Origin of the sequence: Phyllobacterium trifolii (genome assembly GCF_014192095.1) — a bacterium.
Classification (GTDB): domain Bacteria; phylum Pseudomonadota; class Alphaproteobacteria; order Rhizobiales; family Rhizobiaceae; genus Phyllobacterium; species Phyllobacterium trifolii.
The window spans coordinates 1-57671 of the sequence record NZ_JACHXN010000030.1 but is presented as its reverse complement, the minus strand read 5'-3'; the positions used below and the strand labels follow the sequence as shown (position 1 = coordinate 57671).

The 57671-nt window shown below is 55.7% G+C and carries 47 protein-coding genes and 1 tRNA gene (1 of these 48 running past the window's edge); 13 read left to right on the top strand and 35 right to left on the bottom strand.

The window, feature by feature from the left end; translation table 11 throughout:
- Nucleotides 1-1200, top strand: the 3' portion of a protein-coding gene (locus FHS21_RS27530; RefSeq protein ID WP_112531048.1) for a M48 family metalloprotease. It extends 228 nt beyond the left edge of the window; the window shows 1200 of its 1428 coding nt (coding positions 229-1428); its start codon lies beyond the left edge, outside the window; the stop codon is at nucleotides 1198-1200.
- 52 nt (nucleotides 1201-1252) lie between these two features.
- Here FHS21_RS27530 and FHS21_RS27525 read toward each other — a convergent pair whose 3' ends face one another.
- From FHS21_RS27525 to FHS21_RS27500, 6 genes are all read right to left on the bottom strand, one after another.
- Nucleotides 1253-1852 (bottom strand): CarD family transcriptional regulator, encoded by a 600-nt coding sequence (locus FHS21_RS27525; RefSeq protein ID WP_112531006.1) that lies wholly within the window; start codon nucleotides 1850-1852, stop codon nucleotides 1253-1255.
- A gap of 355 nt (nucleotides 1853-2207) precedes the next feature.
- Nucleotides 2208-2546: a ferredoxin FdxA gene (gene fdxA, locus FHS21_RS27520; RefSeq protein WP_112531007.1), complete on the bottom strand. Its 339-nt coding sequence runs from the start codon at nucleotides 2544-2546 to the stop codon at nucleotides 2208-2210.
- 274 nt (nucleotides 2547-2820) lie between these two features.
- Nucleotides 2821-3243 carry an RNA-binding S4 domain-containing protein gene (locus FHS21_RS27515; RefSeq protein WP_112531008.1) on the bottom strand — a complete coding sequence of 141 codons (423 nt, stop codon included), beginning with the start codon at nucleotides 3241-3243 and terminating at the stop codon, nucleotides 2821-2823.
- 2 nt (nucleotides 3244-3245) lie between these two features.
- Nucleotides 3246-6308 (bottom strand): helicase-related protein, encoded by a 3063-nt coding sequence (locus tag FHS21_RS27510; protein WP_183665104.1) that lies wholly within the window; start codon nucleotides 6306-6308, stop codon nucleotides 3246-3248.
- 570 nt (nucleotides 6309-6878) lie between these two features.
- The gene (locus FHS21_RS27505) at nucleotides 6879-7604 is read right to left on the bottom strand and encodes a beta-ketoacyl-ACP reductase (RefSeq protein WP_112531010.1); all 726 of its coding nucleotides are present in this window, start codon (nucleotides 7602-7604) and stop codon (nucleotides 6879-6881) included.
- A 130-nt stretch (nucleotides 7605-7734) separates the two neighbouring features.
- Nucleotides 7735-8919, bottom strand: coding sequence for an acetyl-CoA C-acetyltransferase (locus tag FHS21_RS27500; protein WP_112531011.1), 1185 nt, complete (start codon nucleotides 8917-8919; stop codon nucleotides 7735-7737).
- Nucleotides 8920-9180: 261 nt separating this feature from the next.
- Here FHS21_RS27500 and phaR point away from each other — a divergent pair, with 261 nt between their 5' ends.
- The gene (gene phaR / locus FHS21_RS27495; RefSeq protein WP_112531012.1) at nucleotides 9181-9792 is read left to right on the top strand and encodes a polyhydroxyalkanoate synthesis repressor PhaR; all 612 of its coding nucleotides are present in this window, start codon (nucleotides 9181-9183) and stop codon (nucleotides 9790-9792) included.
- 45 nt (nucleotides 9793-9837) lie between these two features.
- On the top strand, nucleotides 9838-10116 hold the full coding sequence (locus tag FHS21_RS27490) for a cupin domain-containing protein (RefSeq protein WP_112531013.1): 279 nt from the start codon (nucleotides 9838-9840) through the stop codon (nucleotides 10114-10116).
- A gap of 76 nt (nucleotides 10117-10192) precedes the next feature.
- On the opposite strand, the gene rpmF is transcribed toward FHS21_RS27490, so the two are convergent.
- Nucleotides 10193-10375 (bottom strand): 50S ribosomal protein L32, encoded by a 183-nt coding sequence (rpmF, locus tag FHS21_RS27485; protein ID WP_008121851.1) that lies wholly within the window; start codon nucleotides 10373-10375, stop codon nucleotides 10193-10195.
- Between the two features lie 164 nt (nucleotides 10376-10539).
- Nucleotides 10540-11235 carry a monofunctional biosynthetic peptidoglycan transglycosylase gene (gene mtgA / locus FHS21_RS27480; RefSeq protein WP_281386176.1) on the bottom strand — a complete coding sequence of 232 codons (696 nt, stop codon included), beginning with the start codon at nucleotides 11233-11235 and terminating at the stop codon, nucleotides 10540-10542.
- 212 nt (nucleotides 11236-11447) lie between these two features.
- Between mtgA and FHS21_RS27475 the strand changes: the two genes are divergently transcribed.
- On the top strand, nucleotides 11448-12365 hold the full coding sequence (locus FHS21_RS27475) for a polyprenyl synthetase family protein (protein WP_112531050.1): 918 nt from the start codon (nucleotides 11448-11450) through the stop codon (nucleotides 12363-12365).
- Between the two features lie 3 nt (nucleotides 12366-12368).
- Here the strand turns inward: FHS21_RS27475 and ispG are convergent, their stop codons facing one another.
- On the bottom strand, nucleotides 12369-13625 hold the full coding sequence (gene ispG / locus FHS21_RS27470; protein WP_376772224.1) for a flavodoxin-dependent (E)-4-hydroxy-3-methylbut-2-enyl-diphosphate synthase: 1257 nt from the start codon (nucleotides 13623-13625) through the stop codon (nucleotides 12369-12371).
- Between the two features lie 198 nt (nucleotides 13626-13823).
- On the opposite strand from ispG, the gene FHS21_RS27465 reads away from it, so the two are divergent.
- Nucleotides 13824-14603, top strand: a complete 780-nt coding sequence (locus FHS21_RS27465) for a 3-hydroxybutyrate dehydrogenase (RefSeq protein ID WP_183665100.1) — start codon at nucleotides 13824-13826, stop codon at nucleotides 14601-14603.
- The gene (locus FHS21_RS27460; RefSeq protein ID WP_312879944.1) at nucleotides 14600-15721 is read left to right on the top strand and encodes a patatin-like phospholipase family protein; all 1122 of its coding nucleotides are present in this window, start codon (nucleotides 14600-14602) and stop codon (nucleotides 15719-15721) included. The genes FHS21_RS27465 and FHS21_RS27460 overlap by 4 nt, the downstream gene beginning before the upstream one ends.
- 109 nt (nucleotides 15722-15830) lie before the next feature.
- Here FHS21_RS27460 and FHS21_RS27455 read toward each other — a convergent pair whose 3' ends face one another.
- From FHS21_RS27455 to FHS21_RS27395, 13 genes are all read right to left on the bottom strand, one after another.
- A complete protein-coding gene (locus FHS21_RS27455) occupies nucleotides 15831-16997 on the bottom strand; it encodes an MFS transporter (protein WP_112531017.1) in 1167 nt (388 codons plus the stop codon).
- A 44-nt stretch (nucleotides 16998-17041) separates the two neighbouring features.
- A complete protein-coding gene (locus FHS21_RS27450) occupies nucleotides 17042-17788 on the bottom strand; it encodes a DeoR/GlpR family DNA-binding transcription regulator (RefSeq protein WP_162701982.1) in 747 nt (248 codons plus the stop codon).
- A gap of 188 nt (nucleotides 17789-17976) precedes the next feature.
- The gene (gene pyc, locus FHS21_RS27445) at nucleotides 17977-21435 is read right to left on the bottom strand and encodes a pyruvate carboxylase (RefSeq protein WP_112531019.1); all 3459 of its coding nucleotides are present in this window, start codon (nucleotides 21433-21435) and stop codon (nucleotides 17977-17979) included.
- A 173-nt stretch (nucleotides 21436-21608) separates the two neighbouring features.
- Nucleotides 21609-22724: a branched-chain amino acid ABC transporter substrate-binding protein gene (locus tag FHS21_RS27440; RefSeq protein ID WP_183665098.1), complete on the bottom strand. Its 1116-nt coding sequence runs from the start codon at nucleotides 22722-22724 to the stop codon at nucleotides 21609-21611.
- 239 nt (nucleotides 22725-22963) lie between these two features.
- Complete coding sequence (locus FHS21_RS27435) at nucleotides 22964-24079, bottom strand: branched-chain amino acid ABC transporter substrate-binding protein (protein ID WP_112531022.1); 1116 nt, start codon at nucleotides 24077-24079, stop codon at nucleotides 22964-22966.
- Between the two features lie 127 nt (nucleotides 24080-24206).
- Nucleotides 24207-24560, bottom strand: a complete 354-nt coding sequence (locus FHS21_RS27430) for a DUF6867 family protein (RefSeq protein WP_112531023.1) — start codon at nucleotides 24558-24560, stop codon at nucleotides 24207-24209.
- Between the two features lie 43 nt (nucleotides 24561-24603).
- Entirely contained in the window at nucleotides 24604-25335 is a 732-nt protein-coding gene (locus FHS21_RS27425; RefSeq protein ID WP_112531024.1) for an ABC transporter ATP-binding protein, read from the bottom strand.
- Nucleotides 25335-26732 (bottom strand): ATP-binding cassette domain-containing protein, encoded by a 1398-nt coding sequence (locus tag FHS21_RS27420; protein WP_112531025.1) that lies wholly within the window; start codon nucleotides 26730-26732, stop codon nucleotides 25335-25337. The genes FHS21_RS27425 and FHS21_RS27420 overlap by 1 nt, the downstream gene beginning before the upstream one ends.
- Entirely contained in the window at nucleotides 26732-28129 is a 1398-nt protein-coding gene (gene livM / locus FHS21_RS27415) for a high-affinity branched-chain amino acid ABC transporter permease LivM (RefSeq protein ID WP_112531026.1), read from the bottom strand. Before livM ends, FHS21_RS27420 begins: the two co-directional genes overlap by 1 nt.
- Nucleotides 28130-28133: 4 nt before the next feature.
- Nucleotides 28134-29042 (bottom strand): branched-chain amino acid ABC transporter permease, encoded by a 909-nt coding sequence (locus FHS21_RS27410; RefSeq protein WP_112531051.1) that lies wholly within the window; start codon nucleotides 29040-29042, stop codon nucleotides 28134-28136.
- 266 nt (nucleotides 29043-29308) lie between these two features.
- Nucleotides 29309-30310: a 4-hydroxyproline epimerase gene (locus tag FHS21_RS27405; RefSeq protein ID WP_112531027.1), complete on the bottom strand. Its 1002-nt coding sequence runs from the start codon at nucleotides 30308-30310 to the stop codon at nucleotides 29309-29311.
- 8 nt (nucleotides 30311-30318) lie between these two features.
- Nucleotides 30319-31575: an NAD(P)/FAD-dependent oxidoreductase gene (locus FHS21_RS27400; protein WP_112531052.1), complete on the bottom strand. Its 1257-nt coding sequence runs from the start codon at nucleotides 31573-31575 to the stop codon at nucleotides 30319-30321.
- 16 nt (nucleotides 31576-31591) lie between these two features.
- Nucleotides 31592-32485: a dihydrodipicolinate synthase family protein gene (locus FHS21_RS27395; protein WP_112531028.1), complete on the bottom strand. Its 894-nt coding sequence runs from the start codon at nucleotides 32483-32485 to the stop codon at nucleotides 31592-31594.
- A 73-nt stretch (nucleotides 32486-32558) separates the two neighbouring features.
- On the opposite strand from FHS21_RS27395, the gene FHS21_RS27390 reads away from it, so the two are divergent.
- Nucleotides 32559-33212 (top strand): GntR family transcriptional regulator, encoded by a 654-nt coding sequence (locus FHS21_RS27390; protein WP_112531029.1) that lies wholly within the window; start codon nucleotides 32559-32561, stop codon nucleotides 33210-33212.
- A gap of 34 nt (nucleotides 33213-33246) precedes the next feature.
- On the opposite strand, the gene FHS21_RS27385 is transcribed toward FHS21_RS27390, so the two are convergent.
- Entirely contained in the window at nucleotides 33247-34743 is a 1497-nt protein-coding gene (locus tag FHS21_RS27385; protein ID WP_183665096.1) for a CoA-acylating methylmalonate-semialdehyde dehydrogenase, read from the bottom strand.
- 131 nt (nucleotides 34744-34874) lie between these two features.
- Here FHS21_RS27385 and FHS21_RS27380 point away from each other — a divergent pair, with 131 nt between their 5' ends.
- The gene (locus tag FHS21_RS27380; RefSeq protein WP_112531031.1) at nucleotides 34875-35756 is read left to right on the top strand and encodes a LysR family transcriptional regulator; all 882 of its coding nucleotides are present in this window, start codon (nucleotides 34875-34877) and stop codon (nucleotides 35754-35756) included.
- 71 nt (nucleotides 35757-35827) lie between these two features.
- Nucleotides 35828-36226 (top strand): DUF3011 domain-containing protein, encoded by a 399-nt coding sequence (locus FHS21_RS31710; RefSeq protein WP_112531032.1) that lies wholly within the window; start codon nucleotides 35828-35830, stop codon nucleotides 36224-36226.
- A gap of 4 nt (nucleotides 36227-36230) precedes the next feature.
- Here FHS21_RS31710 and FHS21_RS27370 read toward each other — a convergent pair whose 3' ends face one another.
- The 11 genes from FHS21_RS27370 to rplU form a co-directional block, all read right to left on the bottom strand.
- Nucleotides 36231-38174, bottom strand: a complete 1944-nt coding sequence (locus tag FHS21_RS27370; protein ID WP_112531033.1) for a MacB family efflux pump subunit — start codon at nucleotides 38172-38174, stop codon at nucleotides 36231-36233.
- A 2-nt stretch (nucleotides 38175-38176) separates the two neighbouring features.
- On the bottom strand, nucleotides 38177-39469 hold the full coding sequence (macA, locus tag FHS21_RS27365) for a macrolide transporter subunit MacA (protein ID WP_112531034.1): 1293 nt from the start codon (nucleotides 39467-39469) through the stop codon (nucleotides 38177-38179).
- A gap of 165 nt (nucleotides 39470-39634) precedes the next feature.
- Nucleotides 39635-40117 carry a 23S rRNA (pseudouridine(1915)-N(3))-methyltransferase RlmH gene (gene rlmH / locus FHS21_RS27360; RefSeq protein ID WP_112531035.1) on the bottom strand — a complete coding sequence of 161 codons (483 nt, stop codon included), beginning with the start codon at nucleotides 40115-40117 and terminating at the stop codon, nucleotides 39635-39637.
- A gap of 114 nt (nucleotides 40118-40231) precedes the next feature.
- The gene (rsfS, locus tag FHS21_RS27355) at nucleotides 40232-40594 is read right to left on the bottom strand and encodes a ribosome silencing factor (RefSeq protein WP_112531036.1); all 363 of its coding nucleotides are present in this window, start codon (nucleotides 40592-40594) and stop codon (nucleotides 40232-40234) included.
- A 210-nt stretch (nucleotides 40595-40804) separates the two neighbouring features.
- Nucleotides 40805-41401, bottom strand: coding sequence for a nicotinate-nucleotide adenylyltransferase (locus FHS21_RS27350; protein WP_112531053.1), 597 nt, complete (start codon nucleotides 41399-41401; stop codon nucleotides 40805-40807).
- A 56-nt stretch (nucleotides 41402-41457) separates the two neighbouring features.
- A complete protein-coding gene (locus tag FHS21_RS27345) occupies nucleotides 41458-42741 on the bottom strand; it encodes a glutamate-5-semialdehyde dehydrogenase (protein WP_183665094.1) in 1284 nt (427 codons plus the stop codon).
- A 3-nt stretch (nucleotides 42742-42744) separates the two neighbouring features.
- Nucleotides 42745-43935: a glutamate 5-kinase gene (proB, locus tag FHS21_RS27340; RefSeq protein WP_183665092.1), complete on the bottom strand. Its 1191-nt coding sequence runs from the start codon at nucleotides 43933-43935 to the stop codon at nucleotides 42745-42747.
- Nucleotides 43936-43946: 11 nt separating this feature from the next.
- On the bottom strand, nucleotides 43947-44978 hold the full coding sequence (gene obgE, locus FHS21_RS27335) for a GTPase ObgE (RefSeq protein ID WP_183665090.1): 1032 nt from the start codon (nucleotides 44976-44978) through the stop codon (nucleotides 43947-43949).
- Nucleotides 44979-45070: 92 nt separating this feature from the next.
- A complete protein-coding gene (locus tag FHS21_RS27330; RefSeq protein WP_112551823.1) occupies nucleotides 45071-45691 on the bottom strand; it encodes a GNAT family N-acetyltransferase in 621 nt (206 codons plus the stop codon).
- Nucleotides 45692-45808: 117 nt separating this feature from the next.
- Nucleotides 45809-46081: a 50S ribosomal protein L27 gene (gene rpmA / locus FHS21_RS27325; RefSeq protein ID WP_112531041.1), complete on the bottom strand. Its 273-nt coding sequence runs from the start codon at nucleotides 46079-46081 to the stop codon at nucleotides 45809-45811.
- A gap of 24 nt (nucleotides 46082-46105) precedes the next feature.
- Nucleotides 46106-46585: a 50S ribosomal protein L21 gene (gene rplU, locus FHS21_RS27320; protein WP_112531042.1), complete on the bottom strand. Its 480-nt coding sequence runs from the start codon at nucleotides 46583-46585 to the stop codon at nucleotides 46106-46108.
- A 343-nt stretch (nucleotides 46586-46928) separates the two neighbouring features.
- Between rplU and FHS21_RS27315 the strand changes: the two genes are divergently transcribed.
- From FHS21_RS27315 to FHS21_RS27305, 3 genes are all read left to right on the top strand, one after another.
- Nucleotides 46929-47018, top strand: a tRNA-Ser gene (locus FHS21_RS27315).
- 53 nt (nucleotides 47019-47071) lie between these two features.
- Nucleotides 47072-48481: an adenylate/guanylate cyclase domain-containing protein gene (locus FHS21_RS27310; protein WP_112531043.1), complete on the top strand. Its 1410-nt coding sequence runs from the start codon at nucleotides 47072-47074 to the stop codon at nucleotides 48479-48481.
- Between the two features lie 5 nt (nucleotides 48482-48486).
- Nucleotides 48487-49332, top strand: coding sequence for a response regulator (locus tag FHS21_RS27305; RefSeq protein WP_312879943.1), 846 nt, complete (start codon nucleotides 48487-48489; stop codon nucleotides 49330-49332).
- A gap of 6 nt (nucleotides 49333-49338) precedes the next feature.
- Here FHS21_RS27305 and FHS21_RS27300 read toward each other — a convergent pair whose 3' ends face one another.
- Nucleotides 49339-50781 (bottom strand): sensor histidine kinase, encoded by a 1443-nt coding sequence (locus FHS21_RS27300; RefSeq protein WP_183665088.1) that lies wholly within the window; start codon nucleotides 50779-50781, stop codon nucleotides 49339-49341.
- Nucleotides 50782-51051: 270 nt separating this feature from the next.
- Here FHS21_RS27300 and FHS21_RS27295 point away from each other — a divergent pair.
- Nucleotides 51052-57671 (top strand): peroxidase family protein (locus tag FHS21_RS27295; RefSeq protein WP_183665086.1); only part of this gene is annotated, 6620 nt, incomplete at its 3' end.

Genomic DNA, 57671 nt, shown 5'->3' with positions numbered 1-57671 from the left:
TCCGATAATCCGACGCACACCTATCGTATTACCATCCTCAACTCGCCTAACATCAATGCGTTCGCCCTCCCCGGCGGTTATCTTTATGTGACGCGTGGCCTTCTTGCCCTCGCCAATGACAGTGCGGAACTCGCAGCCGTCATCGCACATGAGATGGGTCATGTGATCGCCAATCACGGTATCGAACGCCAGCAGCGTGAGCAGGAAGCACAGATTGCCGGTCGCGTCGTTTCGGAAGTCTTGCAGGACGATAGTGCCGGACGCGAAGCACTGATTCGCGGAAAGCTGCGCATGGCGCAATTTTCGCGCAATCAGGAACTTCAGGCGGATGCCATCGGTATCAAAATGATCGGCGAAGCTGGTTATGATCCCTTCGCCGCCGCCCGCTTCCTCCAGTCCATGGCGTCCTATGCAGATTTCCGCAGTGTCTCGGGCGCGACCGATGCGAGCCTCGACTTTCTTGCAAGCCACCCTTCAGCACCACAGCGCATCGAACTCGCGCGCGGGCATGCCCGTCGTATCGGCGCACCGGGTGTAGGCACAACCGACCGTGACTCGTTCCTGCAGGGCATCGACGGAATCCTCTATGGCGACACCCCCGAGGAAGGTTACGTTCGTGGACGCAACTTCGTTCATCCGCTGCTCGGTGTAAGCTTCACCGTTCCTGAGGGCTTCACTATCGATAACAGCGCAGACGCGGTCATGGCAACGGGACCGGGCGAGGTGGCAATACGCTTCGACGGGACGCAGGTCTCCGGTAATCCGTCGATGACGGATTACATGCGCAGCGGCTGGGTTACGGGTCTTGACAATGCCAGCGTTCAGGCGGCGACTTTCAACGGAATGCCCGCCGCAAGCGCAAAAGCCCGAGCGGATCGTTGGGAATTCGACATATTCGTCGTCAATGCCGGAAACCGGATTTACCGCTTCCTGACAGCCGCTCCAACAGGAAGCACCGCGCTGATGCCGGCTTCGCAGACGGTTATCCGGAGCTTCCACCTGCTGACACCGGAGGAGAAAGCAAATACCAAGCCCCTGCGCATCCGGGTCGTCACAGTTAAGCCCGGTGACACGCTGGTCAGCCTCTCCAACCAGATCATGGGCACCGATCGAAAGCTCGACCTCTTCCGCCTGATCAATGCACTGCCGCCCGGCGGAACGGTGTCCGCCGGCGACAAGGTCAAGATCATCAGCGAATAAAAAAGCCCGGCAAATGCCGGGCTCTTTTCTTATGCGTCGGATGAAACCGTTGTTACGCGGCTTCTTCCTGCTCATCTTCAACAACGACGTCTGCTTCAACCTCGGTCTCTTCAGCCTTGGCGCCACGCTTCGGTCCCTTGGCGAGATTAACCTCGATAAGGCGTACAGCTTCTGTTTCCGACATCTTGTTGACGGCGGAAATCTCGCGAGCCATGCGATCCAGTGCTGCTTCATAAAGCTGACGTTCTGAATATGACTGTTCTGGCTGGTTGTCAGCTCGGAAAAGGTCCCGCACGACTTCTGAAATCGAAATCAGGTCGCCGGAATTGATCTTCGCATCATATTCCTGGGCACGGCGGGACCACATGGTCCGCTTGATGCGAGCGCGTCCCTGGACAACCTTCAACGCACGATCAACATAGTCTGTCTCTGAAAGTTTCCGCATACCGATAGCTGTTGCCTTGGCGACCGGTACCTTCAAGCGCATTTTGTCCTTCTGAAAATCAATAACGAACAGCTCAAGCTTGTGGCCCGCAACTTCCTGTTCCTCGATATTGACAATTTGTCCTACGCCGTGGGCCGGATATACAATAAACTCGCCCGTCTTAAATCCGATACGCTGGGCGGTCTTTTTCTGCTGAACTGCTGTCATGCGCTTAACTACTCCTTGCTGCGCCCGGCAAAACGCACCGGTCAAACCAATCACTGGAAACCGGAAACCCGGTTTGTCGGCCGCCAATTGTCACGCAAAAGCAATCCGGACAGAACAGATTGATGGGCAAACAAACAACAAGCCCTGAACTGCAGAGTCCGAAATAAATCTAGCCGATTGGTGATTTATGCTTTAGCGCCACGAAATTTGACGTCCAATGATCAACATATGCCGTTACACTATCACGAAAAGTGATTAGAATCAACTTTTTGCTGCGCCTGCGCAAAAGGCGCAATATTTCAAGATGCGCCCTGCGATAAAAATCGGTTATTTATTTCTAAACTCGAATAAAATATCAGTCGCCCTCGCCAGGCTCTGGCGAAAAGAATTTTTCAAACTTGCCTTCGATACCATCCATATCCTTGGCGTCGGCAGGAGCATCGCGCTTCTGCGAAATATTAGGCCATTTCTCGGCGTACTCAGCATTTATCTGCAGCCAGTTGTCCAAGCCCGGTTCGGTATCAGGTTTGATAGCTTCCGCAGGGCATTCAGGTTCGCAAACGCCGCAATCAATGCACTCGTCCGGATGTATGACGAGCATGTTATCGCCCTCGTAGAAACAATCGACAGGACAGACCTCAACGCAATCCATATATTTGCAGCGGATGCAATTGTCGGTCACAACATAAGTCATTTACTGGCTCCTGAAGACACCACGTGTCAGCCGTTGAGGTAACGATTCGATGCCGGGCTGACAAGAGGGGAAAAACGGCTGCGGCACCAGAACGCGGTCGGGATTCCCTTAAAGCTAGGGACATCGGCGTTCACGGCGCCATTCATGGCATTGCGACACGCAATCGACAAGCAACGCCTATCCCATACTGACGCGCTTCGTGGAATAATATTTTAGCTTCCGAGCCACTGGTAGAGAGGATTTCGACACGATAGCCAATATTCGAAATTTAACATCATTCACCCGAATTGTCGTCGTCGCTCTGCATCAACCGGTCAACCTGCCGACGTTCGCGTTTTGTCGGGCGTCCGCTGCCCGCATCGCGCTTGGGTAATCCGTCGAGAGCAGTGATGCGGTCTTTGGGTGGAGGTGGCGGCGAGATGTCCTCGTACAACGTTCGCGCTTCTTCGGCCGGGCCTCGGCGCGTTCCACCAGAGACCACCTTGTAAATGAGAATACGCCGATCGAGAGTGATCGTCAGCACATCCCCGGGTTTCACGCCGTGCGATGGCTGATCGATCTTGTCTCTGTTGGACCGAACATTGCCGCCAGAGACGAGCTTGGCCGCGAGCGCGCGGGATTTGACCACTCGGGCGAAGAACAGCCATTTGTCAATGCGCTGCCTTGCACTGTCGTGATTTGAGGACGCGCCCACCATCCCTATTTCTTCATTTGTTCCTTCAGTGCCAGCAGCTTGGCAAAGGGAGAATCCATGTCGATCTTGACCGGACGCTCTTCACGTTCTGGGCGCTTCTGAAGCGGTGGCTTGCCAGCGGACTTTCCATTATCGCCTTGCTTAAAACGATCCTTGCCGTTGGGCTTGCCTTTGCCGCGGAATTGTTCCTTGCGCGCACCCTGTTCGTTCTGCTGATTTGCGTCGCGTTCATTCCGAGCGGGGCGCTGTTCGCCTTGGACACTGCGCGCCTGTCCGCCGCGATGATGCTCGCGTTTCTCCTGGTGCCCGCGATTGTTGCGGCCGTCAAAACGCGCCTGGCGCCAGAGCAGAATTGGCTTCGGCGCTTCTTCAGCCACAGTTTGCACAACAGTCGGGGCAGGCTCGTCAGCGGATGCACTGACTTCTACGACCGGTTCCGGCTGGAGCTCTCCGTCGGCAGACGGTTCAGTGGAATTAACGGCTGCTTCCGTAGGTGTAACGTTCTCTTCTTCAGCGACCGCTGGGCCCGACGTGGCGGCAACCACAGCCACTGGGTCGGCAGGCACTGGCACGGTATCAAGTTCTGTCAGTTTGGCAGCAACAATTACTGCTTCGACCGATTCAGGACGATAGCCGAGGCTTTTGAGAATTTCTTCCATATCGTCGGCGGTAGCACCGAGGATCGACATCATCGACGGAGTCACCACAAAACGAGTTCCATCATACGCGCCGTCCGGCCGTGTGCCGGTTCCAGGCTTCCAGCCAAGTGCAGGCCGGATAAGATCGGCGAGGCGCTCAAGAATGTCGATTCGCACTGCGCGCCGGCCGAGGAGGCGGTAGCCTCCAAGCCGATAGAAGGCTGGATCAAAGCTCGGGTCTGTAACCACGGATGTGCGTCCAGCGGATAGGACCTGCACCACATCTCCGTAGCCGGGGCGATCCTTGGCGTCTTCCTTAAGCGCCCACAAAAGTGTCAGCAGACCGGCCGGTACAGGCTTGAGAAGCGCCGGCAGGAATACGTGGTAAGCTCCAAAGCGGACGCCAAGACGGCGGAGAGCAGCTCGTGAATCCTGATCAAGGCCACGGACGTCTTCCGCAACATCGCGGCGATGAAGGACGCCGAAATTCTCGACGAGCTGGAAAGCAAGGCCCTTGGTGATACCAACGAGCGCATCGGCATTGGCAAGATCAACAAGTGGCTTCAGGATCGTATCTATGTGATGGGCGAGAAAACGATCGACGCGCGCCGCGACCTTGTCCCGCGCCGGACCTGTCAATTGCTCGTCGGCAAGCAGAACAGCACGAGGCTTCAGCGCTTGCTCACCCGAGACGACCGAGGCAACCGGCGCGCCGATCCATCGCAAGGTCCCGTCTGAGCCGAGGGCGAAATCGCCATTGGCCGAAGCGGAGAACCGCTCGACGCGATTTTCGAATTCCGTCGCAAGCGCTTTTTGCGCTGCAGCCTTGACGGCCTTCGCGTCCGTTCCATCGACTTGGGCGTCCGTAGTGAAACGGAACCCATCCAAACGTCCAACATGATGCCCCTCGACAACAACGTCCCCGGCAGGGCTAATTTCGGCTTCTAGCATTGTATTCTCTCTCAGGCGCCTCATAAGCACGCTTGTCCTGCGGTCTACGAAGCGTTTCGTCAACCTTTCATGCAGTGCATCTGATAGTCTGTCCTCAATTTCACGCGTCTTTTCTTGCCAATGTGCCTGATCTGCAAGCCATCCAGGCCTGTGAGACACAAAAGTCCAGGTTCTGATCTGGGCGATCCGCCGTGAAAGCGCGTCGATATCGCCATCCGTTGAATCGGCGCGGCGAACCTCTTCGGCCATGTAATTTTCGTTCACATGGCCCTTATCCGCAAGGTCGGTATAGATCGATGCGATAATGTCGGCGTGCTGGGCTGGCGCAATCTTGCGATAGTCGGGCAGCGCGCAAGCATCCCACAAAAGAGCCACACGTTCAGGCGTAGTGGCCAGTGGCGCGACATCCGGGTCGTTGGACAAATATTCCAGCGCCTGTTGATCGACCGCGGGCAGAGCACGCGTCAATCCTTCAATAGGAGCGGGTGTATCAATGGATCTCTTCAGCGCGTTCAGGCTGGAATAGTCAAAGCGAGCCGTGCGCCACTGCAGAATCTTGACGGCGTCGAAGGAATGGGATTCCACTCTCTGTATGAGTTCTTCCGAGAACCCCGACACCTGGCCCGTCACTCCGAAAGTACCGTCACGCAAATGCCTGCCGGCGCGTCCGGCTATCTGCCCTATCTCTCCAGGGGAGAGGTTACGAAATTGGTAGCCATCGAATTTGCGGTCCTGAGCGAAGGCCACATGATCGACATCGAGATTGAGGCCCATGCCAATCGCGTCTGTGGCGACCAGATAATCGACATCACCAGATTGATAGAGATCGACCTGCGCGTTACGCGTGCGCGGACTGAGAGCACCCATAACCACCGCCGCGCCACCACTTTGACGCCGTATCAGCTCTGCGATGGAGTAAACCTCCTCGGCAGCGAAGGCCACTATCGCGGAGCGGGGTGGAAGGCGGGTTATTTTCTTGGATCCTGCATAGGCGAGATTTGAAAGCCGTGGCCGCGTGACGACCGAAACGCCGCGCAACAGCTTCTCCAGTATCCCGCGCATGGTTGCAGCGCCAAGCAACAACGTTTCCTGACGACCGCGCAGATGCAGAATGCGATCGGTAAAAATATGGCCACGTTCAAGATCATTGGCGAGTTGCACTTCGTCGATGGCGACAAAATCCACATCGGTTTGGCGGGGCATCGCTTCAACCGTGCAGACCGAATAGCGGGCTCCAGGTGGATTGATCTTTTCCTCACCGGTAATCAGCGCAACATTTGCCAGCCCCACCCTGTCTGCCACACGATGATAAACCTCCCGGGCAAGCAGACGAAGTGGCAAGCCAATCATTCCGGTGTGATGGGCAAGCATCCGCTCGATCGCTAGATGGGTCTTCCCTGTGTTTGTAGGCCCCAGAACGGCTGTAACATCGCGGCCGGTTAAGACCAGGGGAAGTTCGGGGTTGGGCATGAGGTTCATCAATTACAATCCAATACCGGCCACCAAGGCAGTGAAAGCCGGGTATGCATTTTCGATTAGCATTTTAAGCGTCCGACAGAAAGGTAGGCGGGGCAATCCAGATAAACAATCGCGAACCGATTCACGGAGTGTACCGTAACGAAATAGAACGCGAGGCGAACGAATCAGCTACGAAACGGCTCTAGGATGTGATTCCTGATTTGTTCACGGCCATATCTAGCTTCTCCGGCACTAAATCGCACTACATGCTGAATCATTTAAATAGGCCTCGCCAGGTTGCATTTCTGAGAGCGTCGCATGTCAACTCATGATTGTGACCGAGTTTATCAGCACTAAAGACCAATGATTTCTTATGGTTAGCTGATCCATGCGAGCTTGCTCCAACAACTGTCGTTGCCATACCGGTCGAGCCAAATGGAATCGGCGCCTCGCGAGATTTCCGTTTTGTTCACCACACATATTTGGTGCTGCCGCAACAGAAACTGCACCACACGCAACCATTCACAAGTTTTATAGGACAAGATTCAGGCACTCGCCCAATATGTTGGCCCCACGCATTCTCCATCACTTTCAGGTCGAATACTGCCCACCATTGGCCGTGAGCGTAGACCCGGTGATGAAACCCGCATCGTCAGATGCCAGAAACACCACGCAGCGCGCTACTTCTTCCGGTTCGCCAAGGCGTCCGACGGGAATTTGCGGAATTATCCGCTCATTGAGCACCTTCTCATCAATTGCCCGCACCATCTCAGTGCCTATGTAGCCAGGGCAGATGGCATTGACCGTAATGCCGGCACGCGCGCCCTCTTGAGCCAAAGCCTTCGTGAAGCCGATATCACCTGCCTTTGAAGCCGAATAGTTGGCTTGGCCCGCCTGGCCCTTTTGTCCGTTGATCGAAGAAATGTTGATCACCCGGCCAAATTTGCGGTCGCGCATACCGCTCCACACTGGATGGGTCATGTTGAACAGGCCGGTAAGATTGGTATTGATGACGTCGCTCCATTGGCCCGGTGTCATCTTATGGAACATTGCATCGCGAGTGATGCCGGCGTTGTTCACCAGCACAGCGACGGGACCGAGTTCTGCTTCGATCCTTGCAATACCTGCTGCGCATTCCTCATAATTGGAGACATCCCACTTATAGGTCGCGATTCCGGTCTTTTTTCCGAATTCTTTGGCAGCCTCATCATTGCCAGCGTAATTAGCCGCAACCTTGTAGCCAGCGGCTTTCAAGGCGACGCATATTGCTGCGCCTATGCCGCGCGTTCCACCTGTTACGATTGCTGTTTTTGTCATCTATCATCCCTCCCTGAAACTTATCTCGTATAACGAAGTGCGACTATGAAAACATGAAACGGCTTGTTGGTTGCATCAGCAACCATCGATATGAAAACCGGCCCAATAATATTGAGCCGGTTGAGCCTTGTTAGTCCTTGATGCGCTCTACACAAAGCGCGACACCCATGCCACCGCCGATGCAGAGAGTAGCGAGGCCCTTCGTGCCGTTGCGACGCTTCAACTCGAACAACAATGTGTTGAGAACACGCGCACCGGAGGCGCCAATTGGATGGCCGATGGCAATTGCGCCACCATTCACATTGACTATATCCGGGTTGAACCCAAGATCCTTGTTGACGGCGCAGGCCTGTGCCGCAAACGCCTCGTTTGCCTCAACGAGATCAAGATCTTCGGCCGTCCACCCGGCCTTTTCAAGGGCTTTGCGCGAGGCCGGGATTGGTCCCGTTCCCATGATGGATGGATCAACACCGGCTGTTGCCCAAGATGCGATCCTTGCCAGCGGCTTGATGCCGCGACGCTTGGCTTCTTCCTCGCTCATCAGCACAACCGCGGCGGCGCCGTCATTGAGACCCGATGCATTGCCTGCAGTCACAGTCCCGTCCTTGTCGAAAGCCGGACGCAACTTGGCCAATGAGTCCAATGTTGCTCCATGGCGGATATATTCATCGTCGGCGACCACGACGTCGCCTTTGCGCGTTTTGACCGTAAACGGCACGATTTCATCCTTGAACTTGCCGGCCTTTTGAGCTGCCTCGGCTTTGTTCTGTGAGCCAAGTGCGAACTTGTCCTGTTCCTCGCGGGTCAACTGCCACTTGGTGGCGATGTTTTCGGCTGTAATACCCATGTGATAACCGTGGAAGGCATCGGTCAAACCATCCTTGATCATCGTATCGATCAGCTTCATGTCGCCCATTTTGGTACCACTGCGAAGATGCGCGCAATGGGGTGACAAGGACATCGATTCCTGACCTCCGGCAACAACGATAGTGGCATCACCCATGGCAATCTGTTGCATACCAAGAGCAACCGCGCGCAATCCGGAGCCGCAAACCTGGTTCAGGCCCCAAGCGGTCGCTTCCTGCGGGATACCAGCGGCCATTGCCGCCTGTCTCGCCGGATTCTGGCCTTCGCCAGCACCAAGCACCTGCCCCATGATCACCTCATCGACGTCCGCCCCGTCGACCCCAGCGCGGCTCAGAACTTCCTTGATGACGGCTGCGCCCAGCTCATGTGCCGGAACATTGGCAAATGCACCGTTGAACGATCCAACAGGGGTACGGGCGGCACTTGCGATGACGATGGATTGGGTCATAACGTTTCCTCATATTTGTCATTCTGAATTCATAAAGCATATATCGGTCAGAATTAGCTGCCTTCAACAGTTTGACAAGGCCCATTTAAGTATCAGACGCAAATATCGCTCATCGCACTGCAACATTGGACACAACGCACTGCGTTGAATGCAATGCACAAATCGCTTTGAATTGGCGCGCTTTGCCCCTATCCTCTTAAGTCCATCCGTAAGCCGGCACGCAAATTCGGCGGAGGAAACGAAGTTTTGGGGAGTTGAGTAATGGCAGCGAAAACCGGGGACATCGTCATAAAAAAATACGCCAACCGGCGTCTCTACAACACCGGAACAAGTACTTACGTGACGTTGGAAGACCTGGCCGAGATGGTAAAGCGCAATGAGGACTTTACGGTTCAGGATGCAAAGACGGGCGAGGACATTACTCACTCGGTTCTGACCCAGATTATTTTCGAGCTTGAGAACAAGGACGGGCAGAACATGCTGCCTATCCCGTTCTTGCGCCAATTGATTGCCTATTATGGCGATCAGATGCAGGTTGTGCTTCCAACGTTCCTTGAACAGTCCATGTCAGCCTTTGCAAAGGAGCAGGAGCGCATGCGCGAGCAGCTGACGGCGGCGTTCGGCAAGACGCCCATGGACATGATGAATGTTAGCGCCCCGCTCAAACTGGTCGAAGAGCAGGTGCGTCGCAACACGGAAATGTTGCAGCATGCCATGCGCATGTTCACGCCTTTTCCCTTGAACAAGACCACAGCTCCTTCTGAGCCCGATGATGCGCACGCGCCCGAGAAGCCCGCAAAGGATACGGGGCTCGATGAGTTGAAGGAGCAGATTGCCGCTATGCAGCGCAAACTCGACTCCCTTGATAAATAATGATCGATGGGGATAGAGCTAACCATTAACGGCGGAGTACTCGGTATGTCGGCGGCCAAAGCAACGGTATTCATCGACAATGAGCGCGTCGTCGTTACAGAATATCGTTTTGCTGTCGGAGAGAACACGGGCTGGCACAGGCACGCGCGTGATTATGTCGTCGTCCCGCTGATGGACGGACGGGTCAAGCTGGTGACGAAGGACGGTGAATCATTTGCGGAAATGAAAAAGGGCGTTCCCTATTTCCGGACTGAGGGCGTCGAGCACGATGTGGTTAACGCCAATGATGGTGAATATGCTTTTATCGAGATCGAGCTGAAATAGCTCAAGTACTGGGCGCATCGCACCCACTAAAAGACCGGCACAGCGGCCGGTCTTTTAGTGCGAATTCGGAAGAGAATTAGCCTTCCTTCGGCGTCAGAACCTGACGGCCACGGTACATGCCGGTCTTCAGATCGACGTGATGCGGGCGGCGCAGTTCGCCTGAATTCTTGTCTTCGACGTAAGTCGGTGCCTTCAGCGCGTCAGCGGAACGGCGCATGCCGCGCTTCGACGGAGAAGTTTTTCGTTTAGGTACAGCCATTGTTCCAGCTCCAGTAATCAGTCAAAATCCGGCACTGGCCCGATTGAGCCTGTCGCAATGGACAAAATTCCGGAAAGTTCGGTGGGGCTATACACGTCCTGAGGGCTTTTGACCAGCAGGACTCGCATATTTTTTGTCGCCAGGGCTTTTATCGGCAGTTTCATCTAGTTCACGCACCCGACATAGGCCCCGGCGCCGCGTGCTCTGCGTTCGTTGACCCGCGCCAATGTCTGCATGCCACGGCCGGGCCGCGCAGGATTGCGCACCATTGGATTAGGCAACGTCACCGCCAGATAAGCGGCCTGACGCGGCGAAAGCTTTGCTGCGCTTGTCTTGAAATGATATTGCGACGCGGCCTCGATACCATAAATGCCCGGGCCCCATTCGGCGATGTTCAGGTAGATTTCCAGCAACCGCTGTTTGGGCAGAATGAGATCCGTCAGCACAGCCAGAGGTACTTCCAGTCCTTTTCGGATAAATGAGCGGCTTGTCCATAGGAACAGGTTTTTGGCTGTCTGCATTGGAATCGTCGACGCCCCACGCGTCTGTTCGCCGTCAATCGTGTCCGAAACGACGGAATTCAATGCATCCCAGTCCACGCCGTTATGAAAACAAAACCTCGCATCCTCAGACATCATCACCGAATTGACGAGAGATGGAGATATCTGGTCGAGTGGCACCCAGCGGCGATCATAACCAGAAAACGTCACGATATCTTTCACCATCAACGTGGAAATCGGATGAATGAAGGGCAATCGGTAGAGACAGAGCAGGATAATCGGCAACATGATCAATATGATTCCCGCCAGAATCAGGTAGCGCACGGCCCGCCCGACGGGCGAACGTCCAGGATTGACCAGATAACCTCTGCCCCGCTTGTTTCTGACGAGAAGCCTTGCCACACATATCTTCCATTTGAATATTCCTGTCGGACATAAAGCAAAGAGCAACAGAAGGGAATTCTTTCTACGATTTTCTGAGCCGTACACACAGAGACCACTGCAGAAATGCAACCGCGCTTGCCCAGAGGCCATTGACCGGAAGCCGATTTATCGGCAATTGGCTGGGTATGATGACTGATCGGGATTTCTCATTGTTCCAGATTACCTTACAGCAGCGCGCAGCTTCGGTTGAAGCGCTGCTTGGCAATTTGCTGTCGGATAGCCCGCAAACCGGCGAGATCAGCCGGCCGTCCCGATTGATGGCCGCGATACGCCACAGTGTGTTGAATGGCGGCAAGCGCCTTCGACCGTTTCTGGTTATGGAAAGCGCTGCCCTTTTTAAAGCGGATAATCTTGCCGCTTTGCGCGTTGCTGCGGCGCTCGAATGCATTCACAGCTATTCTCTCGTTCACGACGATCTGCCGGCCATGGACAATGATGATTTGCGGCGCGGTCAACCGACAGTGCATCGGAAATTTGATGAAGCAACGGCCATCCTTGCTGGAGATGGCCTCCTGACCTACGCGTTCGAATTGATCGCCAGCGAGGAAACCGAGCTTGATGCTGAAGCTAGAGTAGCGCTCATCGCGACGCTGGCCCGCGCAGCAGGAATTGGCGGCATGGTAGGTGGCCAGGCGCTCGATCTCGAGGCGGAAAAGGTCAAACCAGACGAGCAAGGCATTATCCGCTTGCAAGCGATGAAGACCGGGGCACTGATCCGTTTTGCCTGCGAGGCCGGTGCTATCGTTGGCCGCTCCAACTTCGAGGACCGCGAGCGACTGGCGGAGTATGGCTCAGCCATTGGCCTTGCCTACCAACTTGCTGATGATCTGCTTGATGTTACCGCCGATGCAAGCCACATGGGCAAAGCAACGGGCAAAGATGCAGCGGCAGGCAAGGCCACACTTGTCTCCATGCATGGCATCGAGTGGACCCAGCGCCAGTTGGTCGGTCTGGTCGCGCAGGCGGAAGAGCTTCTCGCCCCCTTTGGTGAGAAAGCTGCACTTCTTAAGGATGCGGCGCGCTTTATTGCCGAAAGGCAGAGCTAGTAACTATTCTGCCGCGTGCGAACCCGCGCCAAGACCGAAGCGGTTCTCGATGTAATCTGCCACCATTTTCTGGAATTCCTGAGCGATACCGGCGCCGCGCAAGGTAGCAACCTTCTTGCCGTCAACAAATACGGGTGCGGACGGTGTTTCACCCGTTCCCGGCAACGAAATGCCGATATCGGCCATTTTGGACTCGCCCGGTCCATTGACGATGCAGCCCATGACAGCAACGTTCAGCGCTTCAACGCCCGGATATTTCTCACGCCAGATCGGCATGTTGGTGCGGATATCGCTCTGAATCGATTGCGCCAATTCCTGGAACACTGTCGACGTCGTGCGGCCGCATCCAGGACATGCGGCGACTATCGGGATAAATTGCCGAAAGCCCATGGTTTGCAAGAGTTCCTGCGCCACCTGGACTTCGCGAGTGCGATCGCCGCCCGGTTCAGGCGTAAGAGATATGCGGATCGTGTCACCGATACCCTGCTGCAACAGGATCCCCATCGCGGCCGAAGAAGCCACGATGCCCTTTGTACCCATACCAGCTTCGGTCAGCCCAAGATGCAACGCATGGTCACTGCGTCGTGCCAATTCGGCATAGACAGCGATCAAATCCTGGACCTGACTTACTTTCGCAGAGAGGATGATTTTCGAACGCGGCAGGCCAATCTCTTCAGCAAGTTGCGATGAAATGAGCGCAGACTGCACAATCGCTTCGCGCGTTACGGCTTCCGCCGTCAGGGGTGCGCCAGCAGCATGATTCTGGTCCATCAGGGCAGTCAGCAGTTCCTGATCGAGCGAACCCCAGTTTACACCGATGCGAACCGGCTTGTCATAGCGGATTGCCATTTCGATGATGGCGCCGAACTGTGCATCCTTTTTGTCCTTGAATCCAACATTGCCAGGATTGATGCGGTACTTGGCCAACGCCTCGGCGCAAGCCGGATGGTCAGACAGAAGCTTGTGGCCGATATAGTGGAAGTCACCCACCAGCGGGACCGAAAGGCCCAGCCGGTCAAGGCGTTCACGAATCTTCGGGACGGCTGCAGCTGACTCATCACGGTCAACTGTAATGCGGACAATCTGCGAGCCCGCCCTGGACAGAGCGGCCACCTGCGCCACAGTACCATCCACATCGGCGGTATCGGTATTGGTCATCGATTGAACGACAACCGGCGCTCCGCCACCCACCATGACGCCGCCCACATCGACACCGACCGACGGCCGCCGGCCAAAAGGTTGCGAGTAATAGTCTGACATCGTCAAGCTCCAGATATGCTGTTCAGGTGGCGCAGCTATCGCCATTTGTCAACTCCGTACTTACCAAGGAGGGGCTACGCCTGCACTGCAGAGCTTGTATGACAAAGTGTTCATGCTGCACGTCTAGCAATTTTGCTGCGATGCAATATATTCTGTCGGCCTTCTGCACGCACGGTTGATCAATCAAAGGAAATAACCATGGCCCAAAAGACCGCAGTCGTTACAGGCTCGAATTCCGGCATCGGGCTCGGTTCCGCGCATGCTCTTGCTGCAGCAGGATACAATGTTGTGATCAACTCATTCACTGACCGGCCCGAAGATCATGCACTTGCCAGCGAAATTGCCGAGAAGTACGGCGTAGAGGTCGCCTATATCAAGGCCGACATGTCGAACGGTACCGAGTGCCGGACCCTGATTGAAAAGGCCGCCCAAACCTTTGGCAGTGTCGATGTCCTGGTCAACAATGCCGGAATTCAGTTCGTTGCGCCTGTCGATGAGTTCCCGACGGAAAAGTGGGACGCAATCATCGCCATCAATCTGACATCAGCATTTCATACGACTGCGGCTGCCCTTCCATACATGAAAAAAGCCGGGTGGGGGCGCATCATAAATATTGCGTCAGCTCATGGGCTTAGGGCCTCGCCGTTCAAATCAGCCTATGTCGCGGCTAAGCATGGCGTCCTTGGCTTTACCAAGACTGTTGCGCTCGAAGTTGCAGAAAAACACATCACGAGCAATGCAATCTGTCCGGGTTACGTGCTTACGCCGCTCGTCGAGGCGCAGATACCCGACCAGATGAAAGCGCATGATATGGATCGTGAGACCGTTATCCGCGAGGTCATGCTTGATAAGCAGGCGACCAAGGAGTTTGCGACTGTGGACCAGATTGGCGCAACCGTCGTGTTCCTCGCCAGCGACGCCGCCGCGCAGATCACCGGAACCTCCATATCCGTCGATGGTGGCTGGACAGCGCAGTGACAAAGGTAAAATCGAAGACAATCAACATCGCCCTGCAAGGCGGTGGTTCGCACGGCGCCTTCACCTGGGGCGTTCTCGACCGCATCCTCGAGGATGGCCGACTGGCAATCGAAGGCATATCCGGCACCAGTGCAGGTGCAATGAACGCCGTAGCCCTCGCCGACGGGTGGTCACATAATGGAGCTGAAGGCGCCCGGGCAAAGTTGCACGAGTTCTGGCGTGCCGTGGGGCGAACGGGGCAATTCAGCCCTGTCCAGCGCACCCCATGGGATCGATTCTTCGGCAACTGGTCAGTTGAACATGGCCTCGGCTACAACCTGTTTGAACAGTTTTCGCGATTATTTTCTCCCTACGAGTTCAATCCGTTCAATCTCAACCCCCTAAGGGACGTGGTCGAAAAGGAAATCGATTTCAAACGTGTACGGGCCTGTTCTCAATTCAAGCTCTTCGTTTCCGCGACCAACGTAGAGAGCGGGCGGCTGCGTGTCTTCTCGCAATCGGAACTCAATGCAGACGTGGTCATGGCTTCAGCCTGCCTTCCCTATATCTTTCAGGCAGTGGAAATCGATGGCGAACCCTATTGGGATGGCGGCTATGGCGGCAATCCGGCGCTATACCCGTTCTTTTATTCGAGCGAGAGCGAAGACGTCCTCTTGGTTCAGATTAATCCGATCGAAAGACGCGGCACCCCCAAGACGGCACGCGAAATAACCGATCGTATCGATGAGATTACCTTCAACGCTGCCCTTCTACGCGAGTTCCGTTCGATTGCATTCGTCAATTCGCTGATTAAAGCCGGAAGGCTGGAGCATGGCGAATACCGCAACATTCGAATGCACCGCATCGACGCCGACGAAGCGCTCGAGGGCCTGTCTTCGTCATCCAAGATCAACGCAGAATGGGCATTCCTTGAGTATCTGCGCGATCTTGGCCGAGCAGCCGCAGGAGATTGGCTTGAGGACAATTTCGATGCCGTCGGCGAACATGCCACACTCGATCTGACCGGCGAGTTGACGCCGGAAATGAGCGTCGGTCTGAAGTCTCACAAGCCCGGCAAACGCGTGAGCGATTTTCTCTTGCAACGGAAAAAGCCTTCCGTTGTCACCCGGCGCGCTTAGTCGTCTCTCGAACAATTCCCGTTTTTCTTCGAATCACGGAATTGCTCTAATTCTTTGTTTTTACGCAATTTCGGACGGAAAACCGGTTCCCACTTTTCCTGGAATTGCTTTATGATCGGTCAACATCAGCGCTCTTTGCCAGATTGGACATCAGAAACACAACGATAAGCAATCCGGCGAGCACCATATAGACTGGTCCAAATCCGGTTCTGCCTCCGACAAAACCTATGGCCGATGGAGCAACAAGAATACCCGAATAGCCCATGAGCGTCACCATGCTGAGTGCCATTCCGGAAGACGTCCCTTTTTGATTTCCTGCTGCCGAGAAGGCGATTGGGACCATATTTGCGATACCAAGCCCAGCGAATGCAAATGCAAGTATCGCAATCCAGGAATTCGGTGCAACGCTGGCAATTAACATGCCCGTTGCGCCAATGAGTGCGGAGTATCTCAATGTCTTCACTGCACCGAAGCGGTTGCGTACGCCATCGCCGAGAAAGCGCATGATCGACATGGTTCCGGAAAAGGCCGCAAAGGCGAACCCAGCGGTTGCGATGTCCGCGCCTCGTTCCTGCTGGAGATAGAGCGCTGCCCAATCCAGCACCGAACCCTCGGGCACCATGGAAAACAACGCCATCAATCCGATAAGATAGATCAATGGATTGGTCGGGAACTCAAGCTTGTGCTTTTCCTGTGTCGCAGGCGAGTCTTCGGTGATCATATAGCCGAAGGTTGCCATGCCTAGCACGATGGCGATCAGCGTAACCACCAGCGCATGAGCCAAGTGGCCATGCGCTTCGATCACCAATCCGCCCAGCGCACCGCCGGCAAACCCGCCAAGGCTCCAGAAGCCATGCGAAGACGACATGACCGCCCGCGAGAGCTTTTTCTCCACCTCGACTGCATTGGCGTTCATCGCGACATCCATCCCGCCTATCACAGCACCAAAGAGAAATAGGGCTGGTGCAGCTGTCAGAACGTTTGGGGCGAGAGCGACGAGCAACAACGAAAAGGAGCAGAAAACCGCAAAGCCTTTCACGACCGCCCGCGATCCAAACCGGCTGATCAAGTAACCGCACCACGGCATGGCCGAAAGAGCGCCCACGCCAAAAATCAGGATGAGCAAACCAAGCGTAAACTCGCTGATCCCGAGACGGACCATAAATACGGGAATTTGCGGAGCCCAGCTACCAACCAGGAAGCCGTTGAAGAAAAACGCGCAGGCAACCGCCCACCGGCCATAGACGGCTTTCCTGAGGTAGACAGAGGCATCCATTGGATCATCACCTGTTGTGCACTGATATTGCGAAGACATTTAGGTCACAGGGTCTCATCGTCTGCGACGATTATTTCGACGCCCATCCCGCTTATCCGCTCCAGAATCGACCGATCTGCCGTCCGGTCGGTTATAAGGGTGGATACGAGCGATATCGGGCCAATGGCAAAGGGAGCCTGCTTAACAAGCTTTTCGCTTGTTGCAAGGAGAATGATCTCATTGCATGCCTGACCAAGGGTAAGTTTCATACGTGCATCATCATAGTTCTCGGCACGCAGCATCAACTCTTCATCGACGGCGCATGCACCGAGAACACAATAGTCAACACGCATCGATTGGACTTCGGCCAGCGTGGATTGCCCGATGGCACTGCGCGTCAGCCGGTTTAGGCTTCCACCCAGAAGAATGACCTCGCAGCAGGGATGGTCGAGCGCCGCCGAAGCGATATCGGGGGAACCGGTGACGATACATGTCTGAAGATCTCTAGGGAGTGCACGAACGAATTCCAGCACTGTTGTACTGGAGTCGAGAAGCATCGTGGTGTTCGCCGGGATGCGGCTCGCGCCGGCGACGGCGATTGCCTTCTTGCCGGCGGTCTCATCGCGAGCACGCTGCTGAAAGCTCCGGGGACCTGATCTGCTTCTTGCAGCGCCTCCATGGAATCGCTGGACGAGACCCTGCTCGGCCAATTCCCGAAGATCCCGGCGTATAGAGTCTTCGGAGACGCCAAATTCCAATGCGACCGCATTCGCCAGCACGCGGCCAGACTCATTGATCCTCTGGAGGATCATACTTTTTCTTTCGTCCGGCGATAAATCCTTCAGCATAGAACGCCCCTGCACATGCGGTCACGATAACCACATTTGCCTATATCGGCAATAGATTATGCGTATATTTGCATGAATGGGGATTTTGCACGCAAGCCAAAAACAAAAAAGGCTCAGGTGGGCCTTTTTCATGCTTGCGAATTGCCACAAGCCTATTCGTAAACGACGAGAAGATCCTTTGCGTCTATCTGATCGCCGGCACGCACGTGTACTTCCACAACTATGCCATCTCGTTCGGCCCGCAAGGCAGTCTCCATCTTCATAGCCTCGATAGACAACAAGACATCTCCCGCGTTGACTTTCTGTCCACTCGCAATGCCTACAGTTGAGATAATGCCCGGCATGGGCGCACCCACCTGTTTGTCATTTCCAAGCTCCGCTTTACGTCTTACGCCAGCGCCACTGCCGGCACGTGTGCGATCGGGGACTTTCACACGCCGCGGCTGACCGTTCATCTCGAAAAAGACTGTACACATTCCTTTATCATCGGGTTCACCCACTGCCTGGTTGCGCACGACGAGCGTCTTGCCGCGCTCGATGTCGAGAAACACTTCCTCCTCCTGCGCCAGTCCGTAAAAGTAGACATGCGTCGGCAGTACACTCGTCGGGCCGTATGTATTGTGCGTTACTGCAAAATCCGTGAACACTTTGGGGTACATGAGATACGAGGCAAATTCCTGATCGCTGATCTTCCGTTCCAGCTTGGTCTCGATTTCTTTCCGCTCGGCATTGAGATTGGCGGGCTCCAAAAGTGCACCCGGCCGCTCGGTGAATGGCTTTTCACCTTTCAGAATCTTCTTCTGAATGTCCTTCGGCCAACCTTTCGGTGGTTGTCCGAGATCACCGCGCATCATCGACACCACCGAGTCCGGAAATGCTATATCCTTGTCGGGGTTCTCCACGTCGGCGACAGACAGATCCTGGCTTACCATCATCAGAGCCATATCTCCGACAACCTTGGAGGATGGAGTGACCTTGACGATATCGCCGAACATCTGGTTGACGTCCGCATAAGTTTGCGCAACTTCGTGCCAACGCGTCTCAAGTCCAAGCGAGCGAGCCTGTTCCTTGAGATTGGTAAACTGCCCCCCGGGCATTTCGTGAAGGTAGACCTCGGAGGCCGGCCCCTTTAAGTCACTTTCAAAAGCCGCGTATTGCGTACGCACCGCCTCCCAATAAAACGAAATTCGGCGTATCCACTCGGGATCGAGGCCGGGATCGCGCTCGGTACCTTTCAATGCCTCAACGATCGAACCCAAGCATGGCTGCGAGGTATTGCCGGAGAGGGCATCCATCGCAGCGTCAACCACGTCAACACCTGCATCCACCGCTGCAAGAACAGTTGCTGCGGCAACACCCGACGTATCGTGCGTGTGGAAATGCAGCGGCAGGTCGGTTGCTTCGCGCAACGCCTTGAACAAAACCTTCGCAGCATTTGGCTTCAAAAGACCCGCCATGTCCTTGAGGGCTATGACATGGGCCCCGGCTTTCTCCACCTGCTGCGCCAGGTCGACGTAATATTTCAGGTCATATTTTGGCCGCGCCGAGTTGAGGATGTCGCCCGTATAGCAGATCGCGGCTTCGCAGAGCTTGTTCTCCTCGACGACCGCATCCATGGTGACACGCATGTTTTCAACCCAGTTCAAACTATCGAACACACGGAAAACATCCACACCGCCTTTTGCCGCTTGGCTTACAAAATATTTGACGACATTATCCGGATAGCTTTTGTAGCCGACGCCGTTGGCGCCGCGCAGCAGCATTTGCAGAAGGATATTTGGAGCCCCTTCGCGGATTTCAGCGAGGCGCTCCCACGGGTCTTCCGTCAGGAACCGCATTGCCACATCAAAAGTAGCACCGCCCCAGCATTCCAGCGAGAAGAGCTGTGGCAGGGCGCGTGCATAAGTACCGGCAACGCGAGCAATATCATAGGTCCGCATTCGTGTAGCCAAGAGGGATTGGTGCCCATCGCGCATCGTGGTGTCCGTAAACAGCACACGCTTCTCATTGCGCATCCACTCGGCAAACTTTTGCGGCCCGAGTTGATCGAGCAACTGTTTGGTGCCGTCGGGGATCGGCGTTTCAACGAAAGGAACGCGCGGCAGCGCCGCATCTTTGGAGGGCGCGGCCCTGCCCTTGGTTTCCGGATGACCGTTTACGGTTACGTCCGCAAGATAGGTCAGAAGTTTGGTTGCACGGTCTTGCCGCTTCACCTGTTCAAAGAGTTCGGGCGTCGTATCGATGAATTTGGTCGTATAGGAATTATCGAGAAATTTCGGGTGTGTGATGATCGCTTCAAGGAAGGTGAGGTTAGTGGCGACACCGCGAATACGGAACTCGCGCAGCGCACGATGCATCCTGTGGATGGTTTCTTCCGCTGTTGGCGACCAGGCTGTAATCTTTTCCAACAGTGGATCGTAGAATCGCGTGATCACCGCGCCGGAATAGGCTGTGCCACCGTCTAGTCTGATGCCGAAACCCGTAGCGCCGCGATAGGCGGTGATGCGACCATAGTCCGGAATGAAATTCTGTTCCGGATCCTCAGTGGTTATGCGGCACTGCAAGGCGTGGCCGTTGAGCTTGATATCTTTTTGCGCGGGTACGCCCGATTCCGGCGTGCCGATGGCCGCACCTTCAAGAATGCGTATCTGCGCTTTGACGATGTCGATACCAGTCACCTCTTCAGTAACCGTATGCTCGACCTGGATGCGTGGGTTCACTTCGATAAAGTAGAACTCATTCGTATCGGCATCCATCAGGAACTCGATGGTTCCGGCCCCGATATAGCTGGTTTCCTTGGCAATCTTCAGACCGTAATCGCATATTTCCTTGCGTTGGCTGTCAGTGAGGTATGGCGCAGGCGCGCGCTCGACCACTTTCTGGTTGCGGCGCTGGATGGAACAATCGCGTTCGAACAGATGCACCGCATTGCCATGCGTATCGCCAAGGATTTGTACCTCGACATGGCGGGCGCGCTGCACAAGCTTTTCAAGATAGACTTCGTCCTTGCCAAAGGCAGCCTTGGCTTCCCGCTTGCCCTCGGTGACCTCGCGGGCGAGGTCATCCACCGAAAAAATAGCGCGCATGCCACGCCCGCCGCCGCCCCATGATGCCTTCAACATCACCGGGTAACCAATCTGTTCGGCCATTGCCTTGACAGCTTCCATGTCGTCGGGCAGCGGCTCGGTTGCGGGAACCACCGGAACGCCGATTTCGATTGCCAGATTGCGCGCGGCAACCTTGTTACCAAGCCGGCGCATGGTCTCCGGCTTCGGTCCGATGAAGATAATGCCGGCCTCCGCGCAGGCATCGGCAAATTCGGGGCTTTCCGACAGAAGACCGTAGCCTGGATGGATAGCGTCGGCGCCCGAAAGCTTCGCAACCCGGATGATCTCCTCGATTGAGAGGTAGCTTTCGATGGGCCCCATGTCCTTGGCCAGATGCGGACCACGACCAACCTGATAGGACTCATCCGCCTTGAAGCGGTGCAGCGCAAGCTTGTCCTCTTCCGCCCAGATCGCCACGGTTTTCATGCCAAGCTCGTTGGCCGCACGGAATACGCGGATGGCAATCTCTGATCGATTGGCGACGAGTATTTTCTTGATAGGCAAGGCGAAAACTCCAGACAGCGAAAAAGCGCTTTAAAATGGATTGGGCTGCATCAACATTTCTCAGGATTGTTGCAGTGCAAACAAATACATATTGAACACAAGAATCTCAAATGTCCAATAGCAAAATGCCCGGCGTTAGGCCGAGCATTTCACGCATATATAAGTTAGTCAGCTTATTGCTGGAAATAGCCGATCTTGCCGTCGGGGCCCTTTTTCCATTCATACATGACGTAGCCCGGGAATTTCGGATCGCCCTTCTCATCAAACGCCAGATCACCTAGCACCGTCTTGAATGGCCCCTTTCCTTTCAATGATTTGGCTATCAGTTCCGGATCGTTTGTTTCTGCAGCGTTTGCGGCAGCAGCGATGGCCTGAAGGGAGCCGTAGGCGTACAGTGTGAATGCTTCCGGTTCAAAACCATCCGCCCTGAACTTCTCGATCAGTTCCTTGTTCGCCGGGTTGTTGCGTGGATCCGGACCAAATGTGTTGAGCGTACCAATGACGGCATCGCCTGCTATCGAAGCCAGCTCATTTGAGACGATCGCCGCACCTGAAATAAATTGTACTTTAAGGCCCTGGTCCGCCAATTGACGCATGATCAGGCCCGCTTCCGTGTGTACACCGCCCCAATAGAATACGGTAACACCGGCTTCCTTCACTTTGCTGATCAGCGCTGAGAAATCCTTGTCACCGGTATGGACGCCCTCGTTGAGCACTTCGGTGATGCCCTGGGCGTTCAGTGCTTTCTTGGTTTCATCGGCGAGACCCTGGCCGTAGGGCGTCTTGTCATTGACGATGGCGATCTTGGCGCCCTTGAAATGATCGGCGATATATGCTCCGGCGACCTTCCCTTGCTGGTCATCGCGGCCACAGGTTCGGAATGTGTTCCAGAGACCGCGCTCGGTATACTTCGGATTGGTCGACGCCGGGGTTACCTGCAGGATACCATTCTCCGCATAAACCTCCGACGCTGGTATCGATACGCCCGAATTGTAGTGACCAATAACGATCTTCACGCCGTCGGCCACGAATTTGTTTGCAACGGAAATACCTTGCTTCGGATCGGAAACATCATCGCCAAAGGCTAGATCGATCTTCTCACCATTGATACCGCCGGCGTCGTTTATAGCAGTGGTAGCTGCCTCGACCCCTCGCTTGATCTGTGCACCCATGGCTGCATTCGGTCCAGTGAGTGGAGCCCCAACGCCGACCAGTATATCGGCGCCAGCGTAACCGGTGAATATGAGCATTGTTGCTGCAACCATGCCGGGAAAAAGTAGCTTCGTCATACAAAACTCCATTCTAAAATGACGTCAAAAAATTGCGGGCAATATTACCATATCCGGAGCTCAATCGCCGGCATAGGTTTTGGGCGGATAAACGAAAGGCTTGCTGTAAAAATTGCTGATGTTCTACGCGGGCTAATAAGCGCCGCTGTGTTCCGTCGAAACACGACAAACGCGATGGTTATCAATGTGAATGCCCAGCAGAGGGCCGGGCATTCACTGATTGTCCTCAAACGGAAGGCTTATTGCTGGAAATAGCTATACTTGCCGTCTTCGCCCTTCTTCCATTCGTACATAACGTAGCCTGGAAGCTTGGGATCGCCCTTTTCATCAAAGGCGATATCGCCAAGAACGGTCTTGAACGGGCCCTTTTCCTTCATCGTTTTCGCAACGGTCTCAGGATCGTTCGATCCAGCTGCCTTTGCTGCATCAGCGATGACCTGTGCTGCTGCGTAGGCGTAGAGCGTGTAGGCTTCCGGCTCGAAGCCCTGCGCACGGAACTTCTCAACGAGTTCCTTGTTGGCAGGATTCTTGCTCGGATCCGGACCGAACGTGTTCAGTGTACCTGCAACCGCGTCGCCAGCGATCGAAGCAAGTTCATTCGAAACGATACCATCGCCGGAGATGAACGTGACTTTCAGACCCTGGTCAGCAAGCTGGCGGATAATCAGACCGGCTTCGGTGTGCAGACCACCCCAATATAGAACTGTAACGCCGGCTTGCTTGGCCTTGGCGATCAGAGCGGAGAAGTCTTTGTCGCCGACGTTAACGCCTTCGTACATCGCTTCCTTCATACCCTTGGCGTTCAGCGTCTTCTTGGTTTCGTCAGCGAGACCCTGGCCATAGGGCGTCTTGTCATGCACAACCGCAATCTTGGCGTCCTTGAACTTTTCGGCAATGTATGTACCAGCTACAACACCCTGCTGATCGTCGCGTCCGCAAGTGCGGAAAGTGTTCCACAATTTGCGCTCTGTGAATACCGGGTTGGTCGCAGCAGGCGTGATTTCCAGAATGCCGTTCTCAGCATAAACTTCAGATGCCGGGATCGAAACACCGGAATTGAAATGGCCGATAACGAACTTCACACCGTCAGCAACAAACTTGTTGGCAACGGAAATGCCCTGTTTTGGATCCGAAACGTCATCGCCAAGTGACAGTTTGACCTGCTCACCATTAACGCCGCCGGCTGCATTGATCTCAGCGATAGCTGCTTCTGCACCCTTCTGCAGCTGCGCACCGAAAGCGGCGTTCGGTCCGGTCAACGGTCCACCGACACCGATCAGAAGATCGGCATACGCGTTGCCGCTCAAGGCGAGCATTGCAGCAAGCGCAACGCCCGATAACAGTGACTTCTTCATTTGAAAACTCCCATTTTCTAGGTACTTACCAAACCCCTCGCGACGGCTTGTTTTCGTCGCTTGAAGATTACATTTGCCGATTTCCCGGCGGTTGTCACGCTGATTCATTTCGCATCAGCGAGATAGGTTAAGCTCTCGTTCTTTCTTTCCAGGCGAATGGAGAACTTTTTTCATAGAGCCAATGATATTGCCGGACCATCTGGTTGGTACGGGTATAGCGATAGCCGAGGATTCCGATGATGGTCAGCACAATCGTGTCTACGATGTAGTAGTGAAGTGTGAACATCGTTCCACCAAAAAGAGCAAAGTGGATGAACCGGACAGCGATGCCTAACAGCAGCATGTAGAATATGACGATTACCAAGGGGCGCCATGTTTTGGCGCATGCTCGTCCTGCCATCCACGCGGCCCAGCCGCCCATAAGGCAGGTAACCAGTATGAACAGCCAGATTGAAGGTTCTTCGTATAAGATGCCTTGCATGGCAATATTCCCCTTGAGGCCTTTCAAGAAGGCCTTTCTCTCATTAGTGGCGACCGCCTTCAAGATACGCGGCGCGCACTTCCGGATTTGCAAGAAGTTCCGCGCTCGATCCGCTCATAGTCACAATCCCGTTCACCATCACGTAGCCGCGATCGGCGAGCTTCAGAGCGCCGAACGCGTTCTGTTCAACTAGGAACACCGTCAATCCGGTGGTCTTGTTCAACTCTTTGATTGCTTCGAAAATGTGCTTGATGATCAGCGGTGCGAGACCCAATGAAGGCTCGTCCAGCAGTAGCAGGCGCGGACGTGCCATAAGCGCCCGCCCGATTGCCAGCATTTGCTGTTCGCCGCCAGAAAGTGTGCCGCCGCGCTGATTGATGCGTTCCTTCAACCGCGGGAAAAGATCGAACACCATGCGCGAATCTTCATCGAAGTACTCAAGCTTGTCGAGGCTCGCACCCATCTGCAGATTTTCCTGCACGGTCATGCGGGGAAAAATGCGGCGGCCTTCAGGTGATTGTGCAATCCGCAGCCGCGCGATTTCATGCGTCGGCAATTGCGTGATGTCCTTGCCGTCAAAAATGACCCGTCCGGTACGTGCGCGCGGCATCCCGAAGATTGTCATCATCAAGGTGGATTTTCCGGCGCCGTTGGCACCGATCAAAGCGACAATCTCACCCGGATCGGCATGGACTGTCACACCGCTCAAGGCACGAATATTGCCGTAGTAGGTTTCAACGCCTTCAACGCTGAGAAGGGCTTGCTTTTCTGACATTATTTAGCCCCTCGGGTCTTTTTGGGCGCCGGGGTTACCTGGCTTTGCTTTGCCAGTTTCTTGGCCTGTCCAATCCAGTCTTCACGCGCGATCCGCCCGTCAAAAGCAAGGTAGGCCTCAGCGGCGATAATGTCGGCCTTCTTCCAGGCAGCAATCTGGTCGAAATGGAATATTCCGTGTTCGTTGAGTTTGCGCTCGTTGACCGGCCCGATCCCCTTGATAATGATAAGTTTGTCTGCCTTGCCGCCACGCGGCTCTGCAAGTGCGTTCGCTGTTGCACCGGGTTTGATCGCCACCAGCGACTTTGCAGCCGGATTGATTGGCTTCGATTTCACGGTACTCGCTGCTGCAGGCTTGGCAGCAGTTTTGTCTGTGACGGACTTTACAACGGGCTTTTTTGCAGCCGTAGCTCTGGCCCGCCTGACCTTGGCAGGAGCGGAAGGAATAAGGGTGGCCGGAGCCATATCCGGATGGGCTTCCTCGATCTCGTGCAGCGCCTCGGTCGAAAGCAGGTCTACCGCCGCGGTAATATCATCGACGCCAGCGGCTTCTGCCTGTTCGATCAGTTCGACCACTTCTTCGTCCTCGACGCCGAGATAGGCAGCGATGACCTTTGGATCGTTTTTCACGGTCTCAGGCGTGCCATCCGAGATTTTCGTGCCGTATTCGAGAACAACAACGTGATCGGAGATTTCCATGACCACGGACATGTCATGTTCTATGAGGAGGATCGAAGTCCCGGTCTCATCACGAATATCGAGCAGGAGCTTGTTTAGTTCAGCAGACTCACGAGCATTAAGTCCTGCAGCAGGTTCATCAAGGCAGAGCAGTTCGGGATCCGTACACATTGCACGAGCGATCTCGAGGCGCCTCTGCGCACCATACGGCAGATCACCAGCCGGGTCGTCGGCGCGCTCCACCAGATTGATCTTGTCCAGCCAGAAACGGGCCTTCTCGATCGCATCCGAAGCCGCCTTCTTGTAAGTAGGAAGGCCGAGCAGACCGAGAATGGTAAACCCAGACGATAACATCAGTGGATTGTGCTGAGCGACGAGCAGGTTTTCCAGAACGGTCAATCCCGAAAACAGGCGAATATTCTGGAACGTGCGCGCGACCTTGGCCTTCTTGGTGATGACGAAATCGGCCATCCGCTCCAAGAGATACTCCTCACCATTCTGACGGGTCATCGTCAGCATACCTTCGGTCGGCTTATAAAAGCCGGTTATGCAATTGAAGACCGTGGTCTTTCCAGCACCGTTGGGGCCGATAAGGGCAGTGATTGCGCCGCGCCTGGCTTCGAAATTCAGGTCATTGATCGCGATGAGGCCACCAAATTTCATCGAGAGCCGTTCAACGCGCAAGATTGCAGTGGGATTGTTTTGCACTTCCGAAACCATCAGCCGTGGCCTTCTTTGGTAAACTCGCTGGACACCATCTTGCGTTTATGCAGGAAAGCGCTCGGTTCTCGATTGCCGACAAAACCACGCGGCTTCCAGACCATGACCACGATCATCGCAAGACCGAACAAGAGCATACGATAGAGTTCGGGAGTGAAATCCGGTCCAAAGATGCGCTTCAGGAATTCCAGCTCGCGCAACAGTTCAGTGCCGCCGATCATCACTGCCGCAGCGATAGCGATGCCGACCAGTGATCCCATACCCCCCAGAACGACGATTGCAAGAATGATGGCGGACTCCAGGAACACAAAGGATTCAGGGCTGACAAATCCCTGCCGTGCTGCGAAGAACGAACCAGCAAAGCCGCCGAACATTGCGCCTGTGGCGAACGCTGTTAGTTTTGTCGTCGTCGTATTGATGCCAAGTGAGCGGCAGGCGATCTCATCCTCACGCAAAGCCTCCCATGCACGACCGATAGGCATACGGCGCAGACGAATGGTGACCCATGCAGTCAGGAGCGCAAGGAGCAGAATAAGATAGTAGAGAAAAATCTTGTAGTAGACGCCGGAATTGGGAAGACCAAGCAGCGCTGCGAAACCGGTTGGTCCAGGGGTGAAAGGAATACCAAACAAGGTTGCTTTGGCGATACCCGAAATGCCGAACGTGCCCTTGGTAACGACGGTCCAGTTGATCAACACCAAACGAATGATTTCACCGAAAGCGAGGGTGACAATCGCCAGATAGTCGCCGCGTAGGCGCAAAACCGGGAAGCCGAGCATAATGCCCCAGAGGGCGGCGAAAATGCCCGCCATCGGCAGCAACAGCCAGAACGATAAGCCGAAATGGGTTGAAAGCAACGCGTAGGAATAAGCGCCAACAGCATAGAAGGCGACATAACCGAGATCGAGCAGTCCGGCGAGACCGACCACAATATTCAGACCCCAGGCGAGCATCACATAGATCAGGATCTGAATGCCAAAATTATCGACATACTTCAGTGAGCCTTGCAGGCCACCCATGATAGAGCCGTTATAGGCCCAGAGGATCAGAATCACGAGGAACGGATAGATGAGCAGCAGTCCGAGTCCAATCTTGGGGAAGCTCTTGCGGAATGCGGATTGTTCTTTTTCGACTGCAGCACGCTTGTTCTTGCTGCGCGCCTCGCTCCAGGGTGTAATGTAAGCGGTCAGTAAAAACCGCCCTATACCTGCGACAAGCACGAAGATCGCCAGCAATCCCCAACGCTGGTTGAGAACAAGCTCATTCCGGATATTCTGATCGGTGCGGAAACCGACGATCAGAAAGAACAATCCGAAGGCGAGAGCACCGGCGAGGAGCCCTTCCTTCACAGCTTTTGCGAAGACGGAATCCGGTTCTATTTTTTGGACGTCGGCCATACGCTTAAACCTTTTCGACTTCGGGCCGACCAAGAATGCCGGAAGGCAGGAAGATCAGAACAATTGCCAAAATCGAGAATGCGGCAACGTCCTTGTAGTCGATGGAGAAATAGGCGGACCAAAGAGCCTCGATCAGGCCGATCAGCAGACCGCCGACCACGGCGCCGGGGAGCGAGCCGATACCACCCAGCACCGCGGCAGTGAAAGCTTTAACGCCTGGGGTGAAACCATCGGTGAAGGAGATGACGCCGTAAAACATGAGATAAAGCGTGCCGGCGACTGCCGCGAGCATGGCGCCCATAACGAAGGTCATGGAAATGGTCTTGTCTACGTCGATACCGAGCAGAGCCGCCATCTTGCGGTCTTGTTCACAGGAGCGCTGCGCCCTTCCGAGCGTCGTTTTGTTGACAAGATACCAGAAGGCAGCAAGCAGGATCACTGTCACGATGATGATGACCATCTGTTTGTAGGCAACTGTGATGTTCGTACCATAAATTGTGATGCCACCATTGACGAGTGGTGGGATCGGCTTGTTGCGCGGACCCTGTGTGACCTGCACGAAATTGGACAACGCGATCGACATGCCGATCGCTGTAATCAACGGTGCGAGACGAAACGACCCGCGCAGGGGCCGGTAGGCCAGGCGCTCGATCGTCCAGCTCCACAACCCCGTCAGGAGCATGGCCACAATCATCATCAGGAGCAGCGCCAGAACGACTGGCACCCCTCCAATGAAAGTAGTCAAGGCAAGAAAAACAATCATCGCCATAAAGGCGCCGAGCATGAAAACATCGCCGTGGGCGAAGTTGATCATACCGATAATTCCGTAAACCATCGTATAGCCGATGGCGATCAGTCCATAGATCGAACCAAGCGTCAATCCATTGATCGATTGCTGGATGAAGTACTCCATCGCAACGACACCCCTCATTTTATTGGGAAGTTTTTTATCCGGTTTTTTTATCCGGTTCCCATTACCCCAATGTCTTTACACCTAGCGTCTGCGTTAGAGAAAGCAACTGCTTTTTTGGCTGACACAACAACGTTACATTTGCTGACATATATTCTCCGGAAATTTTCACCAAATTTAATATACAATGCAACAGAAATTCCGGCGTTTTCGCTCGTGTTAGACGAATTGACTAGTCGCGCCTTAATTCTCCAGTGATCCAAAAGGGACTATTTGACCACAAAGCCATGAGCAAACGGATCGCGGTCGTCTATGAAGATGGTGTTATATCCTGTCATGCGCGCCCACCCTGCAATCGATGGAATGATCGCCGGCTTTCCTGCCACGCTGATGGCCTCTTCGACCCTGCCATGAAACAACGAGCCGATTATTGATTCGTGCACGAAATCATCGCCTGGTTTCAGCTTCCCCTTGGCCGCTAATTGCGCCATGCGGGCGGATGTTCCGGTTCCACAGGGCGAACGATCGATGGCCTTTTCGCCATAGAAAACCGCGTTGCGTGCATGGGCTTCTGGTTGCGTCGGTGCGCCGGTCCAAAGGATATGGCTGAGCGTATTGATATCGTGTTTTTCCGGATGCTGGAACGAATAGCGCTCGTTGAGACGCTCTCGGAGTATCGGACTCCAGCCGATAAGATCGAGCGCTCGATAGTCGGCAATATCCGTGAAATTCTCCTGGGGATCGACGATCGCATAGAAGTTCCCGCCATAGGCAACATCGACGAATAACGTTCCTAAATCCGGACATTCGACCTCCAACTTCTCGGCATAAAGAAATGCGGGAACATTGGTAATCCGCACACTGGAAACGTATTGGCCGTCTAGTTCGTACTCCGCGATCACGAGCCCGGCGGGTGTATCGAGTTTAAGGATACCTGGTGTCTTCGGTGTTATCAGGCCGTGTTCGATCGCCATCGTCACCGTACCGATCGTTCCATGTCCGCACATGGGAAGGCAGCCGGACGTTTCGATGAACAGCACCGCCACATCGCAATCGTCACGGGTGGGGGGATAGAGAAGCGATCCGGACATCATGTCGTGCCCCCGCGGCTCGAACATTAGTCCTGTACGGATCCAGTCGAATTCCGCCAGGAAATGCGCCCGCTTTTCCATCATCGTTGAACCGGAAAGATTCGGGCCGCCACCCGCAACCAGACGGACCGGGTTGCCACAAGTATGACCATCGATACAGAAAAAAGAATGGCGCGCCATGATACTCCTTAGAAACGTTGTGGGCTGAATGGTCCGATCGAAATTGAAGGATTTGTTCCAACAATCAGATCCGTGATCAAGCGTCCTGTCGCTGCCGATTGTGTCAGTCCAAGATGACCGTGACCAAAAGCATAGAGAACATTTCCGCTCGTTCTTGCACAGCCGATAACGGGCAATGAATCCGGCGAGGACGGCCGATATCCCATCCACTGCCTGCCGCCCGAAGTATCGAGGTCAGGTATGAACATTTTCGCCTTCGTCAACATCGCGTCGGATCGTTTATAGTTGGGTGGCAGATCCAGTCCACCGAATTCGACTGCGCCGCCGATACGGATACCGGTTTGGAGCGGCGTTACCACAAAGCCGTGGCCCGAGAAAATAAGCTGGCGCTTGAGATCGAACGCCCCCACCGGCAAAGTCGTATTATAGCCTCGCTCGGTCTCAAGAGGAATTGCATCACCCAAACTCTTTGCCAGCCGATGCGACCACGCGCCAGCGGCAATAATCAGTTTTGCAGCTTCAATACCTGTGCCATCTGCCAGCTGAATCGTCGCACCTTTTTCGCTTGCTGTAACAGCAGTGGCCTCAGCGTGCAGAAATTCAGCGCCAAGACGTACTGCGTACAGCCACAGGCCCATACCCACATGCTGAGGATCACTGACCGTCTTCCAGCCAGGCACAAAGGTGCCAGCAACAAAACGCGATGCGAGACCGGGTTGGCTTGTGGCAAGCTCCTCGCCGCGCAGATGTTCAAAGGGAATGCCCGCTCTCTTTCGGGCATTCCAGCCCGGGAGGGCTGCATTCAGTTCTTCTTCGCTTTCATAGAGTTCAAGTGAGCCATCCTCCCGCACCATGCTGCGAATACGTGCCCGCTCCATCAAACCAAGCATTTCCGGCTCGGCAAGCTGCATTAGCGCGCCCTGCGCCTGTACGGTCCGCTCCAGCGCATCAGCACGGCTGGCGCGCCACAACCGGTAGAGCCACGGCGCGAGCTTCGGCAGATATGATGGGCGAATTGAAAATGGCCCGAGGGGGTCGACAAGCCAACCCGGTACCTTGGCAAGAACGCCCTTCGAAGCCATGGGAAGAATATCGGAAAATGCCAAGGCCCCGGCGTTGCCGGCACTTGTCCCCTCACAGATACCCTGCCTGTCGATAACAAGCACCTTGTGCCCAATCTCGGAAAGATAGGCGGCAACGACGATGCCGACAATGCCGGCACCTATGATAACAATTTCCTTTGTGTCCGAACGTTGGCCGCCCATCATTCAGCCGATTGGCTCAGAGTGCAGGAAGTTTCGGGCGGGACGCGATCGCGTCCATGACGGTCTTCTCGACAGCAGCACGGCGCTCGCCGCGAAGCGGCTGACGCGGCAGGCGAACACGGTCATTTGTTCCGATTTCATGGACTTCCGCCAATTTGATGTTCTGTACGAGGTATGTGGAAACATCAAGGTCAAGAAGCGGGCGGAACCAGCGATAAATTTCCAGCGCCTCGGCGTAGCGTTCAGCCATGACCAGCTTGTATATAGCAACAGTTTCCTTCGGGAAAGCGGTGACCAGGCCAGCAACCCAACCGATCGCGCCTGCGGTCAACGCTTCAAACGCGAGATTGTCTACGCCGGTAAAGAGATCATACCGGGTACCGAACATGTTGATGATATCTGTAGTGCGGCGAACGTCGTCCGAGGATTCCTTAATCGCTACGAAATGCTGATCCGACGCAAGTTCCGTCAGAATTTCACTCGTTACGTCGACGCGGTAAGCGATGCGATTGGAATAGATCATCACAGGCAAGTCGCCCGCCGCCGCCACAGCTTTCAGCGTTGTCACTGTTTCTTCGGGGTCTGTGTGGTAGATCGGGCTTGGAACGAGCATCAGGCCGTCCGCACCAGCTTTGGCAGCACGTTTTGCCAGCGCGGCACCATCACGTGTTGCCGCTTCATTGATGGTCAGGAGCACCGGCCTGCCTTTGGCAACGCGCTGCGCAGTCTTCAAGACCTCAAGCTTCTCATCATGGCTAAGCATCGGCCCTTCGCCAAGAGACCCTGCCACGATCAATCCGTCGCAGCCTGCATCCATCAGCAGCGCAAAGCAGCGTTCCATTTCACTATGATCGAGACTATCATTCTCTGTGAATTTGCTGGTAACTGCCGGAAATACACCTGACCACATGACGCTTGCTCCTTCTTGATATATCACAAATATATCTGTAACACTTATGGCTGTCAATCCGAGAGAACGACTTATGTATCAAACGACCATCCACACGGTTGCTCAAACGGGCGAGAGCCTGGCGGAACTCGCCTATCGCCAGTTGGAGGAGATGATCGTAACACTGAAACTGGAGCCCGGCTCGATCGTCAACGAAAGGGCACTGACGGATATCACAGGGATGGGTCGCACTCCGGTGCGTGAGGCAGTACAAAAGCTTGCTTGGGAAGGCCTCATGGAAATCCGGCCGCGCTCCGGCATCGCCATCGCCCCGCTGAATTTGCAGGATTTCGGTAAAATACTGGACACCCGCGAGGGGGTTGAACGCGTTCTCGCCCGTGATGCCGCTCGCTTTGGTGCTGCCCTCCACCACAAGCGATTAAAGGAGGCCTCCGACGCCATGAGCACCGCTCTTGCGTCTGACGATGTCAGCCGCTTCCTGATAGCAGACAAAATTTTCGATACTGTGCTTGGCCAGGCAGCTGAAAACCCGTTTGCTGCCCGGCTTGCGTCACCGCTTCAAACCCATAGCCGGCGTTTTTGGTTCCGATTGCAGAGACCCGGAAGCCTTCAGCAATCAGGAGGCGCTCACAAGGCATTGATAGATGCAATCATTGCCGGCGCACCGGATCGAGCGTCTGAAGAGGCCACCAAACTCATTGATCATTTGCGTACCCTGGCGCCTTAAAGAAAATGCCGCCGGAGACCGGCGGCAGTTTGTTTCATTTCATCGTGGGGATAACGAACTCGGCACCGTCCTTGACGCCGGAAGGCCAGCGGGAAGTGACAGTCTTCGTCTTTGTGTAGAAGCGAAACGCATCGGGTCCGTGCTGGTTGAGATCGCCGAAACCAGAGCCCTTCCAGCCGCCGAAGGTATAATAGGCAATCGGAACCGGGATCGGCACGTTGATACCAACCATTCCGACCTGAACACGAGAGGCAAAGTCGCGAGCCGCATCGCCATCACGCGTGAAAATTGCAACGCCGTTGCCGTATTCATGTTCGTTTGGCAGACGGATCGCGTCCTCATAAGTGTCAGCGCGAACGATACCCAAAACTGGTCCGAAGATTTCTTCTTTATAGATCCGCATGTCCGGAGTCACATGGTCGAACAGGCAACCGCCCATGTAGAAACCGTTCTCATAACCTTGCATCGTAAAACCACGACCATCGACGACGAGTTTGGCACCTTCTTCCACGCCGAGATTCACATAACCCTGGATGCGCTCCAGCGCCTGTTTGGTGACAACCGGACCATAATCGGCCGACATGTCGGTCGAAGGACCGACCTTGAGGCTTTCCACACGGGGAATCAGCCGCTCGACTAGACGATCAGCCGTATCCTTGCCAACTGGTACCGCCACGGAAATAGCCATGCAACGTTCGCCGGCAGAACCATATCCTGCACCAATCAGTGCATCGACGGTCTGGTCCATATCGGCATCCGGCATAATGATCATGTGATTCTTGGCGCCGCCAAAGCATTGAGCACGCTTGCCGTTCGCCGTAGCGCGAGTGTAAATGTACTGAGCAATCGGGGTTGAGCCAACAAAGCCGACAGCCTTGATGTCCGGGTCGTCAAGGATCGCATCGACCGCTTGCTTGTCACCATTGACGACGTTGAAGATGCCTGCAGGAAGCCCCGCTTCGATGAACAGCTCTGCAAGCCGCATAGGCACGCCCGGATCGCGCTCTGATGGCTTCAGAATAAAGGCGTTGCCAGACACGATTGCCGGGCCAGCTTTCCATAGCGGGATCATTGCAGGGAAATTGAACGGCGTGATGCCGGCGACTACTCCTAGAGGCTGCCGCATTGAATAGACATCGATGCCAGTTCCGGCGCTGTCAGAAAACTCGCCCTTCAGCATATGCGCTGCACCGAGGCACACCTCGACCACTTCCAGACCGCGTTGGATATCACCCTTGGCATCGGGGATTGTCTTGCCATGCTCGCGCGCCAGAAGTTCGGCCAACGAGTCATATTCGGCTTCTACCAATTCGAGGAACTTGCGCATGACACGCACCCGGCGCTGCGGGTTGGTTGCGGCCCAAGCAGGCTGCGCAGCTTTTGCATTCTCTACTGCAGCGCGGACTTCCGCCGGTGTCGCAAGTGCAACGTGGCCCTGAACCGTTCCGTCCATTGGCTGGAAAATCTCGGTCGTGCAACCGCTGGTTCCGGCGACATGCATGCCACCGATGAAATGTCCTACCTCACGCATAGCGAATAACCTCCCTGTAATAGTTGGATTTCTGTTGTAGCTATCATCGCGCTTCAAAAACTTTATTGCAAGCCAAGCAAAAGCGTATCCGTTGTGCAAAAATTGAAGTACGACTTAGGCCGGAGGCTTTGATGAATTGGGATGATGTACGTATTTTCCTGGCTGTTGCACGGTCTGGACAGATTCTCGGGGCGGCAAAACGTCTCGGGCTTAACCACGCGACAGTTGCGCGACGGCTGACAGCGCTGGAGAACGATCTCAATACAAAGCTTCTCACTCGGCGCACCAATGGATGCGAACTCACACATGCAGGTGAAGAGTTTCTATTGTCTGCAGAGCGTATGGAAGCGGAAATGCTATCCATCCGCTCGTCACTCGGCGATGCCGACGTCGCCATCTCTGGATCAGTTCGGATTGGCGCGCCGGATGGGTTTGGCGTGACTTTCCTAGCACCGAGATTGGCGTTGCTCACAGCCCGATATCCAGACCTGAAAATACAGTTGGTGCCGGTCCCCCGCTCATTTTCGCTTTCCCGGCGCGAGGCCGATATTGCCATCACGGTTGATCGCCCCGATCAAGGACGCCTTGTAGCGCGCAAGCTCGTCGATTACAGCCTCGGCCTCTACGCCAGCCGTTCCTACCTTGCTGAGCGTGAGGCGCCGCAGACCGTGGATGAGCTCTCGGCGCATCGCCTCGTCGGATACGTCGATGACCTCGTCATCAGCCCATCGCTGAACTACGCGCCTGAAATCACTCGTGACTGGAAAGCAGCCTTTGAGATTTCAAGTGCGCTTGGACAGGTCGAGGCGGTGCGGGCTGGCGCAGGCATCGGAATACTCCACATGTTCATTGCGCGCGAGCATGAAGATCTTGTGCCAGTCCTGCCCGAACGCACCATTCACCGGTCCTATTGGTTGGCCTATCATGAATCCGTTCGTACACTTCGTCGCATCGCAGCGGTCTCGAATTTCATTTCCGATATGGTGAACCGTGAAAACGCGCGGTTCTCCTGAATAAGATACAGTTTCATGGGCCAAATAATGATTAACCACCGCGGAACAAAAATCGCCAACTCGACTTTAAAATGGTGCACCATAATGGTGATTCGAAACGGTATCGGAGAGGGAAAATGTACCGATATATCCTGGCATTCGCTGTAGTTTTTGGCGGCGCGCAGTTCTTGCCTGTGTTGCCTGCACAGGCGCAAGATTCCGTCAGATGCGAATCGCGTAAGTTCAGATACAGGGAATGCGATGCCGACATGCGCCGCCCGCGCATTGCAAAGCAGATTTCCAAGAGACCTTGCATAGCTGGCGACAGCTGGGGCTACAATCGAGGCGCTATCTGGGTAGATAAGGGTTGCGCTGCGGTCTTCACTGATTCCAGACGCGGCCGGGACAGGTATCGGGAGGATGACAGATACGACGACCGGTACCCTCGCCGCCGGCGAGACAATGGCGTCGAACTTGAACTCGACTTTTAGGCATTTACTCTGAGCTGAGTGCTACTGCCGGCTGAAGCCGCGAGGCGTTCCTGGCCGGCAGGTACCCGAAGACGAGCCCCGTCAAGAATGAACAGGCAAAAGCTAACGCCACCGGCCCGATCGTGAAGCTGATCGGTGCACCGAGGACCTTTGCCAGTACTCCAGTCCCGATGCCTGCCGCGACGCCAATCGCCCCACCGATCGCGGAAACCACTAGTGCCTCTATTATAAACTGCAGCAGAATATCGCGCCGCCGTGCGCCCGTTGCCATGCGAACTCCGATCTCGCGAGTTCGCTCTGTGACACTTACCAACATGATGTTCATGACCCCGATTCCGCCGACAAGAAGTGAAATTGCCGCAACAGCGCCAAGAAACAGCTTCAGCGTATTTGATGTCTCGGTGACGGCTTCGCGAATGGACGCCATATTGGTGATGAGGGTGTCCTGTCTCTGGTGACGCTTGTCCAAAAGCGACTGGATCGTCTCCTGCGTGGCGTCGATCGCCGAGCCGTCCTTTACCTGCACGGTAATCGTCCGCACGTTGCGCTGGCCGAAAAGTCGCATGCTTCCAGTCGTCAGGGGAACCAGAACCGTATCATCCTGATCGTTGCCGCCCATGCCTGCGCCCATTTCGCTCATCACGCCGATGATCTGGAATGGAATTTTGTTGACAAGTACATACTTGCCAATCGGGTCCGTGCCATCGGCAAAGAGCGTCTTGACCACGGTTTGACCAAGCACTGCTACCGGGGCGTAATTGGTCATGTCATCCTGATTGATGAACTCGCCCTTACCCACTGTCCAGGATTTCGCCTGCGTAAACTGCGGAACCGTACCATTGGCCGTCGTCTGATAATCGACATTCCCATAACGTACCGTCACCGTGCTCGTCATTTCCGGAACAGCGAAAGCAACATTTGGCTGTTCAAGGATGGCATCCGCATCGGCCGGAATCAGGGTTACGACGCTACCGCCCGTACCACCGCGGAAATTGGCCATGTTCGGGCGGATCACCAAAAGGTCAGATCCCATCGAGGAAATCCGGTCGAGTACAGAGTTCTGCGCACCCGTGCCGATAGCGAGCATGGCCACAACAGAACCGACACCGATGACGATGCCGAGCAGCGTGAGAATCGTGCGGAACAGGTTGGCCCGCAATGCCCTGAAGGCCATTTTGATAGCTTCGGAAATATCGGCGATTGCGGCAACACCCTCGAAAGCCTTTTGTTTGAGTCCTGTTGCGGCTTCGGGGTTGCTACGACCCTTTTTTGTCCGGTCCGAGATAATACGCCCGTCGCGCAATTCGATGAGCCGGTCAGCCTGTTCCGCAACCTCGCGTGAATGGGTAATGACGATGATCGTGTGACCACTCTCGTTCATGCTGCGCAGCAGCGCCATGACTTCGTCGCCGCTCTGGCTGTCGAGCGCGCCGGTCGGTTCGTCCGCAAGGATGACCCGACCGCCATTCATCAAAGCCCGGGCTATAGAGACACGTTGCTGCTGACCGCCGGAAAGCTGGTTCGGACGGTGATCGAGCCGGTCGCCAAGCTTCAATGAGCTAAGCAGTGCCTCTGCCCGGTCATGCCTGTCGCGAGCTGACGCGCCTGCATAGACCGCTGGGACTTCGACGTTCTCCTGCGCACTGGCGGTCGGGATGAGATTATAACTTTGGAAGACAAAGCCAAACGTGCGCCGGCGCAATCCGGCAAGCTCATCGGGTTCAAAGCCAGAAACGTGTTCGCCATCGAGCAGATAATCACCGCTCGTCGGCTGGTCGAGACAGCCGAGAATATTCATCAGCGTCGACTTGCCCGAACCGGATTGGCCAATGATTGCGACAAACTCGCCCGCCTCGATATCAAGCGATATACCGTGAAGAACCTCAACGGCGAGGTCGCCATTGTGATACGTCTTGCTTATGTCTCTGAGGGAGATGAGGGCGGTCATCGTCAGAACATCGGCGGCATACGCATGCCGCGCTGCGAGCGATTGCCGGAATTGCGGCTCATGCTTGCCCCGTTGCTTTCGCCTCCCTGGCCGACGACCACGAGTTCCCCTTCTTTCAGCCCGCTCTTGATCTCGGCACTGACACGGTTGCGGACCCCCACTTCAACCTCGCGAGTTTCCTGGGTGCCGGCGGTCGTGACAACCGTAACCTCGCCCTTGTGACCTTCGCCGCTGCTTCCCGCACGACGCGATCCTTCGGAACTGCTAACTGCAGAACTTGGCACGACAAGCACATCGTTTGCACTTGACTGCACGAAGAACACCTGCGCACTCATTGAAATCATAAGATCGCCATCAGGGTTCGGAACATCAAACAAAGCGTAGTAGAGCACGACATTGTTCTGGATATCCGGGGTCGGCTGGATCTGCCGCAATTTTCCCTTGTAACGCTTGCCTGGCTGCCCCAGCAAAGTGAAATAGGCATCCATGCCGATCTTGAGCTTGCTGACATCAGCCTCGGAGACTTGTGCCTTCACTGTCATCGTCGACAAATCCGCGATCGTAGCGATCGTCGGTGCCGTTTGGCTAGCATTCAGAGTCTGGCCCTCTTTAACCGGAACAGCAGCGATCGTGCCAGCCATGGGTGCATAGATTTTCGTGTAACCGAGATCGACCTGATCGCCGGCAAGTGTCGCCTGCTGTTTGCGTATCTGGGCTGCAAGGGCATTTACATCCGCTTCGGCCGCCGCGAGGTCGGCAATAGCTTGATCCAGCGTCGATTGTGAAACGCTGCGCGTCGCCACCAGATTGCGCTGGCGCTCGATATTGGCCTGCTTGAGCACAAGCTGCGCGTTCTTCGAAATCAGCTGTGCTTGCAGATTGGCGAGTTCCGCCTGATCGATTTCAATCCTGTTCTGTATGGTGGCAGGATCGATCTCGCCAATAAGCTGATTTTGAGTGACCGTATCGCCAATCTCGACGTGCAGCACCTTGAGCTGTCCGGAAACTTGGGCGCCGGCATCGACCGATTTGATTGAATCGAGCGTACCGACCGCGGTAACTGCATTCTCGATGTCACCACGTACGACCGCTTGCGTGATAACGGCAGTACTCGCTGTTGATGCGCTGTAGTTTATCCATGCGTAATAACCTGCCCCTGCAACCGTGAGGATGACGGGCAGCCATATCCACAGACGGGACCGCTTCTTTCTTCGATCCGGCTTTACGGTGGCCGGAATGAAGGTCACGTTGGACTCGGCAGGGGATGCCTTGCCTTGCTTGGCTATTTTGCTCATCAACCGTCCACCTTTTTGCGCCGACGAACGACACTTTTCCCGATCCATCTTAGCAAGAAATGGAGATGAGCGGTTCGCCTGAAAAGTATTGAGATCATTATATTTTCGTAATGATCTCTGAGCCGCCATTATGAGTTGTGGGCATGAATGAGAGCTGAATGAATTTCAAATGCGATGGTAAGGATGACCTGCAAGGATTGTCGTTGCCCGGTAAAGTTGTTCTGCAACAAGAATGCGAACGATCTGGTGCGGCCACGTCATCGCGCCAAGAGCCAAAACGACATCGGCACGATCCCTCAGTGACGCATCGTGTCCGTCAGGGCCGCCAATCGCCACGAGGAGCTGACGCTTGCCATCATCGCGAAACCGCGCAACCGATGCCGCAAAGGCCTCTGAAGGCATTGTCTTCCCGCGCTCGTCCAGAAGAATGAGCACGCCGCCTTGGTCGAGTGCTTCAAGAACTTTCGCAGACTCTTCCTGCTTGCGCAGTTCTGCCTGAGACGCTCTGCTTTCGGCAATTTCGATAACGGATGTGAATTCAAGCCCGAGCGGAACACCCGTCTTTCTCAGGCGGTCCAAATAGCGATCTGCCAGCTCTCGTTCGGGGCCAGACTTCATCCGGCCCACGGCAAAGACAGTAATCCGCATGGCTCACTCCGGGTTCCAGGCCTATGGCAGCCCGAAACCACTCCTCCGGTCCAGAACCGGCAAAATCTATCAACCGTTCAGAGCACCGTGTTGTTCGACGCTCCGATCCACCTGCTAGTGGACGGTCTCTCCGTCGAGTTCGGGAGCCTGCCACATCTTTTCGAGATTGTAGAACTCACGCACTTCGGGACGGAATATATGGATGATGATGTCGCCTGTGTCGATCAACACCCAATCGCCGCCAGAAAGACCTTCGATTTTAGCATTGTTGCCATGCCCGCTCTCTTTCAGAGCACGCAAAAGTTGGTCCGCAACCGCCGCTACATGACGATGCGAACGTCCCGATGCGATGATCATATGATCAGCAATGACGGACTTGCCTCGAAGGTCGATGGGGATAATATTTTCAGCCTTTGCGTCTTCAAGACTGGCAAGGACCGATTGAAGGGCAAGAGATACGGAATTGATACCGTTCATCTCTGCCGGTGAAGGTGCCAAGGCATCCTTCTTCTGAAATGCTGTTCTCAGTGTATTTCCTTTCCCTTAAGAACAACGCAAGCAGTTGTACCCATACTGCACATCAATAAGATAGGCAGAGTCGCATGACAGTTTCAAGACGTCCTAACGAACTAACTCGCTGTTACTGACACGCTCCGGATGGTAGGGCACCTTAGCTGAAACGCTGCTTCACGTCTTTGGTTTCATCACGCCGTTGCGAATAGCAGTCGATGACAGCAATGATCTCGGCCCATGAATGAAGGTCCATGCTGGCGCGCGTGAACGGGCTAGGACCGGCGCGTCGTCTTCATCGATACGCGCATAACCGAACGTCTTGGCCATACGGGATGAAAGGAAAGCCAAAGTGGATCCCGGACGATCGATAACAGCAATCGGAAACGTCAAGGCGATCTTCTGCCAGCGCTGCCAGAGGTGGAAGTCCGCAAGATTGTCCGCACCCATGATCCAGACAAAATGCACGCCCGGGTTGCGAGCTTTGATCATAGCCAGCGCGTCAGCAGTGTAGCGGATATTGTGGGCGGCTTCGAATGCCGTAATTTTCACACGGGGATCGTGGATCAGTTCTTCACAGCGCTCCAGGCGTTCCGCCAACGGTGCCAGATGCCGCGTATCCTTTAGCGGGTTGCCCGGCGTGACAATCCACCAGAGCTGGTCGAGCTTCAGGCGGCGCAGTGCAATTTCGGCCACCAGCGCGTGACCCGCATGTGGCGGATTGAAGGAACCGCCAAACAGCCCCACCGTCATACCCTTCTCAACGAAAGGCATGCGCAGATGCGCTTCACTGACGCCTGGAAAGCTCGGTTGCAAACCTGCGTTTATTGTCACGGACGAGTCTGGCCGTTGCCGCGCACACGGTATTTGAACGAGGTCAACTGCTCGACCCCCACTGGACCCCGCGCATGCATCTTGCCGGTGGCAATTCCGATCTCGGCGCCCATGCCGAATTCGCCGCCGTCAGCAAACTGCGTAGAGGCATTGTGCAGAAGAATGGCCGAGTCGATCTCGTTGAAAAACCGTTCCACGACGCGAAGGTCTTCGGCGACGACAGCTTCGGTATGATGCGAGGAATAATGGTTGATATGCTGTATCGCGCCGTCGACACCATCGACAAGCTTTACCGAAATGATCGTATCGAGATATTCCGTAGACCAATCTTCCTCAGTGGCGGGTTTGGCACCCGCGAAGAGCTCCACGACTCCGTCGTCACCACGAATTTCGCAGCCCGCTGAACGTAGGTCTTCAAGGAGCGGCACCAGATGGGTTGGTACAGCGAGCCTGTCGACGAGCAACGTCTCGGCCGAACCGCATACACCGGTGCGGCGCATCTTGGCATTGACGACGATCTTGCTCGCCATTGCCAAATCGGCAGAGGCATCGATGTAGACGTGGCACAGCCCCTCAAGATGGGCAAACACCGGCACACGAGCTTCAGCCTGCACTCGAGCTACCAGGCTTTTGCCGCCGCGCGGAATGATCACGTCGAGATTTCCATCGAGACCTTTGAGCATTTCGCCAACGGCAGCACGATCGGTGGTCGGCACTAATTGGACGGCAGTCTCCGTAAGGCCAGCAGCCGCTAGTCCCTCGAGCAAGGCTTCATGGATAGCCTTTGATGAATGCACAGAATCCGACCCGCCGCGCAAGATCACAGCGTTACCGGATTTGAGGCATAGCGCACCTGCATCCGCCGTCACATTCGGCCGGCTCTCGTAGATCACTCCAATAACGCCGAGGGGAGTGCGGACACGTTCAATATGCAAACCGTTAGGGCGATCCCATTCGGCAATGACGTCTCCAACCGGATCCTTGAGACCGGCTATCGCACGAATGCTCGCGGAAATCCCGGCAACCCGGTTATGGTCAAGTTTGAGCCGGTCCAATAACGCTGGCGACATGCCTGCATTTTTGCCGTTCTCAATGTCGCGGACATTGGCTTCGAGAATGTCAGCCGCACGCCTATCAACGGCGTCTGCCATAGCTGCCAGCGCCGCTGTTTTCTTGTCAGGAGACGCAATGGCAAGAGATTGCGCGGCGGTGCGTGCCTTGCAGCCGATTTCAGCCATCAATTCGGCAACCGGCAGGTCTTTATCCACTCGTCGCAACATCTCTTACTCCTTGGCCGTCGCAGCGCGCTTTGCGGCACGCACCACCAGATCATCGCGATGGATCATCGCGGAACGGGCATCATAACCGAGAATCGTGCCAATCTCATTGGTCTTGCGCCCCGCAATCTTTACGGCATCGGCAGCGTCGTAGGCAATAAGCCCGCGAGCAGCCTCACGGCCATCGGGTCCGAACACAGCGACTGTATCGCCCCGTGTGAAGTTGCCAGCAACTTCGCGAACACCAGCAGCAAGCAATGACTTGCCGGATTTGAGAGCGGCAAGCGCGCCCTCGTCGATCACCAGCCGCCCGGATGGTTCGAGATTGCCGGATATCCAGGTCTTCCAGGCATTGACCGGCGTCAAGCTGGCTTTAAACATCGTGGAGCGTTCACCTCGATCGATGGCGGCCAGCGGGTTTAGCCTTGTGCCGGAGGCGATGATCATGGCCGTTCCCGCCGCATTGGCGATCTTGCCCGCATCCAGCTTGGTTTTCATACCACCCCGGGAATATTCCGAGGCTGCTGCTCCCGCCATCGCTTCGATATCGGGCGTAATCGCGTCGATAACAGGTAAAAATTGCGCATGCGGATTCTGATGCGGCGGTGCGGTATAGAGCCCATCAATATCTGAAAGCAGGATCAGGAGGTCTGCGCCCATCATCGTCGCAACCCGTGCAGCAAGCCGGTCATTGTCGCCATAGCGGATTTCGGTGGTCGCAACCGTATCATTCTCGTTGATGACTGGAACCGCCTTCAATCGCAACAAGGTCCCTACCGTTGCGCGCGCATTGAGATAGCGGCGGCGTTCTTCGGTATCGGCAAGGGTCAAAAGAATCTGTCCGGCGCGCAATTTGTGGTGGCTCAAAACCTCGGCATAAGCTTTAGCCAATTCGATCTGGCCGGCGGCAGCTGCAGCTTGGCTTTCTTCGAGCCGCAATGCGCCCTTTGGCAAACCCAGCACCGTCCGGCCAAGGGCGATCGCACCGGAGGATACAATCATCATCTCGACGCCCGATACGCTTAACGATGCGACGTCGGTGCCAAGGCTCTCAAGCCAATCACGCTTGAGGCCAGTGCCACGATCAACAAGCAAAGCCGAGCCAATCTTGACAACGATCCGGCGATAGGACGCCAGCTTCGGTAGTGAATTCACCTGATCTTCGTTATCCCGGAGTTGGACTGATTTCGCGGACATTCTACGACTCACTATTTGAAGCGGTTGTCGATCTCGACAGGGGCTTCCAACTGACGCGATTCAAGAATGATTGCGGACAGTGCGCGCATCACCGGTTCAACGCCCTCGCGACTGACGGATGACAACAGCATCGGCTCTCGGCCGGCCGCCTTCTTTAGCGCTGCAACCTTTTTCTTGCGAGCCGCTGCGTCAAGCGTATCGATCTGGCTAAGCGCCACGATCTCTAGCTTGTCGGCAAGTCCCGCTCCATAGGCCTCGAGTTCCATCCGAACGGTTTTATAGGCTTGCGCGACATTCTCTTCCTGTGCCGAAACAAGGTGTAGAAGGACACGGGTCCGTTCGACATGCCCAAGGAACCGGTCACCAATGCCCACCCCTTCATGCGCGCCCTCGATCAGCCCCGGAATATCAGCGATGACAAATTCTCTGGCATCGATGCGCGCAACGCCGAGATTGGGATGGAGCGTTGTAAACGGATAATCGGCAATCTTTGGTTTGGCGGCAGTGACGCTGGCCAGAAAGGTTGATTTCCCGGCATTGGGCTTACCAAGAAGTCCAGCATCGGCGATCAACTTCAACCGGAGCCAAAGGTTGCGCTCCTCGCCCTCGAGGCCCGGATTAGCGCGACGCGGCGCCTGGTTGGTCGAGGTCTTGAAATGCGCGTTGCCGAAGCCGCCATTGCCGCCCTTGGCAAGTCGATATCGCTGGCCGACAACGGTGAAATCGCAGATCAGCGTTTCGTTGTCGTTTTCGAATATTTGCGTTCCGACCGGTACCTTCAGAATAACATCGGCACCTTTGCCGCCGGTCATGTTGCGGCCCATACCGTGCATGCCGGTTTTGGCCTTAAAATGCTGCTGATAGCGATAGTCGATCAACGTGTTGAGACCATCGACTGCTTCCGCCCAGACATCGCCGCCGCGTCCGCCATCGCCACCGTCGGGACCGCCGAACTCGAGAAATTTCTCGCGCCGAAACGACACCGAACCGGCACCACCGTCGCCGGAACGGATATAGACTTTCGCCTGATCAAGGAATTTCATGAAAGTTCAGTCCTTTTGATGTTCCGAGGCATTACAGTAAAATCCTCGAAATGAAAACTGGTCGCCTCGATGTTGGAGACGACCAGTATTGGTTATGAAGTCCAGCTGCGAAGACCGATCCACGTCCTCCGGTCGAGCATGTAACGTTCGACAGGAACATTCCCGGCAGTGATCGAATCCATCATACCGGTGTTGGTATACTGGAAACCACTTTTATAGATCACCCGGCGTGAAGCATTGTTGGACACGCGGCAAGAAGCATAGAGTTTTTCGACTTGTGTTGCTCTGAACACCAGATCGACCAGCGCATGGGCGGCTTCCGTTGCATAGCCCTTGCCCCAGTAGGATTCGCCCAGCCAGTAGCCGATCTCCAACTCTTCCTTGCGGCAAGGCGCATGCTCATCCTTGCTGCGACGATAATTGATACCGCAACAACCAATGAACGTGCCCGATTGCGCCAATGTAATGGCATAGACGCATTTGCCGATCTCGCCCGCGTTGGCGCGGCGCACGAAATCCACCGCATGTTCCTTCGTATAGGGGTGCGGCATGCGGGAAAGCATTTCCGCCACGTGAAGGTTATCGGCGAGACGGGCAATTGCATCCACATCCTCGTTACGCGGCGCTCGCAGAACGAGACGTTCCGTAACGAGAACGGGACAGTCTATCAGATCCAACCGTTCTTCATCGTCTTCCAGTATTTCAGCAACCATTTGTCTATCCTCCAGACACGAAAGGGGAGATGGGTGGTGATCCCATCTCCCCTTTGATCTTTTGGCGGTTGCCATACACCGGGTCCGATGGGACGCCGGTGCTTCAAGCAGGACCGGCTATTCTGCTGCTTCGGCGATCGGATTGACGATCGACACGTAGCTACGGCCGTTGGCTTTGGTGCGGAAGGAAACGGTGCCTGCTTCAAGTGCAAACAGGGTATGGTCCTTACCAAGGCCAACATTGACACCGGGGTGCCATTTGGTGCCGCGTTGACGAACGAGGATGTTGCCGGCAAGAACCTTCTCGCCACCAAACTTCTTCACGCCAAGGCGCTTCGATTCTGAATCACGACCGTTGCGTGACGAACCACCAGCTTTTTTATGTGCCATCGGATTGCTCCTCTAAATCTCTTTTTATTCGCCCTTAGCGGGCTTCTCAGTCTTGGCAGCAGCCTTCTTCGGCGCAGCTTTGGCCTTTGGGGCGGCTTTCGTCTCGATTGCGTCCGCAGCAGCAGCTTCAGCCTTCGGAGCAGCTTCCTTCTTCGCCGGCTTTTCAGCGGCTTTCTTGGAAGGCTTCGCGCCATCGGTCAGGATTTCCGAGATACGGATCGTCGTCAACTCCTGACGATGACCGCGCGTACGCTTGGAATTCTGGCGACGACGCTTCTTGAAGGCGATGACCTTGCGTGCACGGCCCTGCTCTACGACTTCGGCTGTCACCAGCGCACCACCGACAACAGGAGCACCGATCGTTGCGTCTGCTCCGACGCCAACCATCAGAACTTCAGCAAATTCAACGATATCACCGGCGTTGCCGGCAACTTTCTCGACCTTCAACAGGTCATTGGCGGCAACGCGATACTGCTTACCACCGGTCTTGATGACTGCGAACATTTTTTCCCTTTCGGAGTCCGGTTCGGTTTAATGCCGTTTTACGGCAATAACCGTCTTTTTGTCAGTCGTGACAGATTGATCGAAAGGCACTCTTACGCGTAAGAATAAAGGCACCCGAATTCAAAAACAAACGGCGCGGAGAATCCCCCACGCCAGTTGACGGGCGCTTATAGGATCAGGTTCGCCGCTGAGTCAAGAAATTTAACGCAAATTACTCTTGTATCTGGAAGCTTTGCCCGCTATCTAGCCGGTCGCACGCTCAAGCCGAGCCCTTGGGGGCATCGCGGCATCAACCGGGTTTCACATCCGGCAAATGGATCGGGGGATATCAATCCCCCTACGCGGAGAGGTGGCTGAGTGGTTGAAAGCACCGCACTCGAAATGCGGCATGGGGGCAACTCCATCGGGGGTTCAAATCCCTCCCTCTCCGCCATAACTTGCCGCGAATTCGCTGTCCGCCGAAAGATTTCGGTGTAGAATACTCTCATGAGTGAAGCCAAGCCTCTGTTTGCAATGCTCCGTCAATCGGCCCGGCCCCGCGTTGTCGATGCCCTGGAACGGCTCGTTCGCGAAGCGCCGGATCGCAAGCTGAGCCGTATCAATGCGCTGGCTTTCGCTGCCAGCGAACAACTTGATGTAGAGCAGACGATCAGCGCCTTCCTGCAGGCATCACGTCTCGGTCTGTTCGAAATGTCGTGGAATGTTCTTTGCCCTGGCTGCGGTGGCGTTCTGGATGCTAATACCTCGCTCAAGACCGTGCAAAGCGATGAATATACCTGCGCGCTCTGTGCTGCTGGCTACGAGCCGACGCTCGACGAAATGGTAGAAGTCACCTTCACCGTCACACCGCGTGTGCGCCATATCGAGGCTCACAATCCTCACCAACTGCCAGCCGTGGAATATTTCCGTCAGGTTTATTGGGGTTCGGGAGTCGATTTGCCTGACAACGATTTTGAGGAAAAAGTTGACGAGTTCATTATTGAGTCGCTTGAACTACCCGCCGGAGAAAAAGCGGTCATATCGCTGCATTTGCCACCATCCTTTATTATCGTCTTTGAACCAGTCACCCACGCAGCTCAATTTTTGGACGTGACGGGGGAGCCGACCAAAGAGCGGCAGACCATATCGCTGGTATTTGACCGCGTGCACCGTCACAGCGAAACCATTACCTTGCGACCGGGCCCCTTACGGATATCAGTCGAGAATCATACGGACGTCCGCACGCTTCCGTCGGTGTGCCTGGCCAATGATGCTCTTCACACAATGCTCGGCAAACGCCGCCCGTTCCTTACCGCCAAGTCTCTGCTTTCCAATCAGACATTCCGCGACATCTATCGTACCGATACCATCGACGTCGACCAGAAGCTGCGGATTACCAGTCTCACGTTTCTTTTCACAGATCTCCGCGGTTCGACCGAGCTTTACGAAAGAGTTGGCGACCTGGCTGCATTCGATCTCGTGAAGGCCCATTTCGGCATACTTAACGAGATTGTCGGCGCAGAGGCAGGTGCTGTCGTCAAGACGATCGGCGACGCGGTAATGGCGACTTTTCCAACACCCGACCGGGCACTGGTGGCGGCGATGCGGATGCGTGATGCCATGCTGCGACTCAACCAGGAACGTGGCAACGAAGATCTGCTTCTGAAAATCGGTATTCACGAAGGGCCGTGCATAGCCGTCAGCCTTAACGAGCGGCAGGATTATTTCGGACAAACTGTCAACATTGCCTCGCGGGTCCAGCACCTCGCAACGTCGCGCGAGATATTCGCTACCGGTTCGGTACTCAATGATCCGCGTGTTTCCCATGTTCTTACGGATCATGGTCTAAAGCCGATGTCGCAAACCGTTACTCTTCGCGGCATCACGGATCAGATCAGTATCTTTACAATTCCCTGAACCCAATGCTCATATTGGCATGGCGCCAGCTTGCCGAGGTCAAAGAGGCCGACCCACCACCTCCTTATTTCAATGCTTTCAGGCCATCGATTTTGGTTAGTCCCAATTGTTTAAGGACAGAACGGCCAAATAAGTGCCTAATACAGCCACAAAAGCCGCAAAGGCAAAGTGAGGGCATAATCATGGGTTCAATATCGATCGCGTTGGTCGACGACCATCCGCTTTTGCTGGCGGGCGTGGTCAACCTCTTTGAGGTAAATGGCGATTTTACGGTCGTCGCCAAGGGAGCAACTGCTGACGATGCTCTTCAAATAAACAAAAAGCTGCGTCCGGACGTTATGGTCCTCGACCTGTTCATGCCCGGCAACGTCTTTGATGTAATTACCGAGATCGTCACGAAATCGGGCGGCACAAAGGTGGTGGCTTTTACCGCCATGACTGCAAGTGATTATGCAGTGCGGGCCCTTAACGCTGGTGCCAGTGGTTATATCTTGAAGGGCAGCAGCGCCGAAGAACTCATTCAAGGCGTAAGGGCGGCCCATAACGGCGAAACCTACATCACTCCAAGTTTTGCCTGCAAGGTCGTCGAGGCCTTGAGAATTGCTTCCTTGCGACGGATGTCTGCGGGTCCCATCAAGTTGAGCATACGTGAGGAGCAGATCGTTCGCCTATTGCTGCGAGGGTTTACTAATCGCGAAATTGCCGTTGGGCTGGGCATCGGAGAGAAGACTGTCAAAAATTACATGACAATTCTGATGCAGAAATTGCATGCCCGAAACCGGCTCGAAGTTCTCATTGCCGCCCAGAAGCTCGAGGTCGGCGGTCAACGAGAGCCAATGTCGCGCCACTAAACCGTCTTAAGCCGAGTTGCTTTCCAGGGAGACCGATACGATCAATTGCGTATCATTGCCGCTGCGCTGCTGGAACTGCACCGAACCGCCGAAGGCTTCCACACGATTACGGATACCTTGAAGTCCCAAGGGCCTTGTGTGCACCGAAGCTCCTTCCGCCCGCACCAATCCCGGCCCCGCATCGCTGACGACAACAGTAATGGTTTTTTCGTCCGCCGAAGCCGTAACTTTTTGGCCCAATCCGGAAGCGTGCCGGAACGCATTGTTGAGCCCTTCTTGAACAACACGGTAAAGGCAAATTTTCAATGGATAGGCAACGTTCTCTGGCAGGCCAACGTAACTTGCGCTGACAACTGACCCGGTCGCATACTCGTGACGTTCCACAGCAACACGAAGCGCCGCTTCGAGCGATATGTTCTCGATCTCTGGCAGAACGAGTCCTGTCGAGAGTTCGCGCAGCTCCGTAAGCACTTGGCTTGCTAGCCGCGAGGGATGCAGTTCCTGAGGCGCGTTTTTCGGCAGATCTGACCCCTTCGTCGGGTCGGAAGAGCCGCCTCCAAGCCTGAGGATCAAAAGACTGAGCAGCTGAACCGGTCCGTCGTGCAGGTCAGAGCCAATGCGGTTGAGCAGCGTCTCATTGGACTTGGTAGCGTCCATACGGGCGTGGTCAGCAGCCTTTCGAAGTTTTTTGTTCTGTTCAGCCAATGCTTGCGCATTGGCCAACTGGGACTTCAGCGTTACTCGCTGGCTTTCAATGACACTGCTCGCGCGCCTGACGATGAGAAAAAGCAGACCCATGATTGCCAGGGTAGTCGCGCCGACAATGGCCCAAGTGTGGCGCTGAGCCCGGTTGCGCTGAACAATAAACTCTTCAGCTTCTTCATAGAGTTCCCCCACCGCAATCACCTCGCGTGAGCCCGTGCGATAAATGGGAGCGTAGATCTCGATCAACGAGCGATCATCGTTGTGCTCTATATCTCCCGCATCATTGTGTCCAACTTCGAGTTGCGAGACGACTGTCCCGGCAAACGCCTTGTCGATGTCGGCCGATGGAAGCCGCTTTCCCACAAGCGATTTGTCTGTGCTGTAGATAATGGTGCCGTCCTGACGCCAGATCCTGAAACCTTCGACACGCTTGGCCAGCTCCGTCCCGATCAGCAAGTCATCGAGTTCCTTTTGACGATCTGCGGCTACATATAATCCATCGGGGCCCTCTTCCACATGGCGAGCCAGAAAGCCTTCTACGTAGAGGGCGCCGGCTTCTGCCCGGCTTCGAAGCTGATTGGCGGCGATCTGCGAGCTTAGCCATTCGCCCAGTACCGCCATTGATCCACAGACGATGAGCGCCGCCACAATAAGGAATTGTGCCGTCAAACCCAGGCCATGCCAATATCGGAACAAGGTGTTGGATTTTGAAGGACCACCTTCATCCTTAGGGCCATAGGTCACATTTCGGCCCGGGCCCAAAGTCCCACCTTTCCGCCGACGAAAGTCTGTGTATTTGACTGGACCTTCCGAACTATCAAGTTCGCCTCCCCCCTTACATTATCCGACCATCGAAACTCGTGTCGAAGTTATTTTGAACCAGTTTGTCCCTTTGTTCCGGGAGCGGTCAAGAGAAACCAAGTTACGGGACAAAGTAAATGCGTCGGCATGAGCAGACGTAAAGCGGAAACATCGCCCGACGCGGCGATTTCTTGTGTCTAATGGGAGAGTAACATGGTCAGCTATATTCGTTCGGATCTGGATTTCATCCTGGCGCAAATTAAAATTGCAGAGGCCCATGCTGCGGGGACGCCGCTGTACGGCCCAGGCGGTCTGATCCCCACCTATAATCTGGCCTGGGGACTGCGGACCGTCGACGGCAGCTACAACCATCTGTTGCCGGGTCAGGAACAGTGGGGTGCCGCCGACCAGGAGTTCCTCGAGCTGCTCGCTCCGCAATACCGGACCGTCATGGTCGATCCTGATGGCGCGGGACCATCTGGACCTATTCCGATCACCTACACCCCCGGCAACGACGTGGATGGTCCGGGAACGTTTGCCGATCCGGGCGACGTCATCGATCCTGAAGTTCGTACGATCTCCAATCTGATAGTCGATCAGACGCTCGGCAATCCTGCGGCGATCCTGACGGCGCTGCAGCGCGCCGGCGTCGAAGACCCGGGCATGCTGATCACCGCTTCGATCTCGGCTGCCTATTCTCCCCTCCAAGACGAATTCAGGGCCGTGGCCGATGCCCAGCGCGTTGAGGCAGCCGCCGCAGCCGCCGCAGCGGCCAGCCCAGGCAATGCTGCACTTCAGACAGCGGCCGCCAACGCTGCGCTGGCCCTCACCGCAGCACAGGGCGTTCTCGATGCCGCAGCCGGCGTCCCCGGCGGGCTTTACGCGTTACTCGCAGCCAATGGCATCGAACTGGACGGCGCCAACGTCCACCTCCCCAACATTGCGCCGGACGAGGGCCTGTCGGCTCCGTTCAACTCCTGGTTCACACTGTTCGGCCAGTTCTTCGATCACGGCCTCGACCTCGTCAACAAAGGCGGCAACGGCGCCGTGATGATCCCGCTGCAGCCGGATGATCCGCTCTACAGCACCGCGCCTGGCGCCCTGAACTTCATGGTTCTGACGCGCGCCACGACTTCACCCGGCGCCGATGGCTTCCTGGGTGACAATCCCCTGACTGTCGGCGTGGACGAAAGTCTGGACGACGGCCGTCCCGTCAATACCACCACCTCCTATGTCGACCAGAACCAGACCTATACGTCGCATTCCTCGCATCAGGTGTTCATACGGCAGTACGAGCTCGACGGCGTTGGCCGGCCAGCGGCGACCGGCAAGTTGATCGAGGGCGGCAATGGCGGCATGGCCACTTGGGCCGAACTCAAGGTCCAGGCCCGGGATATGCTCGGCATCCTGCTGACCGACGACGACGTGGGTAAGGTTCCGCTGCTCAGGACCGATCAATACGGCAACTTCATTCCCGATCCGACAACGGGCTTCGCCCAGGTGATCACCGGTATCGGCCTCGACGGAATTCCGAATACGGCGGATGACGTCGTGATCTCGGGTACGCCGGCCGCTCCGGTTAGCCTAGCAACCGCCATCCGCACGAACCACGCCTTCCTCGCCGACATTGCGCATAATGCTGTTCCTGGCGGCGTTGCCGATGGCGACATCACGATCGGGCTGGACAATCCGGGCAACGCGCCCGGCGTCTATGACAACGAACTGCTCGATGCGCACTTCATCGCCGGCGACGGCCGCGTCAACGAGAACATCGGCCTGACCGCCGTCCACCATGTCTTCCATGCCGAGCACAACCGGCTCGTAGAGCACACCAAGGAAGTCACCCTTGCCGACGCCCAGGCGATTCTTGATGGCGGCGGGTCGGAAGCCGAGGCCGTAGCCTTCCTGAATGAGTGGCTCATAGATGATGTGACCACGGTTCCCGCCACAGCAGATGGCCTTATCTGGGATGGCGAACGCCTGTTCCAAGCTGCCAAGTTTGGCACCGAGATGCAGTACCAGCATCTCGTGTTCGAAAAATTCGCCCGTAAGATCCAGCCCAATATCAACGTCTTCCTGGTCCCGGACGGCTTCGACACCACGCTGAATCCATCGATCGTGGCCGAATTCGCCCATGTGGTCTACCGCTTCGGCCACTCGATGCTGACCGAGTCGATCGATAAGTTCGACCCGACGTTCACGCCCGATCACATCAGCCTGATCCAGGGCTTCCTCAATCCGACGGCGTTCGACGGCGTCAATCATGCGGTCACCGACGACATTGCCGCCGGAGCGATCATTCGCGGCATGACGCGCCAGGTCGGCAACCAGATCGACGAGTTCGTCACCAGCGCGTTGCGCAACAACCTGCTCGGCCTGCCGCTTGACCTCGCGACCATCAACCTGGCGCGCGGCCGTGATACCGGCGTACCGTCGCTGAATACCGCGCGCGCCGAATTCTATGAGGCAAGCAACCAGAACGTCCTGCTCAAGCCCTATGAGAGCTGGGTCGATTTCGCCGGCCATCTCAAGAACGAAGCTTCGATCATCAACTTCATCGCCTCCTACGGCACACATGCGTTGATTACGGGCGCCGACACGCTCCAGGAGAAGCGCGACGCGGCGCTGACCATCATCACCGGCGTATCAGTCGGTGGCATGTTGGTTCCCGCCGATGCGCTCGACTTCCTCAACGCCACGGGCGCCTATGCGGGCGGCTCGCTCGGTGGCCTCAACAATGTCGATCTCTGGATCGGCGGCCTGGCCGAAGAGACCATGCCGTTCGGCGGCATGCTTGGCTCGACCTTCAACTTCGTCTTCGAAGTGCAGATGGAGAACCTGCAGAGCGGCGACCGCTTCTATTACCTGCAACGGCTCGACGGTCTCCATTTGTTCGGTGAGATGGAGAACAACTCCTTCGCCGCCATGATCATGCGCAATACCGACGCGACGCATCTGCCTTCGGACGTGTTCTCGACGCCGGGCCTCATCCTCGAGGTTGACCGAACCAAGCAATACAATCCTGACCTTGGCGAGGACGCAGGTCTAGACGGCATATTGCAGGACGACCCCGGCACGGCGGTCGATGAAAGCGCCGACAATCGTGGTCTCGACCCCGTCGGCAGTGGCATCCTCACGCAGCTCGTCATTCGCAACAATCCGGGCACGGTCGGGCCTGACACGAACTATCTGCGCTACACCGGCGACAATCATGTGGTGCTCGGGGGCACTGACTTGGCAGACGTCATAATTGCAGGCATCGGCGACGACACGTTGTTCGGCGATGGCGGCAATGACAACATGGAAGGTGGCTTCGGCAACGACATCATCAATGGTGGCGACGGCGACGACATCATCAAGGACTCCGGCGGCGATGACAATATCAAGGCCGGTAAGGGCAATGACGTGGTCCACGCCGGACCAGGTCTCGACCTGGTGATGGGTAATGATGGCCAGGACTTCATTTTCCTCGGCACCGATGCAGGCTCGGAAGTCTTCGCCGGAACCGGTAACGACTTCATCTACGGCAACAAGAATGCCGAACGCATCCTCGGCAATGAAGGAGACGACTGGATTGAAACGGGCACCTTCGATGGTGCCCCCGGCGACAACTTCGACGAGATCTTCGCCCATGACGGTATCGATGGGAACGACGTGTTCCTCGGCGATGGCGGCTTTGACGAGTATATCGGCGAGGGCGGCGACGACATCATGGTCGGCAGCGCCGGCCGCGGCAAGATGGTGGGCATGTCCGGCTTCGACTGGGCGACCTACAAAGACAACCTGGTTGGCGTGAACGCCGACTTGTCCATCCCGATCATCTTCGACGAAGCACCTACGCTTCCGCAGAACGCGGCGCTGGACGAATACGAGTCGATGGAAGGACTCTCGGGCACGAGGTTCAACGACGTACTGAAGGGCACGCAAGACGTGGCCGCGGATCGTGCATCGTTGGCTGACGGCGGCACGACCGGCTATCTCGGTAGCGTGCTGGATGCAGAGGGTATAGCACTCATCCAGGGCCTGCAGGAGGTTCTCGGCGCCGGCGTGACGACCTTTGATGGTGGCGACATCATCCTGGGCGGCGACGGCAGCGATGCCATCACTGGCAATGCCGGCGACGACATCATCGACGGCGACAAGTATCTCGACGTCCAGATCGCCGTCTACGCCGCCGGTGATACCGAGCACGCAGGCCCGCCGATCGCCATACACAAGTCAATGACGACGCTCGCCGCCAGCATGTTCAACGGCTCGATCAATCCGGGCCAGCTGGGCATCATTCGAACCATCAAGAACAGCACCACGGAGGAAGAACTTAGCTCTACCGATAACATCGTCGACAGTGACGGCATTGCCGATGTCGATCGGGCGATCTTCTCTGGTGCCCGGGCCGAATACGATATCGACTTCAATACCGACGGAACAATTACCGTTGCCCATACCGGCGGTCTTGCTACCGACGGCACAGACACCATCCGCAATGTCGAGATTCTGGACTTCACCGACCAGGACATCTCGCTGGCTGCACCAACGCTCGATCTGCACGGCGATATCACCACCACGACGACCGTATCCGCTCCTAACGCATATCGTGATTTCTTCGATACAGCAGCCTTCAACAACAGCAACGGTAGCGTGAACTGGACGGGAACGCCTTGGGTGGAGGCCAATGACAGCGGCGGCGTGACTGCCGGCCAGATCCAGATCGATGCAGGTGATTCTAACGAACTGCGCTTCGTCGGCGGTGTCACCTCGGACGGTGCTTCAATCACTCGAACGGTCAATCTCAGCGGCCTGACGACTGCGACTTTGTCTTTCGACTATGATCGGCTGAACAACGGTAACAGTATCGACGCCGGCGAGACGATTGAGGTGCAGTTCTCAGCATCGGGGTCGTTTGCGCCTGGAAATTTCACGGTGCTGCAAACGATAGGCAGCAACTCCGGGAATCCATTCAACGGTGCGGGATCGAGCAATTTGAACCTGAACCTCACGGGAGCGGGGGCGAACTCGGCCATCCGATTTGTTTCCTCGGCGATCAACACGGCGGGCGAAGAAGTTCGGATCAACAACTTCAATATAGCAACCACCATAAGCACGACCACGACAGTTCCCGGCACTCCGGGCAACAACTACCAAACGAGCTATACCGAAAATGGGCTTGGTGTCGCAATCGCCACCGGCTCCGTGATTACTGATGATGGTACGACTATGGCTTCGGCCCGCGTCGTTCTGACCAATGCCAGCGCGGGTGATGCCCTGTCGGTACTTGGCGGGCTTCCGGGTGGCATTACTTCATCGGTGGATACATCTGTAGCAGGTCAGATCACTTTGAACCTCTCCGGAACAACCACGATTGCCAACTACCGGACGGCAATCCAACAGGTGCGATATGTGAACACGTCGGATAACCCGACCGCTGGTGCTAGAACACTTCAGGTTACAGTCAATGACGGGCTATTGAACAGCAACGTCGCCACGGCGACGGTCACTGTCATTGCCGCGAACGATGCGCCGGTCGCCAATAACGACACGGTCATCACCAATGTGGCCGCGAACACCGCGTTCACCATCTCGCAGGCGGCTCTGCTGGCCAACGATACGGACCCGGAGGGTTCGCTCGTCACCATCACAGCGGTGGGCGGTGCCACCGGACTTGCAACGGGACCGACACTGGGAGCAGGGATCATCACCCTCTCCGACAATGCGACTGCCGGTGGCTCCTTCACCTATACCGGCAGCGATGGCACACTGACCGACCCGGCTACAGTGACTGTCAACCGCGTCACGACTGCCAATATCACCGGCACAGGAGCCAACGACATCATCGTCGGCAACACCGCCATCAATGCGATCACCGGCGGCGGTGGCAATGACAACATCAATGCCGGCGACGGCAATGACACGATCACTGGCGGTACAGGCAACGATATCATCGCGGCCGGAACGGGCAACGACACGATCATCTGGAATACTAATGCCACCGGCGACACCGACGGCTTCGACATCATCGATGGTGGAGCCGGCGCTATCGACACCTTCAACCTGAACGGGCGGACCGGTCTGGCCGAGACATTCCGTATCTACACGAGGGCGGAAGCCATCTTGGCCGGTATTGCGGTTTCCGGAGCCAGCACCGAGATCGTCATCACCCGCACGGTCGGGCTAACGACGACCATCATTGCCGAACTCGACAATATTGAAGAGATCACCGTCAATACACTCAATACCACCGCCAACAATGGCAACAATCCAAACCAGCCGGATGGCGGCACAAACGATGGTGACACGATCCAGATCATCGGCAACTTCACCAGCACGAGCCTGAATTTCAATACCATCACTATCGATGGCAATGCCGGAGACGATACCATCGACATCTCGTCGCTGGACTCGGCGCACCGGATCGTCTTCAGGTCCAACGGTGGTAACGACACGATTGTCGGCAACCTCCGTCCCCAGGATGTGATCGAACTGCCAAACGGAGCGACCATCGCAGACTATGAAGCAACGATAGAAGATGGCGTCACAACGCTGACCAGTGGTGAACAAACGATCAAGTTCACTGCACCCGACGGCATGCCCCAGATTGGCGGGGAGCCCGTTGAGGATGATGACGACACGCCACCAGCACCTGTCGCGGGTGCTCCGGTTGTGGGTACAGCCAATGCAGACGTTCTGCTTGGCACTGCCAATGGCGAAACGATCATCGCGCTTGGTGGCACTGACACGGTAATGGGTGGTGCGGGAGCGGATGTCATCCGCGGCGATGAAGGCGACGACTTCATCAGTGCACAGGACGGCGATGACATGGCTTTCGGCGGTGCTGG

Coding starts and splice junctions, on each gene's coding strand:
- FHS21_RS27525 (WP_112531006.1), bottom strand. CDS start 1,852: ATGACAGCAGTTCAGCAGAAAAAGACCGCCCAGCGTATCGGATTTAAG.
- fdxA (WP_112531007.1), bottom strand. CDS start 2,546: ATGACTTATGTTGTGACCGACAATTGCATCCGCTGCAAATATATGGAT.
- FHS21_RS27515 (WP_112531008.1), bottom strand. CDS start 3,243: ATGGTGGGCGCGTCCTCAAATCACGACAGTGCAAGGCAGCGCATTGAC.
- FHS21_RS27510 (WP_183665104.1), bottom strand. CDS start 6,308: ATGAACCTCATGCCCAACCCCGAACTTCCCCTGGTCTTAACCGGCCGC.
- FHS21_RS27505 (WP_112531010.1), bottom strand. CDS start 7,604: ATGACAAAAACAGCAATCGTAACAGGTGGAACGCGCGGCATAGGCGCA.
- FHS21_RS27500 (WP_112531011.1), bottom strand. CDS start 8,919: ATGACCCAATCCATCGTCATCGCAAGTGCCGCCCGTACCCCTGTTGGA.
- phaR (WP_112531012.1), top strand. CDS start 9,181: ATGGCAGCGAAAACCGGGGACATCGTCATAAAAAAATACGCCAACCGG.
- FHS21_RS27490 (WP_112531013.1), top strand. CDS start 9,838: ATGTCGGCGGCCAAAGCAACGGTATTCATCGACAATGAGCGCGTCGTC.
- rpmF (WP_008121851.1), bottom strand. CDS start 10,375: ATGGCTGTACCTAAACGAAAAACTTCTCCGTCGAAGCGCGGCATGCGC.
- FHS21_RS27475 (WP_112531050.1), top strand. CDS start 11,448: ATGACTGATCGGGATTTCTCATTGTTCCAGATTACCTTACAGCAGCGC.
- ispG (WP_376772224.1), bottom strand. CDS start 13,625: ATGTCAGACTATTACTCGCAACCTTTTGGCCGGCGGCCGTCGGTCGGT.
- FHS21_RS27465 (WP_183665100.1), top strand. CDS start 13,824: ATGGCCCAAAAGACCGCAGTCGTTACAGGCTCGAATTCCGGCATCGGG.
- FHS21_RS27455 (WP_112531017.1), bottom strand. CDS start 16,997: ATGGATGCCTCTGTCTACCTCAGGAAAGCCGTCTATGGCCGGTGGGCG.
- FHS21_RS27450 (WP_162701982.1), bottom strand. CDS start 17,788: ATGATCCTCCAGAGGATCAATGAGTCTGGCCGCGTGCTGGCGAATGCG.
- FHS21_RS27440 (WP_183665098.1), bottom strand. CDS start 22,724: ATGACGAAGCTACTTTTTCCCGGCATGGTTGCAGCAACAATGCTCATA.
- FHS21_RS27435 (WP_112531022.1), bottom strand. CDS start 24,079: ATGAAGAAGTCACTGTTATCGGGCGTTGCGCTTGCTGCAATGCTCGCC.
- FHS21_RS27430 (WP_112531023.1), bottom strand. CDS start 24,560: ATGCAAGGCATCTTATACGAAGAACCTTCAATCTGGCTGTTCATACTG.
- FHS21_RS27425 (WP_112531024.1), bottom strand. CDS start 25,335: ATGTCAGAAAAGCAAGCCCTTCTCAGCGTTGAAGGCGTTGAAACCTAC.
- FHS21_RS27420 (WP_112531025.1), bottom strand. CDS start 26,732: ATGGTTTCGGAAGTGCAAAACAATCCCACTGCAATCTTGCGCGTTGAA.
- livM (WP_112531026.1), bottom strand. CDS start 28,129: ATGGCCGACGTCCAAAAAATAGAACCGGATTCCGTCTTCGCAAAAGCT.
- FHS21_RS27410 (WP_112531051.1), bottom strand. CDS start 29,042: ATGGAGTACTTCATCCAGCAATCGATCAATGGATTGACGCTTGGTTCG.
- FHS21_RS27405 (WP_112531027.1), bottom strand. CDS start 30,310: ATGGCGCGCCATTCTTTTTTCTGTATCGATGGTCATACTTGTGGCAAC.
- FHS21_RS27400 (WP_112531052.1), bottom strand. CDS start 31,575: ATGGGCGGCCAACGTTCGGACACAAAGGAAATTGTTATCATAGGTGCC.
- FHS21_RS27395 (WP_112531028.1), bottom strand. CDS start 32,485: ATGTGGTCAGGTGTATTTCCGGCAGTTACCAGCAAATTCACAGAGAAT.
- FHS21_RS27390 (WP_112531029.1), top strand. CDS start 32,559: ATGTATCAAACGACCATCCACACGGTTGCTCAAACGGGCGAGAGCCTG.
- FHS21_RS27385 (WP_183665096.1), bottom strand. CDS start 34,743: ATGCGTGAGGTAGGACATTTCATCGGTGGCATGCATGTCGCCGGAACC.
- FHS21_RS27380 (WP_112531031.1), top strand. CDS start 34,875: ATGAATTGGGATGATGTACGTATTTTCCTGGCTGTTGCACGGTCTGGA.
- FHS21_RS31710 (WP_112531032.1), top strand. CDS start 35,828: ATGGTGCACCATAATGGTGATTCGAAACGGTATCGGAGAGGGAAAATG.
- FHS21_RS27370 (WP_112531033.1), bottom strand. CDS start 38,174: ATGACCGCCCTCATCTCCCTCAGAGACATAAGCAAGACGTATCACAAT.
- macA (WP_112531034.1), bottom strand. CDS start 39,469: ATGAGCAAAATAGCCAAGCAAGGCAAGGCATCCCCTGCCGAGTCCAAC.
- rlmH (WP_112531035.1), bottom strand. CDS start 40,117: ATGCGGATTACTGTCTTTGCCGTGGGCCGGATGAAGTCTGGCCCCGAA.
- rsfS (WP_112531036.1), bottom strand. CDS start 40,594: ATGAACGGTATCAATTCCGTATCTCTTGCCCTTCAATCGGTCCTTGCC.
- FHS21_RS27350 (WP_112531053.1), bottom strand. CDS start 41,401: ATGCCTTTCGTTGAGAAGGGTATGACGGTGGGGCTGTTTGGCGGTTCC.
- FHS21_RS27345 (WP_183665094.1), bottom strand. CDS start 42,741: ATGTTGCGACGAGTGGATAAAGACCTGCCGGTTGCCGAATTGATGGCT.
- proB (WP_183665092.1), bottom strand. CDS start 43,935: ATGTCCGCGAAATCAGTCCAACTCCGGGATAACGAAGATCAGGTGAAT.
- obgE (WP_183665090.1), bottom strand. CDS start 44,978: ATGAAATTCCTTGATCAGGCGAAAGTCTATATCCGTTCCGGCGACGGT.
- FHS21_RS27330 (WP_112551823.1), bottom strand. CDS start 45,691: ATGGTTGCTGAAATACTGGAAGACGATGAAGAACGGTTGGATCTGATA.
- rpmA (WP_112531041.1), bottom strand. CDS start 46,081: ATGGCACATAAAAAAGCTGGTGGTTCGTCACGCAACGGTCGTGATTCA.
- rplU (WP_112531042.1), bottom strand. CDS start 46,585: ATGTTCGCAGTCATCAAGACCGGTGGTAAGCAGTATCGCGTTGCCGCC.
- FHS21_RS27310 (WP_112531043.1), top strand. CDS start 47,072: ATGAGTGAAGCCAAGCCTCTGTTTGCAATGCTCCGTCAATCGGCCCGG.
- FHS21_RS27305 (WP_312879943.1), top strand. CDS start 48,487: ATGCTCATATTGGCATGGCGCCAGCTTGCCGAGGTCAAAGAGGCCGAC.